Origin of the sequence: Arthrobacter sp. AOP36-C1-22 (assembly GCF_052377515.1) — a bacterium.
Classification (GTDB): domain Bacteria; phylum Actinomycetota; class Actinomycetes; order Actinomycetales; family Micrococcaceae; genus Arthrobacter_H.
This window is the reverse complement of record NZ_JBQSWW010000006.1, coordinates 1-57671: the sequence shown is the minus strand read 5'-3', so window position 1 is coordinate 57671 and position 57671 is coordinate 1. Positions and strand designations below refer to the sequence as shown.

General features: G+C 63.2%; 41 protein-coding genes (1 of these 41 running past the window's edge). 23 read left to right on the top strand and 18 right to left on the bottom strand.

Annotation, left to right across the window (positions count from 1 at the left end):
• Positions 1-711 carry the 5' portion of a hypothetical protein gene (locus ACT3S6_RS05180; RefSeq protein ID WP_444554085.1) on the bottom strand. It extends 219 nt beyond the left edge of the window, so 711 of the gene's 930 nt are visible here — the first part of the coding sequence; its start codon is at positions 709-711; the stop codon falls past the left edge of the window.
• Between the two features lie 145 nt (positions 712-856).
• Positions 857-2752 (bottom strand): FAD-binding monooxygenase, encoded by a 1896-nt coding sequence (locus ACT3S6_RS05175; protein ID WP_444554084.1) that lies wholly within the window; start codon positions 2750-2752, stop codon positions 857-859.
• A gap of 166 nt (positions 2753-2918) precedes the next feature.
• Here ACT3S6_RS05175 and ACT3S6_RS05170 point away from each other — a divergent pair, with 166 nt between their 5' ends.
• Both ACT3S6_RS05170 and ACT3S6_RS05165 read left to right on the top strand, forming a co-directional pair.
• Entirely contained in the window at positions 2919-3146 is a 228-nt protein-coding gene (locus tag ACT3S6_RS05170) for a hypothetical protein (RefSeq protein ID WP_444554083.1), read from the top strand.
• A 203-nt stretch (positions 3147-3349) separates the two neighbouring features.
• Positions 3350-4909 carry a sulfatase-like hydrolase/transferase gene (locus ACT3S6_RS05165; RefSeq protein WP_444554082.1) on the top strand — a complete coding sequence of 520 codons (1560 nt, stop codon included), beginning with the start codon at positions 3350-3352 and terminating at the stop codon, positions 4907-4909.
• A gap of 41 nt (positions 4910-4950) precedes the next feature.
• Here the strand turns inward: ACT3S6_RS05165 and ACT3S6_RS05160 are convergent, their stop codons facing one another.
• Complete coding sequence (locus tag ACT3S6_RS05160) at positions 4951-5973, bottom strand: LLM class flavin-dependent oxidoreductase (RefSeq protein ID WP_443383174.1); 1023 nt, start codon at positions 5971-5973, stop codon at positions 4951-4953.
• 104 nt (positions 5974-6077) lie between these two features.
• Between ACT3S6_RS05160 and ACT3S6_RS05155 the strand changes: the two genes are divergently transcribed.
• The 4 genes from ACT3S6_RS05155 to ACT3S6_RS05140 all read left to right on the top strand — a co-directional run bounded on the left by ACT3S6_RS05155 (position 6078) and on the right by ACT3S6_RS05140 (position 11551).
• Positions 6078-6704, top strand: coding sequence for a TetR/AcrR family transcriptional regulator (locus tag ACT3S6_RS05155; RefSeq protein WP_444554081.1), 627 nt, complete (start codon positions 6078-6080; stop codon positions 6702-6704).
• 2 nt (positions 6705-6706) lie between these two features.
• Positions 6707-8440: an ABC transporter ATP-binding protein gene (locus ACT3S6_RS05150; RefSeq protein ID WP_444554080.1), complete on the top strand. Its 1734-nt coding sequence runs from the start codon at positions 6707-6709 to the stop codon at positions 8438-8440.
• Positions 8437-10464, top strand: coding sequence for an ABC transporter ATP-binding protein (locus ACT3S6_RS05145; protein WP_444554079.1), 2028 nt, complete (start codon positions 8437-8439; stop codon positions 10462-10464). The genes ACT3S6_RS05150 and ACT3S6_RS05145 overlap by 4 nt, the downstream gene beginning before the upstream one ends.
• A gap of 73 nt (positions 10465-10537) precedes the next feature.
• Complete coding sequence (locus ACT3S6_RS05140) at positions 10538-11551, top strand: LLM class flavin-dependent oxidoreductase (RefSeq protein ID WP_443411456.1); 1014 nt, start codon at positions 10538-10540, stop codon at positions 11549-11551.
• Positions 11552-11588: 37 nt separating this feature from the next.
• Here the strand turns inward: ACT3S6_RS05140 and ACT3S6_RS05135 are convergent, their stop codons facing one another.
• The 9 genes from ACT3S6_RS05135 to ACT3S6_RS05095 form a co-directional block, all read right to left on the bottom strand.
• Entirely contained in the window at positions 11589-12272 is a 684-nt protein-coding gene (locus tag ACT3S6_RS05135; protein WP_443383188.1) for a Crp/Fnr family transcriptional regulator, read from the bottom strand.
• A 126-nt stretch (positions 12273-12398) separates the two neighbouring features.
• Positions 12399-12620 carry a heavy-metal-associated domain-containing protein gene (locus ACT3S6_RS05130; protein WP_443383191.1) on the bottom strand — a complete coding sequence of 74 codons (222 nt, stop codon included), beginning with the start codon at positions 12618-12620 and terminating at the stop codon, positions 12399-12401.
• Positions 12621-12747: 127 nt separating this feature from the next.
• Complete coding sequence (locus ACT3S6_RS05125; RefSeq protein ID WP_443411455.1) at positions 12748-14916, bottom strand: heavy metal translocating P-type ATPase; 2169 nt, start codon at positions 14914-14916, stop codon at positions 12748-12750.
• Positions 14913-15818: an NADP-dependent oxidoreductase gene (locus ACT3S6_RS05120; protein ID WP_444554136.1), complete on the bottom strand. Its 906-nt coding sequence runs from the start codon at positions 15816-15818 to the stop codon at positions 14913-14915. Before ACT3S6_RS05120 ends, ACT3S6_RS05125 begins: the two co-directional genes overlap by 4 nt.
• Positions 15819-15923: 105 nt before the next feature.
• Entirely contained in the window at positions 15924-17930 is a 2007-nt protein-coding gene (locus tag ACT3S6_RS05115; protein ID WP_444554078.1) for a heavy metal translocating P-type ATPase, read from the bottom strand.
• A 35-nt stretch (positions 17931-17965) separates the two neighbouring features.
• The gene (locus ACT3S6_RS05110; RefSeq protein ID WP_086996142.1) at positions 17966-18202 is read right to left on the bottom strand and encodes a heavy-metal-associated domain-containing protein; all 237 of its coding nucleotides are present in this window, start codon (positions 18200-18202) and stop codon (positions 17966-17968) included.
• Positions 18203-18514: 312 nt separating this feature from the next.
• Positions 18515-19495 carry a nuclease-related domain-containing protein gene (locus ACT3S6_RS05105; protein WP_444554077.1) on the bottom strand — a complete coding sequence of 327 codons (981 nt, stop codon included), beginning with the start codon at positions 19493-19495 and terminating at the stop codon, positions 18515-18517.
• A 267-nt stretch (positions 19496-19762) separates the two neighbouring features.
• A complete protein-coding gene (locus tag ACT3S6_RS05100; protein ID WP_443346573.1) occupies positions 19763-20431 on the bottom strand; it encodes a response regulator in 669 nt (222 codons plus the stop codon).
• Positions 20397-22223, bottom strand: a complete 1827-nt coding sequence (locus tag ACT3S6_RS05095; RefSeq protein WP_444554076.1) for an ATP-binding protein — start codon at positions 22221-22223, stop codon at positions 20397-20399. The genes ACT3S6_RS05100 and ACT3S6_RS05095 overlap by 35 nt, the downstream gene beginning before the upstream one ends.
• Before the next feature lie 185 nt (positions 22224-22408).
• On the opposite strand from ACT3S6_RS05095, the gene ACT3S6_RS05090 reads away from it, so the two are divergent.
• From ACT3S6_RS05090 to ACT3S6_RS05080, 3 genes are read left to right on the top strand one after another with little or no spacing between them, the layout of a single operon-like run.
• Complete coding sequence (locus ACT3S6_RS05090; RefSeq protein ID WP_444554075.1) at positions 22409-23437, top strand: Bug family tripartite tricarboxylate transporter substrate binding protein; 1029 nt, start codon at positions 22409-22411, stop codon at positions 23435-23437.
• Positions 23434-23946 carry a tripartite tricarboxylate transporter TctB family protein gene (locus ACT3S6_RS05085; protein ID WP_086996157.1) on the top strand — a complete coding sequence of 171 codons (513 nt, stop codon included), beginning with the start codon at positions 23434-23436 and terminating at the stop codon, positions 23944-23946. The genes ACT3S6_RS05090 and ACT3S6_RS05085 overlap by 4 nt, the downstream gene beginning before the upstream one ends.
• A gap of 6 nt (positions 23947-23952) precedes the next feature.
• The gene (locus ACT3S6_RS05080) at positions 23953-25467 is read left to right on the top strand and encodes a tripartite tricarboxylate transporter permease (protein WP_086996160.1); all 1515 of its coding nucleotides are present in this window, start codon (positions 23953-23955) and stop codon (positions 25465-25467) included.
• Positions 25468-25597: 130 nt separating this feature from the next.
• Here the strand turns inward: ACT3S6_RS05080 and ACT3S6_RS05075 are convergent, their stop codons facing one another.
• Together ACT3S6_RS05075 and ACT3S6_RS05070 are read right to left on the bottom strand one after the other, a co-directional pair.
• Positions 25598-26962, bottom strand: coding sequence for a D-arabinono-1,4-lactone oxidase (locus ACT3S6_RS05075; RefSeq protein WP_444554074.1), 1365 nt, complete (start codon positions 26960-26962; stop codon positions 25598-25600).
• Positions 26963-28207: an alanine racemase gene (locus ACT3S6_RS05070; protein ID WP_444554073.1), complete on the bottom strand. Its 1245-nt coding sequence runs from the start codon at positions 28205-28207 to the stop codon at positions 26963-26965.
• A gap of 293 nt (positions 28208-28500) precedes the next feature.
• Here ACT3S6_RS05070 and ACT3S6_RS05065 point away from each other — a divergent pair, with 293 nt between their 5' ends.
• The 9 genes from ACT3S6_RS05065 to ACT3S6_RS05025 all read left to right on the top strand — a co-directional run bounded on the left by ACT3S6_RS05065 (position 28501) and on the right by ACT3S6_RS05025 (position 46464).
• Positions 28501-31122, top strand: coding sequence for a HelD family protein (locus ACT3S6_RS05065; RefSeq protein WP_444554072.1), 2622 nt, complete (start codon positions 28501-28503; stop codon positions 31120-31122).
• 268 nt (positions 31123-31390) lie between these two features.
• The gene (locus ACT3S6_RS05060) at positions 31391-34678 is read left to right on the top strand and encodes a helicase-related protein (RefSeq protein ID WP_444554071.1); all 3288 of its coding nucleotides are present in this window, start codon (positions 31391-31393) and stop codon (positions 34676-34678) included.
• Complete coding sequence (locus ACT3S6_RS05055; protein WP_444554070.1) at positions 34678-35343, top strand: DUF4391 domain-containing protein; 666 nt, start codon at positions 34678-34680, stop codon at positions 35341-35343. Before ACT3S6_RS05060 ends, ACT3S6_RS05055 begins: the two co-directional genes overlap by 1 nt.
• A 3-nt stretch (positions 35344-35346) precedes the next feature.
• Positions 35347-37314 (top strand): site-specific DNA-methyltransferase, encoded by a 1968-nt coding sequence (locus ACT3S6_RS05050; RefSeq protein WP_444554069.1) that lies wholly within the window; start codon positions 35347-35349, stop codon positions 37312-37314.
• Between the two features lie 6 nt (positions 37315-37320).
• The gene (locus ACT3S6_RS05045; protein WP_444554068.1) at positions 37321-40431 is read left to right on the top strand and encodes a type III restriction-modification system endonuclease; all 3111 of its coding nucleotides are present in this window, start codon (positions 37321-37323) and stop codon (positions 40429-40431) included.
• 9 nt (positions 40432-40440) lie between these two features.
• The gene (locus ACT3S6_RS05040; RefSeq protein WP_444554067.1) at positions 40441-42231 is read left to right on the top strand and encodes a GmrSD restriction endonuclease domain-containing protein; all 1791 of its coding nucleotides are present in this window, start codon (positions 40441-40443) and stop codon (positions 42229-42231) included.
• A 282-nt stretch (positions 42232-42513) separates the two neighbouring features.
• Positions 42514-44022, top strand: a complete 1509-nt coding sequence (locus tag ACT3S6_RS05035) for a class I adenylate-forming enzyme family protein (protein ID WP_444554066.1) — start codon at positions 42514-42516, stop codon at positions 44020-44022.
• Positions 44019-45278 carry a beta-ketoacyl-[acyl-carrier-protein] synthase family protein gene (locus ACT3S6_RS05030; RefSeq protein WP_444554065.1) on the top strand — a complete coding sequence of 420 codons (1260 nt, stop codon included), beginning with the start codon at positions 44019-44021 and terminating at the stop codon, positions 45276-45278. Before ACT3S6_RS05035 ends, ACT3S6_RS05030 begins: the two co-directional genes overlap by 4 nt.
• 13 nt (positions 45279-45291) lie before the next feature.
• A complete protein-coding gene (locus tag ACT3S6_RS05025; RefSeq protein WP_444554064.1) occupies positions 45292-46464 on the top strand; it encodes an acyl-CoA dehydrogenase family protein in 1173 nt (390 codons plus the stop codon).
• A 347-nt stretch (positions 46465-46811) separates the two neighbouring features.
• Here the strand turns inward: ACT3S6_RS05025 and ACT3S6_RS05020 are convergent, their stop codons facing one another.
• Entirely contained in the window at positions 46812-47693 is an 882-nt protein-coding gene (locus ACT3S6_RS05020) for a GIY-YIG nuclease family protein (protein ID WP_444554063.1), read from the bottom strand.
• 164 nt (positions 47694-47857) lie between these two features.
• On the opposite strand from ACT3S6_RS05020, the gene ACT3S6_RS05015 reads away from it, so the two are divergent.
• The 5 genes from ACT3S6_RS05015 to ACT3S6_RS04995 all read left to right on the top strand — a co-directional run bounded on the left by ACT3S6_RS05015 (position 47858) and on the right by ACT3S6_RS04995 (position 56046).
• The gene (locus ACT3S6_RS05015; protein ID WP_444554062.1) at positions 47858-49303 is read left to right on the top strand and encodes a hypothetical protein; all 1446 of its coding nucleotides are present in this window, start codon (positions 47858-47860) and stop codon (positions 49301-49303) included.
• The gene (locus ACT3S6_RS05010; protein ID WP_444554061.1) at positions 49300-51822 is read left to right on the top strand and encodes a DUF5129 domain-containing protein; all 2523 of its coding nucleotides are present in this window, start codon (positions 49300-49302) and stop codon (positions 51820-51822) included. The genes ACT3S6_RS05015 and ACT3S6_RS05010 overlap by 4 nt, the downstream gene beginning before the upstream one ends.
• A gap of 152 nt (positions 51823-51974) precedes the next feature.
• Positions 51975-53114, top strand: coding sequence for a GH25 family lysozyme (locus tag ACT3S6_RS05005; RefSeq protein WP_444554060.1), 1140 nt, complete (start codon positions 51975-51977; stop codon positions 53112-53114).
• Positions 53115-53190: 76 nt separating this feature from the next.
• Positions 53191-54906 carry a long-chain-fatty-acid--CoA ligase gene (locus tag ACT3S6_RS05000; protein WP_444554059.1) on the top strand — a complete coding sequence of 572 codons (1716 nt, stop codon included), beginning with the start codon at positions 53191-53193 and terminating at the stop codon, positions 54904-54906.
• Between the two features lie 36 nt (positions 54907-54942).
• Positions 54943-56046 (top strand): AI-2E family transporter, encoded by a 1104-nt coding sequence (locus ACT3S6_RS04995; RefSeq protein ID WP_444554058.1) that lies wholly within the window; start codon positions 54943-54945, stop codon positions 56044-56046.
• Here ACT3S6_RS04995 and ACT3S6_RS04990 read toward each other — a convergent pair.
• From ACT3S6_RS04990 to ACT3S6_RS04980, 3 genes are read right to left on the bottom strand one after another with little or no spacing between them, the layout of a single operon-like run.
• Positions 56043-56174, bottom strand: coding sequence for a hypothetical protein (locus ACT3S6_RS04990; protein WP_444554057.1), 132 nt, complete (start codon positions 56172-56174; stop codon positions 56043-56045). The genes ACT3S6_RS04995 and ACT3S6_RS04990 overlap by 4 nt on opposite strands.
• 34 nt (positions 56175-56208) lie before the next feature.
• A complete protein-coding gene (locus ACT3S6_RS04985) occupies positions 56209-56859 on the bottom strand; it encodes a CoA transferase subunit B (protein WP_087000227.1) in 651 nt (216 codons plus the stop codon).
• Between the two features lie 4 nt (positions 56860-56863).
• Positions 56864-57667, bottom strand: coding sequence for a CoA transferase subunit A (locus ACT3S6_RS04980; RefSeq protein ID WP_444554135.1), 804 nt, complete (start codon positions 57665-57667; stop codon positions 56864-56866).
• Positions 57668-57671: the final 4 nt, after the last annotated feature.

Here is a 57671-nt window from a genome sequence, read left to right as displayed (position 1 = left end):
CTCCTCGATCTCATCGGCGAGCGAGGTGTCCAGCAGGCGCAGCTGGTAGAACCGCCCGTCAGGCCCACGTTCGTCGTACTCATTGGCCTCGTCGATGATGAGGCCGATCGAGATTTCGGCGGGCAGGAGGGCGACGTATTGGCCCGTGAGGCGTTGCGGCGTTCCCACCGGGTCCCAGACGAGGCTGCCGTCGAGGGTTCGGTCGTAGAGGGCATCGACCACGGCATGCCATTGCTCGGAGTCGAAGTCGAAATGCCCGTGGTAGTCAAGATCCTCGAACTCCCGGACCGAAAGGTAGACCTCGCCGGGCTCGATTCCCTGGATGGCATCCACCAGCTGCCGGAAGGTGATGGACGCGTTTTCCACGGCACTGAGACGTCGCGCGAAGGCAACCTCATCCGCCACCGCCTCGTGCAGCTCCTTGAGCGGGGTCCTCCCCTTGGCACCCTCGGCGTTGACGCGCAGCGTATTGGAGAATTCATGCCCGCCCGGCTCCAGCCGGCGCACGCACGACTCGAAGGCGGACTCGGCAGCATTATTGCGCAGGGAGAAGCGTGTCCGGCCGGCTGTGAAACGGCAACTGAAGCCCCATGTCCACTCTGCCTCGTCGTCGTCCGCGGAGATGGGGGACCAGATCACCGCCCGGGTGCGCGTGCGGTCGAGCAGTTGTCCGACGATGTCCTGCCAATGCGCCGTATCGAGACCGAGCATGAGATTCCCCCCTTGGTTGCCGGTCCTTTTCGAAGGTAGTGGGCACGCCCGACACTTTGGGTCGCAGGGTCTTCCGAACGCGACACCACGCCGGAACCCAAGGCTCCGGCGTCGTGCGGTGTTCTGCTGCAGTGGTGGGCTGTGTCTACTTCATGGCCTCGACCGCCAGCAGGGGGGCGAAGAACGCGGCGAGCTCGTCCGTGGCGGTCAGCGGCAGCACGTGGGACACGTACTGGTCCGGGCGGACGACGACGATGGCGCCCTTCCGGGAGATACCCCGTTCGTCGAAGATATCCTCGCCGGGCACGACGCCGAAGACCTTCTCCAGGTAGTCGAGCTTGAACGGCCCGACCTCGGGCTTGAAGACCTTGGGGACGGCGTTGATGTCGATGTCCTCGTGGCGCTGCTGGTAGATGACCCGCACGTCGAACCAAGCGTCGAGGTCCATCCCCTCGGGGGTGGCGGCCAGCGGGGAGCCGGGGGCGACGGTCAGCCATTCGGCCAGTTCCGTGGTGGGGGAGTCGGCGCCGGCGGTGGCTTCATCGGCGAAGACGTAGATCCGCCAGCGGCCGTCGGCGGTGGCCTGGTGGCCCAGGTGGAGCGGGTTGGTGTCGCAGACCCGTGAGGCCATGGCCGACTTGAACCGCTTGCCCACGGGGTAGCCGGTGGCCAGCTCCTGGTGCGTGGTCTCGCCGGTGACCACCGAGGGGGCGTATTCGGTCATGAAGCCGGCCGGGAACTCGGCGGTGGCGACGTAGAAGTCCTCGAGCTCCGAGGGGGTGTCGAACTCCTCGGGCTTCTTGGCCATCATGGTGGACCATTCCTTATCGAAGTCGATGAGGTTCTTGGCCACGACCTGGCGTTCGGCCGAGTAGGTGGACAGCAGCGATTCGGGGCTGCGGCCCTCGAGCACGTGGGCGAGCTTCCAGGCGATGTTGAAACCGTCCTGCATCGAGACGTTCATGCCCTGACCGGCCTTGGCCGAGTGGGTATGGCAGGCGTCACCGGTGATGAACACGCGCGGGGCATCGATCCCGATCCGGTCGGGAGCCACGTCGTCGAACCGGTCGGTCAGCCGGTGGCCGACCTCGTACACACTGTTCCAGGCGACGTGGCGGACGTCGACCGTGTAGGGGTGCAGGATGTCGTTCGCGCGGGAGATGACCTCCTCGATGGAGGTGGTGCGGACCTTGCCGTGGTCGTCCTCGGGGACCACGCCCAGGTCGACGTACATGCGGAAGAGGTGCCCGCCCTCGCGCGGGATCAACAGAATCGATCCGCCGTCGTGCGACTGGATGGCGCATTTGGTGCGGATGTCGGGGAAGTCGGTCTTGGCCAGCACGTCCATGACGCCCCAGGCGTGGTTGGCCTTGTCCCCGGCCATGGTGCAGCCGATCGCCGAGCGGACCTTGGAGCGGGCGCCGTCGCAGCCGATGACGTATTTGGCGTGGACCGTCTTCTTCGTCCCTTCGTCCTCCCCGGCGCTGCGCACCAGCGAGACCTTCACCGGGTGATCGCCTTCTCCGGTGACTTCGAGGCCCTCGAACTCCCAGCCGAAGTCGGGGGTCAGCCGGGAGGGGGAGTGGGCGGCGACGTCGGCGAAGTAGTCCAGCACCCGGGCCTGGTTGACGATCAGGTGCGGGAACTCGCTGACGCCGGTGGCGTCGTCCACGGCGCGGCCGCCACGGCTGATGTGGGTGGGGTTCTCGGTGTCCGGGCGCCAGAAGGCCATCTCGGTGATCTGGTAGGCCTCGGAGGTGATCCGGTCGGCGAATCCGAAGGCCTGGAAGGTCTCGACGCTGCGGGCCTGGATGCCGTCGGCCTGGCCGATCTCCAGGCGACCGGCCCGGCGTTCGATGATGCGGGTGTTGATGTTGGGGAATTCGGCCAGTTGGGCGGCGGCGAGCATGCCGGCGGGGCCGGAGCCGACGATGAGTACATCGACCTGCTCGGGCAGCTCCTCGGGGCGGTCGATGCCGACGCCTGCGGCGGGCTCGATGCGCGGATCGCCGGAAACGTAGCCGTGGTGGTGGAACTGCACGGGATGTCCTCACTTCGTTGTGCTGATCAGGGTAGCGTGTTCTATATTTGAACTTCATATTCGATAGTTGAACACGTAATCTGTTGGGCATTATACGGGGAGTATGACGTGGGCAACAAGTGTTGGTCCACTATTGTTCGTCGGGAGGTTGTGCCATGCTTCGCGCATGAGCAGCGTAACGAAGGCCGGACTCATCGTCCTGGCCGTGGGTGTGGGATTGACGGTGGTGATCTTCGTGGCGGCTTCCGTCTTCACGCCGCCGGACACCGGCGCCAACATCGGGGCAGGAATCGGCATGCTGGTCTCGATCCCGGTCGCCCTGATCGGCGCGGTGATCGCCGTCGTCGGATTCATCCTCGAGCGGGTCACCACGGCACGGAAGCCAAGCGGCTGAGGGCACCCCGCCTCGTCGCTCGGAGAGCTTCCGGCGGTGCCAGGCACCGCCGTCCGTGGTGTGGTCAATGACGGGTGGACGGCAGGTGAAGTACCATTGAACGGATGGCCTAGCATCACTAGGCTACTTTTTGCCCGAAAACGGGTTGGATGTCTAGGGTGATCGGCGAACGCGCGGGCATCTGGAATGCGAGGTGTGCAGCTATGTCTTCTCCGATTCTCCATGCGACCCGACGGGTCGGTGTCATTACCGGGCGGATCCTGATCTATGCGCTGATCTTTGCCGGACTCTCATTACTCTTCGCCGCTATTGGCATCCGCATCTTCTTCGGCAAGATCTCCGTGGGGCAGATGCTCCTGAATCTCGTCTCCGTGGAAACCGATGGTGGAGGCGGATCGTTGGTGTGGATCGGCATCCTGTTGGTCGTTGTCCTGCCTCTACTCATTACGGTCGGGATCGCCGTATGGCATTACTCTTGGTTGCGCAAACGTTTCCGCAACCCCTCCGAGCGACGTCCGCGGCGCTCGTCGTGGTTCGTCCGGACCGTCTCCACCGTCGCCGTGGCCGGACTGGTCGTGGGCGGGACCACCGCCTTCTCTTCGACCGTCGGCATGGCGGACTACATCAAGTCCGGCAACTCCCAGTACGACATCGACGACTACTACGTCGAACCGACCATCACCAGTGATAAGGACCAGCGCAACCTGGTGGTGATCTACCTCGAATCCGGGGAAGCCACCCTGGCCGACGACCAGCTCTTCGAGAAGAACGCCTTCGAGCCCCTTCAGGACGTCACCCAGGCCAAGGATGGCTGGCAGAGCGTGGAGGACTTCCAGCAGTACGAGGGCGGAGGCTGGACCATGTCCGGCATCACCTCGACGCAGTGCGGCATCCCGCTGAAGGGCATGGACTCCGCGGTCGGCAGCGGTGCCCTCAACAAGCTCGGCAGCGACGTGGAGTCCTATCTGGGGGGAATCACCTGCCTGGGTGACATCCTGGACGACCACGGATATAAGAACGTCTTCCTCGGTGGCGCCAACGGCAAGTTCTCCGCCAAGGACGCCTTCCTGGAAGGCCACGGCTACTCCGACGTCAAGGGCCTGACCGACTGGCGGGCCGCCGGTGAACCGGCCAGCCACTTCCGCAGCGACTGGGGCCTGAGCGACAAGAGCCTCATGAGCCACGCCGAGGACGAGATCGACGAACTCCATGCCGAGTCGAAGAAGTCCGGCCAGCCGTTCAACCTCTCCATGCTGACTCTCGACACCCACGAGCCGGCTCATATCTACGACTACTGCGATCAGGACACGGAAAGCGAAGTCACCTCGATGTTCTTCTGCTCCATGACCCAAGTGGCAGGATTCGTGGACTACATGGAAGACAAGGGGTACCTCGATGACACCGCCGTGGTGATCATGGGCGACCACCTCAAGCACATGGGCGGTGGAGATGCCTTCCACGAGGAACTCGACGACCACCCCAACCGCACCATCTTCAACCGGTTCTGGATTCCGGGCGAGGACAAGAAGAGTGAGATGCGCCCCCGCGTGGACCAGCTGAACTTGTACCCCACGCTCCTGGAGGCCGCCGGCCTGAAGGTGAAGAACCACGAAGCCGGGCTGGGCGTCTCGGCCTTCACCAGCGATGTGCCGGAGGAATCGGCGCAGGCCATGGAGCCGGACGACTACGCCGACCTGCTGAAATCACGGTCCGCACGGTTCTTCGCCAAGGCCTGGGCCGGAGCGGACATACCGCAGCAGTAGCACCCTGGCCCGGGCCGAGGCCGGCCCGGGCGGTGCTGCCTCTACCGCCAGCCCAGGGGTGGGGCCACATGCTCCAGGATCGACTCGATGACATGCGCGTTGTAGTCGACGCCCAACTGGTTGGGGACCGTCATTAGCACGGTGTCCGCCGCGGCGACCGCCTCGTCCCGGCCCAGCTGCTCGATGAGTTCCTCGGGGGACCCGGCATAGGAGCGACCGAAGATGGCCCGGGTCTTCTCATCGATGTTGCCCACCTGGTCCGAGCTGTAGCGGTCGCGGCCGAAGTACTGCCAATCCCGTTCATCCGTCAGCGCGAAGATGCTGCGGCTGACCGATACGCGGGGCTCCCGCTGGTGCCCGGCCTCCCTCCAGGCCTGCCGGTACAGTTCGATCTGCTCCGCCTGTTGGACGTGGAACGGCTTGCCCGATTCATCGTCCTTGAGCGTGGAGCTTTGCAGGTTCATGCCCAGCGTCCCGGCCCAGACGGCAGTGGCATTCGAGCCGGATCCCCACCAGATGCGCTCACGCAGGCCGGGAGAATGCGGTTCCACCCGGAGCAACCCGCCAGGATTGGGGAACATCGGGTGCGGGCTTGGTTCCGCGAAGCCCTCCCCGGTGAGCACCTCAAGCAGGCGCTCGGTATGCCGGCGGCCCATCTCGGCATCGGATTCGCCCTCGGCGGGGGAGAAGCCGAAATGTCGCCAACCGTCGATGACCTGTTCGGGGGACCCCCTGCTGATGCCCAGTTGCAGGCGTCCTTGGGAGATCAGGTCGGCGGCCCCGGCATCCTCGGCCATGTAGAGGGGGTTCTCATAGCGCATGTCGATCACCCCGGTGCCGATCTCGATCCTGCTGGTCCGTGCGCCGATGGCGGCGAGCAGCGGGAACGGGGACGCGTATTGCTGGGCATAGTGGTGGACCCGGAAGTAGGCGCCGTCGGCACCGAGCTCCTCCGCGGCGACCGCGAGATCGATGCCCTGTAGCAGGGCATCGGCGGCGCTGCGCGTGGCGGACTGGGGGTGGTCGGTCCAATGACCGAAGGACAGGAATCCGATGTTCTTCACGGGGGCGTCAACCCGTGAACGGTGCTTCCTATTCCTTCGGGAAGCCGGGTGCGGGGGCTACCCGGGACATTGCGGAGTGAGCGCTCACTCATTACGCTGGAGGGGTGGATGAAAGCAAGGGGCCCAAGCCGGCCCGTGCCCGGCCCATGTCGGCGGAGGAACGGCGGACGATGATCGCCACCTCGGCGATCCCTCTCTACCTCGAACACGGAGCCTCGGTGACCTCCCGCCAGCTGGCCGACCACCTCGGCATCGCCGAGGGGACCATCTTCCGGGTCTTCGGCGACAAGGCGGCACTGGTCCGAGGGGTCGTCGATGCCTTCTTCGACCAGACCCACCAGGGGCTGGGCCCGGAACTGGAGGATCCGGACCTGGACGTGGCCCAGAAGCTGCGGGTGCTGATCCGCACCGCCCGGGCCAGGGCCCAAGGCGTCTTCACGATGATCTCCCTGCTGGATCCCGGGGAAGCCCACGAATACATGAAGCACCGCCGCGAAGGTCATTTCGAACAGAGCGCCGCCGCGGCCTTCGCCACCGACGCCGCGCGCCTGAACATCCCTGCGCAGAAACTCGGCGCCCTGATCCGCCTGCTGGTCATCGCCGCCTCGGCACCACGCATGGGCGGGGGAGTCCCACTCAGCGACGACGAACTGGTGGACTTCGCACTGCACGGAATCATCGGACAAGCCGCGGACGACGACGTCGCGGCCGGCCAGGCCAGGAAGGATTGACCATGCTCTGGAAACTCATGGTTCGCTACATCAAACCCGCCTGGCCGCTGCTGCTCGGGGTGCTGGTGTTCCAACTGGCACAATCCTTCGCCTCGCTGCTGCTGCCGACCATGAACGCCGACATCATCGACCAGGGTGTGGTCACCGGCGACATCGGCTACATCTGGTCCACCGGCGCCCTGATGCTCGCGGTCACCCTGGTCCAGGTCGCCTGCGCCATCGTCGCCGTGTATTTCGGCTCCAAACTCGCGATGGGGATGGGCCGGGATCTGCGCGACGGACTCTTCCATCGGGTCGTGGGCTTCTCCCAACGCGAGGTCGGAAAGTTCGGGGCCCCGTCGTTGATCACCCGCAACACCAATGACGTGCAGCAGGTCCAGCGGATGGTGCAGATGACCTCCACGCTGATGGTCTCCGCCCCCATGCTCGCCATCGGCGGGGTGATCATGGCCGTGCGGCAGGACGTCGGATTGTCCTGGCTGATGGTGGTGAGCATCCCGGTGCTGCTGGCGATCGTGGGCCTGGTCGTCGTGCGCATGGTTCCGGCCTTCCAACTGATGCAGAAGCGCATCGACCGGCTGAACCAGATCATGCGCGAACAACTCACCGGCATCCGGGTCATCCGCGCCTTCGTCCGCGAGAAGGAGGAGCGCGCCCGCTTCGGGACCGCCAGCGAAGGCGTGGCCGAGGTCGGCATCCGCGCCGGTAACCTGATGGCCCTGATGATGCCGGCGATCATGCTGGTCATGAACGTCTCCAGCGTCGCTGTCATCTGGTTCGGTGCCTCCGAGGTCCAGGACGGCAACGCCCAGATCGGCACGCTGTTCGCCTTCCTCCAATACATGATGCAGATCCTCATGGGTGTGATGATGGCCGCGCTCATGTTCGTGATGATCCCGCGCGCCGCCGTCTCCGCCCAGCGCATCGGGGACGTACTGGACACCGACACCTCGGTGCTCGCCCCCGCCGAACCGGTCAGCCCCGGTCGGCGCACCGGGGCTGTCGCCTTCGAACAGGTGGAGTTCACCTACCCGGGCGCCGACCAACCGGTGCTGAAGGACATCTCCTTCACCGTGGGCCCGGGGACGACGACGGCGATCATCGGGTCCACCGGGTCCGGCAAGTCGACCCTCATCGGTCTGGTGCCACGGCTCTTCGACGTCACCGGCGGCACCGTGTCAGTGGACGACGCCGAGGTGGCCAGCCTCGACCCGGATGAGCTGTGGGAGCGCATCGGGCTCATCCCGCAACAGGCGTTCCTGTTCTCCGGGACCATCGCCTCGAACCTGCGCTACGGGAACTCGGAGGCCACCGACGAGGATCTCTGGCAGGCCCTGGAGATCGCCCAGGCCCGCGATTTCGTCGCCGCCAAACCGTTGGGACTGGAGGCGGAGATCGCCCAAGGAGGCACGAACGTCTCCGGCGGGCAACGCCAGCGCCTGGCGATCGCCCGGGCCCTGGTCAAACGCCCCGAGATCTACATCTTCGACGACTCCTTCTCCGCGCTGGACGTGGCCACCGATGCCGCCCTGCGCCGGGCCCTGGACGCCCAACTGCCGGAGGCCACCCGCATCGTCGTCGCCCAACGCGTGAGCACCATCCGCGACGCCGACCAGATCATCGTGCTGGACCACGGCGAGGTCGTCGGAGCCGGGCCGCATGCCCAGCTGCTGGACAGCTGCGGAACCTACCGCGAGATCGTCGAATCCCAGCAGAGCGTGGAGGCGGCATCATGAGCGGGCAGCGGACCTCGAGCGCCTCGTCCCCGGCACCTCGGCGCGGTCCCGGGGGCCGCGGACCCGGGGGTGGGGCGCCCACGGCGAAGGCGTTGAACTTCTTCCCTTCGGCCAAACGGCTGCTGGGCACCCTGCGCCAGGATGCGTCACGGATCATCTGGGTCGTCATCCTCGGGGTGATCAGCGTGGGGCTGACCGTCATCGGCCCCAAGCTGCTGGGCGAGGGCACCAACGTCGTCTTCGCCGGGTTCATTTCCCTGCGTTTCCCGGCCGGCACCAGCAAGGCCGATGTCGTGGACCAGCTCGTCGCCCACGGGCAGACCAACCAGGCTGACATGCTGCGCTCGATGGACTTCGTCCCCGGCGCCGGGATCGACTTCACCCAGCTGGGCATGATCCTCGCACTGGTCCTGGCGGTCTATCTCTTCGGCAGCGCCTTCCGGCTGGTGCAGGCCCGCATCCTCAACGTCGTCGTCCAGCGGGCGGCCCACCGGTTGCGTCTGCAGGTCGAAGCCAAGCTCCACCGGCTGCCGTTGCGCTATTTCGACAAGGTCCAGCGCGGGGAACTGCTCTCGAGGGTCACGAACGACGTCGACAACATCGGCCAATCGCTGCAGCAGACCCTGAGCCAGGTCATCACCTCGTTGCTGACGGTGATCGGGGTGCTGCTGATGATGTTCCTGATTTCACCCACTCTGGCGGCCATCGCCCTGGTGACGATCCCGCTGACCATCCTCATCACCGTGCTGGTGGCCCGCCGCTCGCAGCGGATGTTCGCCGAGCAATGGAAACAGACGGGGATCCTGAACGCCCGGGTCGAGGAAACCTACTCCGGGCACGCGATCGTCAAGGTCTTCGGCCACCAGCAGGAGGTCGAGCAGGCCTTCCGGGAAGAGAACGCGAAGGTCTACCGGGCCAGCTTCGGCGCCCAGTTCGTCTCCGGGATCATCATGCCCAGCATGACCTTCATCGGGAACCTCGTCTATGTCGGAATCGCCGTCGTCGGCGGCCTGCGGGTCGCCTCCGGCCAGCTGTCCATCGGTGACGTGCAGGCCTTCACCCAATATGCCCGGCAGTTCACCCAACCGCTGAGCCAACTCGGCTCGATGGCGAACCTGCTCCAATCGGGGGTGGCCAGCGCCGAGCGGGTGTTCGAGCTGCTCGACGCGGAGGAGCGGAGCCGAGAAGCCGATCCCGCCGAGACGGTGCCCGAGCACGCCAGCCACCTGGAGTTCAAGGACGTGTCCTTCCGCTATGACGCCGACACCCCGCTCATCGAGGGGCTGAACCTCACCGCCAGCCCAGGCAGCACGGTGGCGATCGTCGGACCCACCGGTGCGGGCAAGACCACCCTGGTCAACCTCATCATGCGGTTCTACGACATCGACTCCGGGGCGATCAGCCTGGGCTGCGCCGAGGACGGATCCGACGCCGTGGAGACCCGGTCGATGACCCGGCAGGACCTACGGGCCAGGACCGGGATGGTGCTGCAGGATACCTGGCTGTTCGCCGGGACCATCCGCGAGAATATCCTCTATGGCCGACCCGACGCCACCGAGGAGGAACTGGCCCAGGCGGCTTCGGCGGCCTATGTGGACCGCTTCGTCCACGCGCTGCCGGAGGGCTACGAGACAATGCTCGAAGACGAGGCCACCAACCTCAGTGTGGGCGAACGCCAGCTGGTGACCATCGCCCGGGCGTTCCTGGCCGACCCGCGGTTGCTCATCCTCGACGAGGCGACCTCCTCGGTCGATACCCGCACCGAGCTGCTCATCCAACGGGCCATGCTCAAGCTGCGGGAGGACCGGACGGCGTTCGTGATCGCCCACCGGCTCTCCACCATTCGCGATGCGGACCTGATCCTGGTCATGAAGGACGGGGCCATCGTCGAACAGGGCAACCACCACGAACTGCTGGCCGCCCGCGGCGCCTACTGGCGGCTGACCAACGCTGAATTCGACGCCCCCATGGACGATGAGACGCTGGAGGACCCCGCAGACACCACCCCGCCGGCCGCCCCCTAGGCCGGGGAAGAACCCAGGCACCATGTTTGACGAAGATCCGGGGACGGCAGGTTCCCGGCTGGAAGGACCACCCATGAAACTCTCCATCCTTGAAGGCGTTGGCCTGTACAACGGCGAATCGGCCGAACAGGCCCTACAGCATGCGACCGAGGCCGCCCAGCAGGCCGACCGGCTCGGATTCACCCGGCTGTGGTTCACCGAGCACCACAGCAGCAAACACCAGATGAGCACCTCCCCCGATCTGCTCATCGCCCATGCCGCCGCGCTGACGAAGAACATCCGGGTCGGCTCCGGAGGGGTGATGCTGCCCAACCACAGTCCGCTGCGCGTGGTGGAGAACTTCTCGATCCTCGAGGCGTTGCATCCCGGCCGCATCGACCTGGGGATGGGGCGGGCCTCGGGGACCAGCGCGATCACCAATGCCGCCCTGCGGAACAACCAGGAGCCGTTGACCGGCCAGGGGCTGATGAACCTGCTGCTCGAGGTGCTCGCGTTCTTCGACCGGGACTTCCCCGAGGACCACCCGTACCGGGACATCACCCCGTCCCCGGAGGCCTCCCTGCGCCCCGAGCTGTTCATGCTCGGTTCCAGCGACGGGGGCATGCGGATCGCCTCGCAACTGGGCATGGGCTTCGCCTTCGCCGGACAGATCAACCCGGCAATGGCGATCCCCGTACTGCGCGCCTACCGGGAGGCCTTCCAGCCCTCGGCGTATCGTGAGGCGCCGTATTCGATGCTGTCGACCATCGTCGTCTGTGCCGAGACCGCGGAGGAGGCCCGGTATCTGGCCGGACCGGCCGAACTGCAGTGGGCCCGGTGGGGGACCGGACAGATCCACCACGCCCCGCCGACGGTGGAAGAGGCCGCGAACCACCGCTACACCGCCGGCGAGGAACAGGCCCGGGCCGGATCGGAAGGACGCTTCATCGTCGGGAACCCGCAACAGGTGAGGGACCAGCTGATGCAGTTGGCCGAGGCCGGGCAGATCGACGAACTCATGGCGATGAACATGATGACCGATCACCAGGCGCAAATGAAGTCCCACGCCCTGCTCGCCGAGGTCTTCGAACTGACACCCCGGCCGTAGGCACGGTGGGCCGGGAGCCGGTGGATCCGCGGCCGGTTCAGGCCCGGGCCAACGCCCCCCGGTCCAGCACGTGGATCCGCCCGCCGGAGGACTGGTCGATCCAGCCGGCCTCGGTGAAGGCCGCCAAGCGCCGGCTGAGCGTCTCCGGGGTGGTGCCCAACAGCGAGGCCAGATCGCGTTTGGACATCGGCAGAGTCAGCGCCCCGGTGGCCGGGTCGGCGCTCTCCAACAGATATCCGGCGATCCGCGATCCGGCGTCCTCGCCGGTATAGGAACTGAGCGTCCGTTCGGTCTGCTCGAGCCGTTCGGTGACGGTCTCGAGCATCTTCAACGCGATCGTCGGATAGCTGACCAGGAACCCGCGGATGTCCTCGTGGTGCAGGGAGCAGATTTCCGCGTCCTCCAGCGCCAAGGCATAGTGGTCCGACTGACCGGCGTGGAGGAAGGCCGTCTCACCGATGAAGCTTCCCGGATCCAGGACCCGCAGGATCTGTTCATGGCCCGACTCGTTGCCGCGGTAGGTCTTGACCTTCCCGCGGTGGACGATCATCAAGGAGCGATCCTCATCCCCGGGGGAGTAGAGCAGTTCACCCCTTCGGAAACTGCGTTGGCGCGCGCGGGAAGCGATCTCATGCTGTTCGTCGGGATCCAGGTGCGCGAAGATCGGGACCAGCGCCACACACTGGTCCCGGTGGTCGTGACCTGCCGGGGTGGTGCTCATCAGCGGGTCACCGATTCCTGGGGGCTCATCGTGGGCCGCCTCCTTCGACGTCGTCTGCGACGGCGGGAACAGCTGCCGTCGCGGTGCATCCCAGTCTAGGTCTCCGACGCCGGACACGGCGGACAGCTACCAGAGCTTGGTGGAGAGCACCGGATAGCCCAACCCGGTGATCAGATCGGCGATCTTCTCGACATTGGTCTTCATGCTGTCGAACTCGACGTTGACCTTCCGCTCCTCGAACTCCACGGTGGCCGAGGTGATCCCGGCCTGCCGGGGCAGGGCGGTTTCCAGGTCCTGGACGCACGTGGGGGAGGTGAAGGGTGGGGTACGGAATGATGCGGTGTGCATGGTGGCTGCCTCCTGAACGATGGTTCCCTACGTGGGTGATTCCATTCCACCGCAACCTGGCCCGGACCGCCTTGATGTGGGTCAAGGCGGTCCGGGCGGATCGATCGGCGCCATCGCCACCCGGCCGTCACCGGTCGGATCGGGTGCCGGCGACTCTCTCCGGGGCCAGTTCCACGCGACGGAGCAACTGGGCGTTCAGCGCCACGATGATCGTGGACAACGACATCAGGACCGCCCCGACCGCGGGGGAGAGGACGAACCCGATGGGTGCCAGGACACCGGCGGCCAGCGGGACCGCGATGATGTTGTAGCCTCCGGCCCACCACAGGTTCTGCAGCATCTTGGCGTAGCTGGCCCGGGAGAGCACCAGCAGGGACACCACCGAGCGCGGGTCGTTACCCGCCAGGACCACGCCGGCGGATTCCACGGCGATGTCGGTCCCGGCGCCAATCGCGATGCCCACCTCGGCGCGGGCCAGGGCCGGGGCGTCGTTGACGCCGTCACCGACCATGGCCACGCTGAGGCCCCGCTGCTGAAGTTCGGTGACCTTCGCGTCCTTATCGCGTGGCAGGACCTCGGCGAACACCTCGTCGATACCCAGATCCCGGGCCACGGCATCGGCCACCTGCTGGGCGTCGCCGGTGATCAGCGCGACCTTCACCCCATGTGAGCGCAAGGCGTCGACCGCTTCGCGTGACTCCTGCCGAACCCGGTCCTCCAGCGCGATGGCGCCCAAGACCACCCGGTCCCGGACCACATGCAGGATGGAGGCTCCCCGGTCGATCCATCCGGCGACGTCTTCACGTAGCTCGGGGGTGGGTTCCAGCCCCAACTCGCGCAGCATGTTGGGCCCGCCGACCATCACCTCGACGCCGTCGACCTCGGCCTTCACCCCGCGACCGGCAGCGGCCTGGAAGTTCGTCGCCGTCAGCGAAGAGCCGGATCCGGGGCCAGCTGCCTCGGCGGCCGTGGTGATGGCCCGGGCCACGGGGTGCTCGGATTCGGATTCGGCCGCGGCAGCCCACCGCAGCAGTTCGTCCTCGGAAATGCCGCCGGTGGTGGCGGTGCCGGTGACGGCGTGGGCGCCCTCGGTGAGGGTGCCGGTCTTATCGAAGAGCACGACGTCGACGGTGCGCATCTTCTCCAACGCCAGCCGGTTCTTGATCAGGACCCCGGCCGTCGCTGCCCGCTCGGTGGAAATGGCGATGACCAAGGGGATCGCCAAACCCAGGGCGTGCGGGCAGGCAATGACCAGGACGGTGACGGTGCGGGTGACCGCATCGGAGGGCTGGCCGATCGCCACCCAGACGATCGCGGTGATGATCGCGGCCCCCAGTGCGAACCAGAACAGCAAGGCAGCGGCACGGTCGGCCAGGGCCTGGGCGCGGGAGGTGGACTCCTGGGCCTCGGAGACCATCCGTTGGATCCCCGAGAGGGTCGTATCCTCGCCGGTGGCCTCGATGCGCAGGCGCACGGAATTATCGGTGGCGACCGTCCCGGCAACGACTGTCTCACCCGATCCGCGGGCCACTGTGCTGGATTCGCCGGTGATCATCGACTCGTCGAAACCGGCACTGCCGTCGGTGATGACGCCGTCGGCCGGCACCCGGCCCCCGGAGCGCACCAGGACGATGTCCCCTACCGCCAGTTCCGAGATGGACACCGTGACGGGGTCTCCACCGTCCTCGGGAATCCGCTCCGCCTCGTCGGGGAGCAGCTCGGCGAGGGCATCCAGGGCGGAGGAGGCCGAACCGAGGGCTCGCATCTCCATCCAGTGGCCCAGGAGCATCACGACCACCAGCAGGGCCAGTTCCCACCAGAAGTCCAGGCTGAAGCCGCCGAGGCCCAGGAAGGTGATCCAGGAGGCAAGGAAGGCCACCGTGATGGCCATGGCGATCAGCAGCATCATGCCCGGCTGGCGGGATCGGATTTCCTGGAGGCCGCCCTTCAGGAACGGGGCGCCGCCGTAGAAGTAGATGAACGTCCCCAGGACCGGGGCGATCCACCCTGAGAGCGGAAACTCGGGAACCTGGTAGCCCAGCAGGGACGCGACCAGCGGGCTGAGCCAGACCACCGGAATGGACAGGACCAGAGTGACCCAGAAGGGAGTCCGGAACATGCCCACCCCATGCCCGGCATGGCCCTCGTGCCCACCATGCCCGCCGTGACCGTCATGGTGGTCGTGGTGGGCGTCATCCCCTGGCGGGTGCGTATGCTCCTGCGCCATCGTCTGCCCGGACCGGGGTGGGTCTCCGTGCCCTGGATGGTCCAGGTGTTCGTCGCGCGGTTCGGTCATGGTTCAACAACCACCTTTCCTGCCAGGTGGCCGGTCTCGACGGCGGCCATGGCCTCCTGTGCATCGGTCAGGGGGAAGCGTGCGCGAACGTGTGGGTCGACGAGCCCGTATTTGATGACGTCGGTGATCTTCTCCAGTGCCTCGGTGGTCCGCACCACGGCGGCGCCACCGAGCTCCTGGACCGTGGCCTCTTCGACGGTGGAGATGACGTTCTGCGGGCTCTTCGCCAACGGCGCCATGTCCCGCAGCGGCCGGCCGCCCACCAGATCCACGATCAGGTCCACACCTTCCGGGGCCACCCGGCGCACCCGATCGGCGGCTCCGTCGCCTGATTCGATGAACGTGGCGCCGGTGGACTCCACCAGCTTCTGGTCAGCAATACCGGCCACACCGATCACGGTGAATTCGTGGACCTTGCCGATCTGGGCGGCCATCAGCCCGATGCCCCCGGCGGCTCCCAAGAGCAGCAGGCTCTGCCCGGGTTCCAGTTCGACCTGGTGGGTGACATCGTAGGCCGTGGCGCCGGCCACCGGGATGGTGGCCGCGTCGGCGAAGGAGATCTCCTCGGGTTTCCCCACGGTCTTCGAAGCCGTCAGCACCGTGTGCTGGGCGAAACCACCATGGCCCTCAGCCACCAGGCCGAGCACTTCGTCTCCGACGGTGAAATCCTCCACCCCGTCCCCGACGGCGGTGACCACACCGGAGGCCTCAAGCCCCAGCGGTGCCGGGAGCTGCCCGTTCTCGCCCAGCAGACCTTCGCGAAGCTTCCAGTCGGCAGGGTTCACTCCAGCTGCTTGCACCTCGATCGCCACCTCGCCGGGACCCGGAGCCGGGCTCTGGCGGTCGATGAGTTCCTGGGTTTCGGGTCCGCCGTAGTCGTTGAAAACCAGTGCCGTGGACATCTGAATTCCTCCTGCCGTGCTCATGAAAATTAGTTGATTCTGTTCAGGCGCCGGCCCCGCGGGTACCCCCGCGGTCGGCGCTTCCTTGAGGTGTTGCTGCGGCGCCTAGGCGTCGACTGCCTCGGACGCCTCGCGCTTGGCCGGGGTGCGCAGGGCCTTCGACATCGACGTCGCCCCCTGGGCGTTGCGCATTAAGCGCATCGCGTTGAGGATGACCACCAGCACGGAGCCCTCGTGGACGAGCATGCCCAGTGACATGGTCACCCCACCGGCGAAGACGCCAGCCACCAGCAGCACCACGGTGATCAGCGAGATCGCGATGTTCTGCTTCATCACGTTCACCGTCCGCTTGGCCAGACTAATGGATTCGGGCAGCTTGAGCAGATTGTCACCCATCAGGGCGATATCCGCCGTCTCCACGGCCACCGCCGAACCGGCGGCTCCCATGGCCACACCGATATCGGCGATCGCCAAGGCCGGGGCGTCATTCACCCCGTCACCGACCATGGCCACCGTATGCCCCTCGCGCTGCAGCTTCGCCACCGCGTCGAGCTTGTCCTCGGGCAGCATGGACGCATGGATCTCGTCGATGCCGGTGGCCTGGCCGATGGACTCGGCCACCAACCGCGTGTCGCCGGTGAGCATGACGACCTTCTTCACGCCGGCAGCGTGCAACCGGGCCACCATCTCGGCGGAGTCCTCGCGGATCTGGTCGGCGACGGCGACGACGCCGTTCACCCGGCCATCGACCGCGACGATCATCGGGGTCTTGCCCGCCGCGGCGAGTTGCTCGGCCGCATCGGAGGATCCGGCGTCGTTGGTGATGCCGTATTGCTCCAGCAACGCCGGGTTGCCGATCAGTACCCGCTGGCCGTCCACGTCGGACACGATGCCCTTGCCGGGAACCGGAGTCACCGCCCCGGGGATGCCCTCGGGGCCCACGCCTTCGTCGCGGGCGGAGTCCATGATGGTGCGGGCGAGTGGGTGCTCGGAACCGGCCTCGGCGGCAGCGGCCCACCGCAGCACCTCGGTGCGATCCAGTGCCGGATCCAGGACGACGACATCGGTCAGTTGTGGCCGACCCTCGGTGAGGGTACCGGTCTTGTCCACGGCAACCGCCGAGATCTTCGCGGAGGTCTCCAGATATTCGCCACCCTTGATGAGGATGCCGTTGCGGGCGGCGCGGCCGATGCCGGCGACGATCGCGACGGGGATGGAGATGACCAGGGCGCCGGGGCAGCCGATGACCAAAAGGGTCAGGGCCAACACCACGTCGCCGCTGATGAGGCCTGCGACCAGGGCCAGGACCATGACGCCGGGGGTGTACCAGGAGGAGAAGCGGTTCATGAAGGCCTGGGTCTTGGCCTTGGCGTCCTGGGCCTCCTCCACGCGGTGGATGATGCGGGCCAGGGTGGTGTCCGCGCCGATGCCCGTGGCCAGAACCTGCAGGAATCCGCCGCGGGAGACGGTTCCGGCGAAGACATGATCCGATGTGGTCTTCTCCACCGGGAGCGATTCCCCGGTGATGGAGGCTTCGTCGATGGCACCGGTACCCGAGACGACCTGGCCGTCCACGGGGATCTTCGCGCCGTTCTTCACCAGCACGATCTCGCCCATCCGGACCTGGTGGGCGGGAACCTCCCGCTGTTCACCATCGCGCAACACGATGGCGACGTCGGGGGCGACGGCGACCAGTTCGGCCAGTGCCGAACGGGTCTTGTTCATGGTGGCCGCCTCGAGGGCATGGCCGATGGCGAACAGGAAGGTGACGGCTGCGGCTTCCCAGAAGTTGCCGATGATGACGGCGCCGATCGCGGCGATCGAGACGAGCAGGTCGATGCCGATGAGCTTGGCGGTCAGCGCCCGGACGCCCTTGATGACGATGTTGTAGCCGGCGACGACGGCGGCGGCGAGCATGAAGGTGTCCGCCAAGGTGAATACCTCGGCGGTGCTGGTGGCGTGTTCACCGGCGTCGATCCACCATTGCGGACTGACCGCACGATTCCACATTCCGGCGCCGAGGTACTGCAGGGCGAAGGACATGAGGATGAGGATGCCGGAGGCGACCGGGATGGACCAGCTACCGTGAAGCCATTTCTGGAACCTGTTCACCGTGGCACAACCTTTCTGCTCGAGGGGGAGTCTGGCTAGAAGGCCGAGGGGGCGGCCTGGTAGCCGGCCTTGGCGATCACGGCGACGATGTCGTCGACGCTGGTCTTGCTCTCATCGTGGTCAACCTCGATGCGGGCTGAGGCGAAGTGGACCTTCACGTTCTCCACGCCGGTGAGCTTGCCGACCTGCTTTTCGATCTTGCTGACGCAGGAGGGGCAGGAGAAGCCCTCTGCGCGGAGGAGGGTGTGGGTGGTGGTTCCGGCGGTGGTCATTTTGGTGACTCCCTTCGTCTGTGATGCGCTGGCGATCTGCCAGTGCCCGGCGCCGGTGGGGGCGCCGAAGTCTGTGTTGATGCTTTGAGACTATCCAGCGACGGTTCGCGGTTCCTTGACGTGGGTCAATTCCGCTAAGTGGGCTTGTGAACGGGCACTTACCGTCCGCAGTCCGCAGACGTCGAGGCTGTCAACGCTGTCCAAATGGTTGGTGCTCTTGAAGAGGCCACCCCGACAGACGTGCCGGTGACGGCTGTGTTCATCAAGGCAGTACGCCAGCGATCAGAAGCGAATAGAACACCCCGGCTTGATTTAGTCGGACCGCTGTTGTGAACGTTGGGCGTTCAACTGCTGTGTCGGCAGGAGAGGCTTACCCCAACGTTCCTTATACTGCCCAAAACCGACGATGTCGGCTCCGTACTCCTTCAATACGGTTCCGATTCGACTGGTCTGGACGGGAACTTTCTGGGAGTGGCGGTCCTGCAAAATGCTGCCGATGACAGAATGCAGCTCCTGTGATCCAGCAGCGATTCTTGTTGGGGTGCGACCGTTGGCGGCGCATGTTCGCCCTCCTTCGAAATGGAAGTCTGGATGCGAGTAGAAAACCGAGGTCTCGATCCATGGACTGTCTTCTAGCTTCGACATGAAGAAATCGCGAAGCCGCATGGCCTGTTTTCGAACTTGGCGGCACGGGGCGTCAGGCTGTGGATGAGTCCGCACGGTCAGGAGAGTTCTCGCGCTGCTGTCTGGCACGATTTGCACGGCGAAGTGATCTTGGAGGTCGGATTCATCAACCAGATGCTGGAAGTGGGGGCTCACCGCGCTGGGGTGCTTATCGGCAAAAACGAGGCCTTTCCAGCGCTTGTTCTCGATGATCAGGACGAATGAGTCGGTGACAAGAACATGGTCGATTTGTGCCGCAAAGTGTTCGGTCTTGCTAGTCGCCGACGGGTCAAAGACCACGTTGGTTGCAAGGAATCCGCTGACGGACAGGGACCGGCAAATACTGACGATGGCATTTCGGGATGCCAGGTCCCATTTCATGCCTTTTCGGAAGAACTCTCGCGCGTCATCCAGCTGTCGCTTCAGAAGTTCGTTGCTGGATTCGCTCTCGGTGATCTTGGCGTTGTGAAGCTCATTCAGCCGCATCACATCGTTCTCGTGGCTTGAGGCAAGTGACCGTTCTAGCCGATCGCGCTCAGCCGCAGACTGCTTCCGCGTTGTCTGAAGGGACTGACCCAGACGATCCCGCTCGTTCGCATGGACGAGATGATCCTGGGTCCGTTGCGCCATGGCACTCGCCAAGTCCCGTTTATGCCGCCGAGCAGTTAAAATGAATAGGCCGACTAAGACAATGACGGCTAGGACGAGGAACCAGATCAACGTTGACAGCATGGGAACAGTACAACACGAGGACACCCACGGTTTGGCCGCTACTCCGTTCGCAGCGCGAGCCGCAGATACGGATTTAGAAGCGTCCCCCTTGAACCAGTTTCGTAACTGACCCCCGTGAGCCGTTCGAACTCCGGGGAGAGTCGGATCAACACGAAGTGGGGATCCTCAGAGGCCAAAATCACTCCGGGCATAGCGGTGTTCGGGACGCCCGGTGTTCCCATACTGCAAATGGATCTCGGCTGTTCCGTCTTCCACCAGCGCGGAGAGGTACCGCTGGGCGGTGGCCCGGGAAACGCCGACTTGTTGGGCCACGGCGATGGTGGAACATTGCCGGCCGGGTTCCAACGCCTCCAGCACGGCAGCCTCCGTTGCACTCCGTGCGTGGCTGGGCCCTGCTCCCATGGTGGGGCTCAAGGAACGGATGGCGCGTTCAATCGTGTCCTGATCAACACCCTGATTTCCTGTCAGGAGGCGCCGATAGCGCGCGTAGCCGCGGAGCCGTTGACTCAACTGCTCGGCGGCAAAGGGCTTGATCAAATACCCGATGGCACCGCGACGTATCGCCTGCCGCACGGAGGATGCCTCCGCTGCGGCGCTGAGGATGAAGACATCGGTGTCCAGCGTCTGTAGGAGGTCCAGGCCCAGAGCATCCGGAAGGTAGACGTCCAGCAACACGAGATCGGGATGTTGGGCGGCTACAGCCAGCCGTGCCTGATCCGCGGTTCCGACGGGGTCCAAAGCGGTGAACCCGGGAACCGTATTCACGTAGGTGGCGTGGAGCTTGGCCACATGGAAGTCATCATCGACGATGAGTACGCGCAGATCCTTGCTCATGCCATCCTTCCAACGGTGGGGTCTTCTTATGCTCCACGGTACCGGGAAGCCGAGCACAGAACACGGCTCCCGGGCCGCCCGGGCTACCCTCCTCGGCAAGCCAGACTTCTCCGCCGCGGTCGCGGGCGATCTGCCGGCATAAGGGGAGCCCGACCCCCTGCCCATGCGTCGCCAGGGGAGTGGACGCCGCCGTCGTGAAGTCCCCCTCGAAAATACGTTCTGCCTCTGCCGTGCCGTCGCCGGAGTCCGCCACCACCAAATGGAGTGTCCCGCCGTCGTCCGTCAGCTCGTCAAGGACCTCCACTTCGACCCAGCGTTCCGCGTTGCTGCCGTGCACGGCAGCATGGATGGCATTGTCGATGAGGTTGCCAATGACCGTCGTGACGTCATGGGCCGCCGTCACCCGGCCGCGCACGTTCGTCTCCGGTCCGATGCGCAGGTGAATGCCACGTTCGGCGGCTTCAACGCTTTTCGCGCCGATGAAGGCCCGCAGATATTGGTCCGTGAGCAGTTCCGCCTGTTCCATGGGGAATTTCAGCGGTCCGGTCGCGAGAATCCCGCCGACATACTCTTCCGCCTGCCGGTGTTCGCCAATGCCCAGCAGTCCGGAGACCGTGTGGAGTCGATTGGCGAATTCGTGCCGTTGTGCGCGCAGCGCCGTTGTCATGGCACTGACCGCCTGCAGCTGACGCGTGAGGGACTGCAGCTGAGTTCGGTCACGCAACATGATGACCGTCCCGAGGTCCTGGCCATGCCCCTGGCGCCGAACGGCCCGTGCGCTGAGGATCAACACCCGCGAATCGATCATTTGTTCAACTGAGGGGGACGTGGGGGCGGCTTCCTGCACCAGCCGCGAGAGAGAGCCCGGCAACCCTGCTTCGTCCAGCAGGCTGCCGACGGGATCCTCGTCGGCACCGAGCCCGAGAAGACTATGGGCCTCCGCGTTGAGTACGGTGATCCGGCCCTCCGCGGAAACACCAATGACCCCTTCGTCCACTCCCCGAAGGACCGCTTCCTGGTCCTGGACGAGGGCCGTGATTTCCTCGGGTTCCAACCCCAGCGTGAGTCGCCGCAACCGCCGTCCCAGTAGCCAGGATCCGAGGACGCCGATTCCCAGGGCGCTGATGGCCGTGAGCGCCACCGGGAGAATATCGCTGCGGAGGTTGGCCAGGATGTCGTCCATGGCGAACCCCACGCTGACTTCACCCACCACCGTGGTCTGCGAATCCGGGGCATAGATGGGGACCTTCGCGCGGGCTGATAAACCCAGGGTTCCGCGCTCTTGATTGGTGACTTCGTATCCGCTGAGCGCCTCCGTCGGATCGGTGCTGACCTTCTGTCCCAGTTGTTCGGGGTTGGGGTGGGTGAGCCGGATGCCTTCATCATCGGTGATCACCACGAACAGGGCACCGGTGCGGGCGCGGAGATCCTTCGCCAGCGGGACCAGGGGCCCGTTGGACAGCCTGCTATGTGGCACCTGGGCAATGTTGGCGGCAGTGAGCTCGGCGACTTCGGCGCGGACGTCGCTGAAGGCCGCAACGGTCCGGGCGACCGAGAGGGCCCGGTGCTCAGCTTCTTGGCCCAAATGCTGATAGGTCAGCCACCCATGCACCGAGGCGGTGACCACGACGACGAGGAAAACGACGGTGAGCTGCAGGAACAGGGTCTGGGCAGCAAAGTTCCGTCCCGGAAGGTGGACCCGCCAGGGTTTCCGCCGTGGCCGCGCAGGCTCATCCCGTGGGGGCGCGGCAGGGCGGCGGGTCTGGTCCACGGGTTCCGTGCGCGGGCTCATCGCACTCCCTCCTTGGGCTTGGATGGCGTGAACAGAATGAGCAGAAGCCATTCAACGAGCAGTATGCGCCGTATGTCGAACAAGCCTCCACAGTGATCTGGACCACTATAGCGTTGGCTTCGACACGTCAGCAGCAGTGGCTGCCGTGCCAACACATCGCACCCGCATCGAAGAGGACGAACACCATGAAGACACCGAAGAACGTCTCCAGAAAACGCCGGCTGGCCCAGTGGAGCGCACCATTCGCCGTGGGGTTGTTGGCACTGACCAGCTGCAGCGGAAGCAGCGGAAGTGGTAGCGGCGAGGCTGCTGACGACTACCCCACGGAAGCCATCGAAATCATGGCCCCTGCCGACCCGGGCGGTGGCTATGACATGACGGCCCGCTCGATCGGACGGGCACTGACCGAAGGCGGCGTGACCGACAACGGCAGCGAGGTCTACAACGTCCCGGGCGGTTCAGGGACGATCGGCCTGACACAGTTCGTCGGCGAAAATGCCGGCGACCCGCACCAGCTGATGGTCATCGGCAAGATCCTAGTCGGCGCCATCGAGCAAACCGATTCGCAGGTCGACCTGGGGAACACGACGCCGATTGCCCGCCTGACGGCCGAATATGAAGCCATTGCGGTGTCGGCTGATTCGAAGTATGAGACCTTTGAACAGCTGATGAAGGACTTCAAGGCCGATCCGGGCAGTATCGCTTGGGGTGGCGGCTCCGTGGGCGGTGTGGACCAGATCATGGTGGCCCAGTTGGCCGAAGCAGCCGATATCGACCCGGACAAGATCAACTACATCCCCTACTCCGGTGGCGGCGAGCTGACTCCGGCGATTCTTTCCGGAGATGTCACCGTTGCGGCCTCCGGCCTGGCCGAGTTCTCGGATCAGGTGGATGCCGGTGAGATGCGCTTGTTGGCAGTCTCCAGCGAGGAACCCATCGAGGGCGTTGAAGCCCCGACCGTCATCGATGCCGGGTACGACGTGTCCATCGCCAACTGGCGCGGCGTTGTTGCGCCTCCGGAAATCTCCGATGAGCAACGCAACGCCGTCGTCTCCTCCATCGAGGACATGCGGGATACCGACGAATGGCAGGAGACCCTCGAAACCAACAACTGGGAGGACTACCTGATGACCGGCGACGAATTCGGGGACTACCTTGAGCAGGAAGATAAGGACATCTCCAAGACCCTGAAGGATCTGGGGATCGTCGAGTGACCCAGGGCAGCACCGACTCCGCGCTTCTCTCGCGTGGGAAGTTCGGAACCAGGATCGCCGCCGCGGTGATAGTTATCGGCGCCTCGGTGGTCCTGGTCACGGCTTTCCAGATCGGTTCCAGAGGCGGATTCGGACCACAGAAACCAGGCTTCTTCCCCATCATCGTGGGTGTCGGTCTGGTGGTTTTCGGCTTGGCATTCCTGGTCAGGACGACGGTGAAACCAGACTATTCGTTGCGCGAGCAAGCCGACGAAGGGCACGCAGAGACGCGCTGGCGAACCCTCTGGACCGTCATCGTCTGTCTGGTCATCTACGCCGTCATCCTCAAGCCCGTGGGCTACATCCTGGCGACCGTCCTCTTCTTCTTCGCGGTTGCGTGGATTGGTGGAAGCCGCCAGTGGATCCGCGACATCATCGTCGCCGTCCTGTTTTCCGTCATCATCTACCTCGGCTTCACGGAATTGCTCGGCGTGCGGCTGCCAGCCGGACTATTGGAAGGGGTGGGCTAAGCACTCATGGATGCTTTCTCCGAACTGGCGAACGGCTTCGCCAATGCTTTTCAACTGCAGTACCTGCTCTTTGCCGCCGTCGGCGTCACCATCGGCACCCTGGTCGGTGTCCTGCCGGGAATCGGCCCCGCGCTGGCCCTGTCGCTGCTGCTGCCACTGACCTATGGCTTCGACCCCACCGGCGCCCTGATTATTTTCGCGGGAATCTACTACGGGTCCCTGTATGGCGGGGCCATCACGTCCATTCTGCTCAACACCCCGGGTGAGGCAGGCTCGGTGGCGACGGCGATCGACGGATACCCGATGGCCAAGGCCGGACGTGCCGGTCCTGCCTTGGCGACTGCAGTGATGGGCTCCTTCTTCGCCGGCATCATCTCCACCCTGGGTCTGACCTTCCTGGCACCAGTGGTGGCCAATCTCGCCAAGTCGTTCCAAGCCACCGACTACTTCGCCTTGATGGTGCTCGCCTTCGTCTCCGTGACCGCCCTGGTGGGAACCTCCATCATCCGGGGCATGATCAGTCTCTTCGCGGGACTCTTCGTCGGACTGATCGGACTGGACTTCCTGACCGGTCAACAGCGATTCACCTTCGGGGCCCCGGAACTGCTCGGTGGCGTCGATATCGTCGTCGTGGTGATTGGGCTCTTCGCGATCGGGGAGGCGCTCTACGGGCTGGCCCGACTCCAGGTGGCGAAGGAGGAAAAGGTCGAGTTCTCGGGTCGGATCTGGTTGAACAAAGCCGAACGCAAGCGGGTGTGGAAGCCCTGGATCCGCGGGGGATTCCTCGGCTTCATCTTCGGCTCCATGCCCACTGGCGGCTCCGAGGTGCCGACCTTCCTGTCCTATAACCTGGAAAAGCGGCTCTCCAAGCACAAGGACGAATTCGGCAAGGGGGCCATCGAAGGAATCGCCGGGCCGGAAGCAGCCAACAACGCATCCTTCTCAGGTGTTCTGGTGCCACTGCTGACGCTGGGCATCCCCACCTCGGCGACGGCAGCGATCATCCTGTCGGCCTTCCAGATCTACAACATCCAACCCGGGCCCCAGCTGTTCGAGACCTCGCCCGACCTGGTCTGGACGCTGATCGCCTCGTTGTTCATCGGCAACATCATGCTGCTGGTCATCAACCTGCCGTTGGTCAAAGTGTGGATCAAGATCCTGGAAATACCGAAGGAACTGCTGTTCTCCGGCATCCTCGTGTTCGGCGTCCTGGGGGTGTATTCCATCTCCAGCAGCCTGATCGACGTGTTGATCGTCTGCGCGATCGGCATCGCGGGCTTCTTCATGCGGGTCTACGACTTCCCCGTGGCCCCCGCCATCCTGGGGGCCATCCTCGGCCCCATGATGGAAACCCAAATGCGACGTGCGCTCTCGATCAGCCATGGTGACTTCTCGGTCTTCGCCACCCGTCCGCTCACCGTCGTGCTGCTGTTGATCGCCGTGGCCGTGCTGGTCCTGCCGTCAGTGCTGGCAAAAGTCCTTCCGAAGCGGAGCGACGCCGACAAGGTCGGTGCCGAGTAGAGCGGGCATTGATCGATAGCTGCGGCCGCACTGCCCACACCTGGCCGACCTCCAGATGTGGGCAGTGCGGTCAGTCGTTGAGTGCTCGCTATTTCGATGGAAGCACCGGGCAAGTAGGAATGGAGGCCAGTTAGGCTCCGAGCACGCGCCGTAAATAAGGATTCAGCAGCGTCCCCGTCGGGTCGGTTTCGTCCCGCACTGCGGTGAACCGGTCGAACTCAGGGTAGACGCCGGCCAGGTACTCGGCGTCGCGGGAGTGCAGCTTCCCCCAGTGTGGCCTGCCGCCGTGGGCGATGAACACCTGCTCGACGTGCTGCAGGAACTCCTGGTGCGGTTGCCGGGCATAGCGGTGGACCGCGAAGTACACCGACTGGCGTCCAGCCGAGGTTCCCATCCACGTGTCGTCCGCTGCCGACGTGCGCACCTCGATGGGGAAGCTGATCGGTTCCCGGTAGCCTTCGATCGCCGACTTGAGCTCGGCGACGACCTCGCCGAACGCCTCCAGCGGTAGCGAGTACTCCATCTCGCGGAACCTCACCCGTCGCGGAGTGACGAACACCTTATGGGGCACATCCGTGTAATCACGGGCAGCCAAGGTCTTCGCTGCGAGGCGGTTCAACGAGGGGATCAATGTCGGGACCTTGGCCCCGGCGGCACACATCAGCCCGTAGGCCCCGTTGCCCAGCAGTTCGTCGTCGAGCAGCCGGGACAGCGGGCTGACCGGGTGTCGCGGGGCATCGACCGGCAGCCGGGTGTTGGTCTTGGCCAACGCGGTCTCGGTATGGGGAAACCAATAGAACTCGAGATGGTCTTCGGCGGCGGAGCGTTCCAGGAATGATTCGACCATTCCCGCCAACGGTTCGGGCTTCTCGACGGCCCGCAGCTGGAACGCCGGCAAGCAAAGCAGCGTGGCTGCCAGCACCACGCCGATGGCCCCGAGTCCGACCCGTGCTGCCTGGAACAGCTCGGGTCGTTCGGTCGCCGAGCACTCGACGATCGACCCATCGGGCAGGGCGAGCCGCAGCCACGTCACCAGACCGGAGAACCCGGTGAACGCCAACCCGGTGCCATGGGTCGAGGTGGCCAGCGAGCCGGCCAGCGACTGGTGGTCGATATCGCCCATATTGGGCAACGCCAAGCCATGCGGGGCGAGTAGCTCCGCGACATTGAACAGCCGGGTCCCTCCGAGCAGGGTCGCCTTGCCGGTGGCCGGGTCCACGTGCTCGAGCCCTTGCATCCGGTCCAGGCTGACCAGGACTCCGTCGGTTGCTGCGATGTCGGTGAAAGAGTGTGCCCCTCCGACGACCTTCACTTGTCGCCCCTGAGCTGTGGCCCGGGCCAAGAGGGTGGCGACGTCGAATTCGGTGCGGGGGAGTACGACGGCCGAGGGCCGGCTCACCGCGCTGGCTGACCAGTTGCGCCAGGACCAGGCGCCACGGGTGAGTCGGGCCCCTGCGGGGATTCCGACGTCCTGCCGGATGGTTCGTGTTGCCATCTAGAGGAAGGCCTTTCCCTCGCCGCGGTAAGTGGGCCATTCGTCGATGATCTCGCCGTTGCTGTAAACGAGGACGGAGTTCAGTCGCTCCAGCGGTTCCCCGGCCTTGGCATGGCGGAAGAAGACCGGATCGCCCACGCTCAGCCCGGCAGCTGCGGGACCGGTGAGTGGTGTCTGGACCTCGCCCGGTCCCTCGGACGGGGCGTAGCGCAGGCCTTCGGGCCAGACCGGGACCGGCAATCGATCCTTACCCGGCGGGCCGGAGGCGATCCACCCGCCGCCGAGCACGGTGACCGTATCTGGCGCTGGGCGGCGTACGACGTCGAAGAGTAGGTGCAACGCCGGTGCCGGGCGGAAGCCCCGGTAGTGCTGGAAGAGTTCGGGCCCATAGAAGCCGCTGCCGGCGGCCACTTCAGTGACCGCGGCCTCGGCTGTGGTGGATTCGATGGAGCCGGTGCCACCACCATTGACGAATTCCAGATCGACGAGTTCACGCACCGCGGCAACGACCTCGGCCCGCCACTGGGCGATGTCCCGTTTCGACAGGGCCTGCAGTGCCCGGACTGCCAGCCCGCGGGGCGTGCGGGCACCGTCGGAGACCCCAGCGATTTGTCCCTCGTACATCATGATCCCGACGAGGTTCACGCCGGCGCGTTCGCAGGCGTGAACCATGGAGACTGCTTGTTCGACCGTGGTGATGGGGGAGCGCGCCGGACCGATTTTGAGCTTGGCGGCCAGCGAACCGGTGCGATGGCGCGCCGGAGCGTAGGAGGCGTCGATGTCCAGGCACACGCGGAACCGCGCTCCAGCGGGGATGTCGGCGGACCGGGCGACGTCACGAAGAATTGCCAGTTGCTCAGTGGAGTCGACCATGACGGTGACGTGTTCCCTGGCCTCCGACTGCAGAAGTTGCCTCAGCGCTTCGCGATCAGCCGTCGGATAGGCGACGAGGATATCCCGAATCCCGTTCTCGGCAAGCCAAAGTGCTTCCGGGAGGGTGAATGCCAGCACTCCGGAATACCCGGGCTCGGCTAAAGCCGCCTCAAGAGCGCCGCGTGCGCGCAGCGACTTGGAGGCGACACGGATTGTCGTTCCCGAGGCGCGGGCGGACATTGCCGCTGAGTTGGAACGGAAATTATCGAGGTCCAGCAGGGCCAACGGGCGGTTACCCCGACCCGCTTCGGGGAGAGCACGGACGTACCGCTGAAAGTAGGGCGCGGCCGCGAGGCCGTTGTGGATGGACATGCTCCCTGACGCTCCTGCCTTCATGAGTGCTTGTTCGGCTTGCTTGCACCGAGTCTAAGCGTATGGGCTTTTGCGGGGTGTCGAACCTGCTCGCGTGCCTAATATTTGCAGTTGCAACTCGGCGTTGAATTAGGACAGAACGCAACAATCTGGCCGAGGATCGGTTCTGGCCCTAGCTCTGCCGAATGTTTCCGGCTGCAAAGAGCGATATGCGATCCAGAGTGAATCGGATAGCTACTTGCCCGTTTATGCTCTGATTCGTTTGGTTGCAAACATCCGGCAACGAAAGCTGAATGTTGATGGCTGATTTGTCGGACTACAACGATACTTTTGAACTAACGAATGATAAGCGGCGAAGAAGGCGCCATAAATGGGGGAGCGGTCATATGACCATTGAAGAGTATGAGGGTGAGCTACTCGCCGAACAAGAGCATTTCGATATGGCGAGGATTTGCTACGACAGATCCCTGACTTTCGACAGTGCCAAGCAGTTGCAGGTCGGTACAGGGCCAGAACGCCGAGCCATGAAGAAGCATTTAGACTCCAGACAGTATCTGACAGATACGGACTCGGTGGCGTTCGGCCGGATGGACCTGGACGACGGAGACCAGTACTACGTTGGAAAAGTTGCAATCAGCGACGACCAACGCGAGAAACTCGTTATCAGCTGGAAATCGTCTATGGCGGAGAAGTTCTATCAGGCCACAACCGGAGAACGGCGTGGCCTCGTTCGCAAACGTGACTACCGGACGACGCGTAATCACATTGACGCATTCGCCGACAAAGTCTTCTCACAATTGGCAGCTGCGGTCGAAAGTCTAGACGACGAGATCGGGGCTGATGATTCCTTACTGCACAGTCTTGCCGTCGGCCGCACGGGCACCATGCATGACATCGTTCGCACCATTCAAGCGTCTCAAGACAAGCTTATGCGTAGTGACAAAGACCAACTGTTGGTCATCCAGGGTGGGCCAGGAACTGGTAAAACAGCAGTCGCATTGCATAGGGCTTCATGGCTTTTGTACACCTACAGAGACGAACTTCCTGCAGATGACATGTTGGTCGTGGGCCCAAATCCGGCATTCACGAAATACATTCAACAGGTCCTTCCATCCTTGGGAGATCAACGCGTCCGCCAAACGTCCATACAGGAACTCTTGGCCGGAGATACTGGAATCCGAGCTCATGAGCCAATCAACATCGCACGGGTAAAGGGCCTAGCCGAAATGGCAGATGTCATTGCCCGTGGCCTAGACGACAGAATCAAGGTCCCGTTGACCCCGTTACGCATTAGTCGACGAAACTCGGTGGCAACCATCAACATATTGCCAGAGACCGTCGAAGCAGATATCAGTCAACTGCGGTCCGAACCATACGGACGAGGACGGGACGAACTAAAAGCGCGTCTGTTGAGTCACTGCGCTAAGACCGGCGCGTTTCGTGCAGGACTGTCCGCAGTCCATGTCATGGATCCAACCTCGGTCGATGCTGCGGTGGACAGGATGTGGCCACGGCTCTCACCTGCACAATTTATTCGGGAATTGCTTGGTTCGAAACAGCGGCTCCGTTCGGCTGCCGGCGACTATCTGAGTACTGAGCAGATCGAACTGCTCTATCGGAGTACTGCCGATAGAGTTTCCGAGGAGCCGTGGACCATGGCTGATCTCGGGCTCATAGACGAGGCTGAGGGCTACATGTCCGAAGATGAGCCCCTCTGGGGGCACATCGTCATCGATGAGGCGCAGGACCTGACGCCGATGCAGTTATTTGCCCTTCGCCGGCGGTCCCGCAATGGGTCCATGACCCTCGTTGGTGATGTCGCACAATCAACCGGACCGTTCGCCCGCGACGACTGGACGGATGCAGTGAGTGCCTTGCGTTCTCGTTTGCCTGCAAAAGTTGAGGAACTAAGGCACGGGTACCGAGTTCCTAGGGAAGTTTTCGAAGTTGCCGCACGGTTGCTGCCCTTGGCGGCGCCGGGAACAACAGCTCCGACGATTGTACGAAGTGCGAACGCCCTTCCAGAGCTTTTCGACGTAGTCAGGGGACAGCTTGCCCGCGAAGTAGCGAAAGTTGCCAGTCACCACAGTTCAAAAGGACGATTCGTCGGTGTGATTGCACCGAAGGAATCTTGGGAACCACTACAGAATGCATTCACAGAGGCCGAGTTGAAGTGGAGCGATTCGAGCGCTGGGCAACTTGGATCGTCCATCAACCTGGTTACCCCGGAGGATTCGAAGGGCCTAGAATTTGATGCAGTCGTTGTGGTGGAACCGCAGAAAATTCTGGACCAGGACAATGGGGCTCGCCTGCTCTACATTGCGCTGACTAGAACTACTTCAAGACTGGACGTTCTGGCACCCGCGGGTGAGGTTCCACAGATTATTCGTGACGGATTCGAGAAGGTTACTCTCGTAGATGATCCTGTTGCTAGCCGTAAGCCACCCGTTCAGCCTGCTGCGGTGCGAGCCACAAGTTCAATTTCTGCCGCTACGGGGGGAGACGTCTCAGGGGACTCTCCGACAGACGCTGCTGACGACCACGATAGAAGCACCACCTCAAGTGCGGGATCACGATCGTCCAGCGCGCCGATCGAGACGACAACGTCGAGGGAGAGGCATGCGTCAGATGGATCGGGTGTTCCCTTACTGAGACCGCTGGAACAAGAGCTAGTGTCCCGAAACGCGGGATACTTGCTCGAGACCGTGCTTAAATTCTACGGTCCCGGAGTTCGCCGTGCAGTTCTTGAAGAAGTACTTCGGCGCCTACCCGCGTCCGGAGCAGCGGAGCCCCCAGAGGCTTCGGAGGAGGGCGCCCCTGGGAGAGTCCATGAATCTGACGGGCCACTCAAGCGACTTCATGAAACGTCAAGCAGCCGTGAAACTGAGGTTGACACTGTGGCTTCAGGAGAGTGACGTCGCGTACCTGCGGAGGGGACTGGGCTACGATCTGTAGCTGGGGAAGATTCGAGTCGTGGAATTAGTCGGGGGCCACAGTGATCGAAATATTGCAGCCTATAATCGGGAGTCTGTGTTCGGTAGGGTCGCGAGAATCGCTGGCATGTATCTGGAATGCCTTGGTGAGCATGCCCGACCGTCTGTGTATCCGAGAGCGGGAGTGTTCATCCGGTGAGACTGTTGGCTTTGGATACGGTAGTTCCTTCGTTGGGGTAGGTGGCTGAGTATGCGCATGATCGATAATGTCAACGATCTGCTCGGTGATGATCTCAAAGCGGTGATCAAACCGGGGTCGAAGGTTCGTGTCGCGGCGTCGGCTTTCTCTATTTTTGCTTTTCAGGCTTTGCGTGAGGAGCTTGAACAGGTTTCCGGGTTGGAGTTCATTTTCACTTCTCCGTCGTTCGTGACTGAGAAGGTCACGGATCAGCTCCGTAAGGAACGTCGCGAGTTTTTCATCCCGGCGGGTCAGACGGAGTCGAGTCTGCATGGGTCTGAGTTCGAGGTCCGGTTGCGTAATCAGTTGACGCAGCGTGCGATCGCGAGGGAATGCGCGGATTGGGTGCGCCGCAAAGCGGTTTTTCGTTCTAGCGCTACGGGTCAGCCGATGCAACAGCTTGCCACGGTTGATGACAGCGTGGCTTATTTTCCGATTCAGGGGTTCACGACCACTGATTTGGGGTATGAGAGTGGCCCTGCGGTTTCGAATGTGGTCACCAAATTCGAGGGTTCTGCTGAGACCCGACATTTCTTGGGCCTCTTTGATCAGATCTGGCATGATCCTGCGCAGTTGGATGATGTCACCGAGGCGGTACAAGAGCATATTGCCAGCGTGTATACGGAGAATTCCCCGGCACGGATCTACTTCCTGGTTCTTTATAACTTGTTCGCGGAGTTCTTGGAGGACATCGACGAAGATGTGTTGCCTAACGATCGGACCGGTTACCAGGAGACGAAGGTCTGGCAGAGCCTGTATGACTTCCAGCGCGACGCGGCGACGGGGATCATCAATAAGCTCGAGACCTATAACGGGTGCATCCTTGCCGACAGTGTGGGTTTAGGTAAGACGTTCACTGCGCTGGCGGTGGTGAAGTACTACGAGCTGCGTAATAAGTCTGTTTTGGTGTTGAGTCCGAAGAAGCTGGCGGAGAACTGGACGAATTACAACGCGAATCTAACGACGAATATCTTCGCTTCGGACCGGTTCAACTACGACGTCCTGGCTCACACCGATTTATCCCGGGTGAGGGGCGAGTCGTTGGGGTTGCGGCTGGATCGGGTGAACTGGGGTAATTACGACCTGGTGGTGATCGATGAGTCGCATAATTTCCGTAATGCTGATTATGCAGAAGAGAAGGAATCGCGTTACCAACGGTTGATGCGTCAGGTGATCCGTGAGGGTGTGAAGACCAAGGTACTGATGCTCTCGGCGACCCCGGTGAACAACCGGTTCAATGATCTGAAGAACCAGCTCCAGCTTGCCTATGAGGGGGAGTCGGAGAACCTGGCGAAACATTTGAATCTTTCCACGACGGTGGAGAAGGTCTTCAGTGATGCCCAGAAGGTCTTCAACGAGTGGCAGAAGCTGGGGGTGGAGGATCGGACCACTGACCGAATCCTGCAGATGTTGGACTTTGATTTCTTCGAGCTACTCGATTCAGTGACGATTGCCCGGTCCCGCCGGCATATCCAAGCGTTCTACGACACCACGGAGGTCGGCGCGTTCCCGACCCGTCTGGCGCCGAAATCGATTCGTGAGCCGTTAACCGACTTGCCCGGGGTGCCGGGGTTCAACGAGATTTTCGAGAAACTTCAGGGCCTGACGTTGGCGATGTATACACCGTTGACGTACGTGTTCCCTAGCCGGCTGGCGAAATATGAGGATCTTTACAGTGTCACCGCCGGCACGGGGCGGGCCAATCTTGGTCAGGCGGGCCGTGAGCAGGGTTTGAAGAAACTGATGACCGTGAACCTACTCAAACGCTTGGAAAGCTCGGTGGAAGCGTTTCGGCTGACCCTGTCACGGATTGAGGGATCGGCTGAGAAGACATTATCTCGTTTGGATTCCCACGCCGCTGCGTCTTCGGGTCTGTCGGCGGAGTTGTCGGGGTTGGATTTTGATCTCGATGACGAGGAAGACGCGAACGTCGAGGCGATTTCCTTCGGGGAGAAGATCAAGATCGAACTGGATGACATCGATGTGGAGTCCTGGCGGCGAGACCTATCCAACGACCGTGAAACGCTCCGTGGACTGCTAGCGGAAATGGCCAAAGTCACCGCCGGACATGATCTGAAACTACAGCGAATCAAGAACCTCATTACCGAGAAGGTCGCCCACCCGATTAATGAGGGCAACCGCAAGGTACTGGTGTTTTCGGCGTTCGCCGATACCGCGAACTACCTCTACCGTGAGTTGGCGCCGGTCCTGCAGGAGGCAGGGTCACAGATGGGGGTGATCACCGGGGGTAGTCATGGGGCGAAGACAACGTTGGGGACCGGTTTCGATTTCCAGCAGGTCATGGCGATGTTCTCTCCGACGTCGAAGCAGCGTCATCTGATGATGCCGCAGGAGACTCGTGAACTGGATGTGCTCATAGGTACCGATGTGATCAGTGAGGGCCAGAACCTCCAGGACTGTGACTACCTGATCAACTATGACATCCATTGGAATCCGGTGCGGATCATTCAGCGTTTCGGGCGTATCGATCGCATCGGTTCCACGAACGAACGGATTCAACTGGTTAACTTTTGGCCCGATATTTCTTTGGATGAGTACATCAATCTCAAGGAACGTGTCGAGAACCGGATGGTGATCGCCGACGTCACCGGTACGGCCGATGACAATGTGTTGTCCCAAGAGGATCCCGACGCTGCCTTTAGGAAGGAACAGTTGCGCAAACTCCAGGACGAGGTCATTGAGCTGGAGGATGTCCGGACGGGGGTGTCGATCACGGATCTGGGTATGAACGATTTCCGGATGGACTTGCTGGGGTACATCAAGGAACACGGTGATCTGGCCAAGGCGCCCAAGGGGTTGCATGCGGTGATTCCTGCCGATCCGGTCAAAGGGTTGAAGCCGGGTGTGATCTTCGCTCTGCGGAACGTGAACACGGGCCAGGATAATAATAATCGGGGCAACCGGTTGCACCCGTATTATCTGGTTTACCTCGATGATGCGGGCGCTGTCGTGGCCGATCACACCGAGGTGAAGCATTTGCTGGATCTGATCCGTGGTGGGTGCCGCCCCTATGATGAACCGGTCACCGAGGTAGTCAGGGCCTTCAACAAGGCAACAAAGGATGGCGCCGAGATGGATAGGTACTCCGATCTGCTGACCGATGCGATTCATTCGATGATCGACGTCACTGAGGAACGCGATATCGATAGCCTGTTCACCGGTGGGCATACTTCTGCGTTGACGCAGGCCATTGCCGGGCTCGATGATTTTGAATTGATCGCGTTCATTGCCGTCATTGACCCTGCCCTGACCGTTTATGATGGGCCGGCTACGTCCTGATGGTTGATCTGCTTTACCGTTGGCCGGCTGCTGCGAAGTTTGGTAGCCGGGTGCCGAAAGAAAAGTTCTACTCACACGGGACTGTCACCGCGGTGGTGAAAGAGAAATTCGTTTCCGAAGTCCAGCGCATCACCTGGGCCTATAAGCTCGCTGAAGCCACGATCAACCTTCCCGCAAGTCTGGCGGTGCCCGAGATCCAGGTTTTTCAGATCGACGCGAAGACCCAGGACGTGTCCGATGCGGTGCTGGCCGCGATCGATAGGGCGATCCCGTTTCCGATCATTTTCGAGATCACTCGTGGGGGTGGTGAGTCGGCTCGTGTGCGGATGGTGGCTGCGCATAAGCAGCTCGTCGCTGGTGCCCCGAAGATCAGCGCCTACTACACGACCGTGTGGCAGCACCTCGATACTGCACGGGAGCCCGTGCCGACGGCGACGAGCCTGTCGGGGCTTTATACGGGGTTGTTGGGCCCGTTGATGCCGGTGGTGGTGCGTCCGGGTGAGGAAATGACGGGGGTGGCTGACAGACTACAAACCGTGGCCAAACTCGAACGAGAGGTGACTGCGTTGGAGCGTAAGCTCCGCAACGAGCCCCAGCTCAACCGCAAGGTCGAGTTACGTCGTATTTTGAAGATCAAGCAAACCGAATTGGAACAGCAAAGGTAGCCCGTGGAGAAATTGCGTATGACCTCGCCCGACTTGACCGATAAGAATATTGGCAAGATTGCCGAACTGTTCCCTAGCGTTGTGACCGAGACTCTCGATGATGAGGGTAATCCGACGAAGTCCATCGATTTCGACTTGCTGCGTCAGGAACTTTCGGATCATGTGGTTGATGGGCCTCAGGAGCGTTACCAGTTGGATTGGCCGGGTAAGCGTGCAGCTTCGTTCGCTGCGAACGCGCCGATTGCTAAGACGTTGCGTCCGGTGCGTGAGGAATCGGTGGACTTTGAGAACACGAAAAACCTCTTCATCGAAGGCGATAACCTAGATGCGTTGAAGTTGCTTCAGGAGTCTTACCTGGGCAAGGTCAAGCTGATTTATATTGATCCGCCATACAACACGGGTAATGATTTCGTGTATAACGACGACTTCGCAGAAAGCGCGGAGGAGTACCTGTCGAGGTCGGGACAGACAGACGACAGCGGGGCCAAGTTATCGGCGAATCCGGAGTCGAATGGACGCTTTCATTCCGACTGGTTGAGCATGATGCTGCCACGACTGAAATTGGCGCGGAATTTGCTCACCGAAGACGGAGTCGTCTTCATCTCAATCGATGATTCGGAGCTCGGAAGTCTCCAGCGTGTCACATCAGAAATGTTTGGCGATACCAACTTTGTTGGAACGATGGTTTGGGCCGCTGGAAGGAAGAATGACTCAAAATACATTTCCTCTTCGCACGAGTACATTCTTTGCTACGCGCGGAATCTCAGCGTCCTTAAAGAGCGCGGTGTCACTTGGAAAGTCCGAAAGAAGGGGCTGACCGAAATATACTCGGAGGCCGCCAAGCTAGTCCGTGCGCACGGTGAGGACTATAGCGCCGCGTCAACGTCGCTCCGAGAGTGGTTCAAGTCGCTTCCCGTTTCCCATGAGGCCAGGCGGAACAAACATTATTCGCGGATTGACCAGCGGGGTGTGTATTTTCCAGGCGATATTTCCTGGCCTGGTGGAGGCGGGCCAAAATATGAAGTGTTGCACCCCGAGACTGGGAACCCAGTAAAGATCCCAGCACGCGGATGGTTGTTCCAAGAACCGGTGATGCACGAGCACATCAGAATGGGCCGTGTGTTCTTTGGAAGCACAGAGGATTCAGTTCCAACGTTTAAGCGCTACCTCCAAGACACAGAGTTTGAAGTTCCTTACAGTGTGTTTTATCAAGATGGTCGAGCAGCATCGAAGCGACTTCGCAGTCTCATGGACGGACCTGTCTTTGACTTCCCGAAGGATGAAACTGTCATCCAGACTTTGGTCAACATGGTAACTAATGGTGATGACATCATTATGGATTTTTTTGCGGGTTCCGGTACTACAGCCCAAGCGGTCATGGCGCAGAACGCTACTGACGGGGGCAGTAGGCGATTCATTATGGTGCAACTTGATGAGTGTCCAGCTCCGAGAACCGAAGCAGAAAAACAAGGGTATACATCGATTGCCGCAATAGCACGGGAACGGATTCAGCGTTCGGCACAATCCGTGGCTAGCGCGGCTGAGATTAGTGCGAAAGATATGGATGGGGGGTTCCGTGCTCTTCGCATTGATACCACCAACATGATCGACGTCCTTCGTTCGCCGGATGCCACTGATCAGTTGGCTCTTGAGGAGCTTGAGGGCAGTGTGAAGCCTGATCGTTCAGGTGAGGATTTGTTGTTCCAGGTGTTGTTGGACTGGGGTTTGGAACTGTCGATGCCTATTGCCGTTGAGCAGATCGACGGTTACGAGGTATTCGTCGTTGAAGATGATGCGCTGATTGCGTGCTTTGATGACCACGTCAGCCCGGAGCTTGTGAGAGAGATTGCCAAGCGGGAGCCGTTGCGGGCTGTGTTCCGTGATTCTGGGTTTGATTCTGATGCTGCTCGGATCAATGCGGAGCAGGTTTTCCGTGAGGTCTCGCCGGTGACTGATGTGAAGGCGGTCTGAATCTAGATGAAGCTTCAGTTCAAGGTCCAGGGCTACCAGACCGATGCTGTGGATGCGGTGGTGGCGAACTTCGCCGGTCAGCCCAAACACGACGGTATTTCTTACCGGGTTGATCCGGGGAAGGTGAAGCCGGTTTCCAACCCGGGGTTGTTCGAGATGAATCCTGTGTCGGACTCGGGGTTGCGCAACGCCGATATTGCGCTGTCCAGTACGCAGTTATTGGAGAACGTCCGTAAGGTGCAGGGTTCTCGGAATCTGCCTTTGTCAACGGAACTGGTCCAGAGTAAGGCTGCCCCGGGAGCGCCGAGTCTGACGGTTGAGATGGAGACTGGTACGGGTAAGACGTACGTCTATATCAAGACGATCATGGAGCTATATAAGCGGTACGGGTGGTCGAAATACATCATTGTTGTTCCCTCGGTTGCGATCCGTGAGGGCGTGAAGAAATCGTTCGATGTCACGGCTGAGCATTTCCAACAGTTTTATGGGACGAAACCTCGTTCGTTTGTCTATAACTCTTCCCAGTTGCATGAGTTGGAGCGGTTCAGTTCCGATGCCGGGGTGCAGGTGATGATCATCAACATCCAGGCGTTCAACGCTACGGGTAAGGATCAGCGGCGGATTTATGATGTGCTCGATGATTTCCAGTCCCGCCGTCCTATTGATGTGATCAAGGCGAACCGGCCGATCGTGATCATTGATGAGCCGCAGCGTTTCGGGGTGGAATTCGATACTAAATCCGGGAAACCGAAGAATGCCTCGACCTCGATCAAATCTTTGGCTGAGTTCAATGCGTTGATGGTCCTGCGTTACTCGGCGACCCATAAACCCCATCATGAATACACGAAAGTGCACCGGTTGGATGCTTTGGATGCGTATAACCAGAAGCTGGTGAAGAAGATCGCGGTGCGGGGTATCACGGTCAAGGGCCTTGCCGGGTCGAGCGCGTACCTTTATTTGGATGCGATCGAGATCGCGAAAGGTGCGAAGCCACATGCCCGGGTCGAGATTGAGGTCCAGACCAAGGCCGGGGCGATCAAGCGCCAGGTCAAGCGCTTGGATGTGGGGGCGAATTTGCATGATGTCTCCAATGGCATTGAAGCCTATAACGGCCTGTTTATCACCGATATCGACGCGACCCGCGACGTGATCGAACTCAGTAGTGGGGACGTTGTCACTGCAGGTCAGTTGGCTGCTGGTGATGTCACGGAGGAGACGAAGCGTCGGATCCAGATCCGTGAGGTGGTCCGGGCGCATCTGGAGAAGGAACGTGAACTGTTCAGCCAGGGTGTGAAGGTACTCTCTCTGTTCTTCATTGATGAGGTGGCCAAGTACCGCGACTATGAGCGTGACGACCACCTTGGCGAGTATGCCCGTGTGTTCGAGGAGGAATACACGGCCATCCGGGATGAGGCTCTTGCTGAGTTGCCGCTGGATGAGGCGTATCAGCAGTATCTGCGTCGCGACGTGGTGGGTGCGGTGCATGAGGGTTATTTCTCGATCGATAAGAAGAGCAAACGACAAGTCGACGGCAAGATCAGCGGCCGTGGCGACGATAAGGGGCAATCTACTGATACGGATGCCTACGATCTGATCCTCAAGGATAAGGAACGTCTGCTCTCCTTCGCTGAACCGGTGCGGTTCATCTTCTCCCACTCGGCCTTGCGGGAGGGGTGGGATAACCCGAACGTGTTCGTGATGGGGATGCTGAAGAAGAGCGACAACACTGTTTCTCGGCGACAGGAGATCGGGCGTGGCCTGCGGTTGGCGGTTGATCAGCAGGGGGACCGGATGGATAACCCGGTTACGGTGCATCAGGTCAATGAGCTGACTGTTGTCACTGACGAGGCGTATACGGATTTTGTGACGGGCCTGCAGAAGGAGCTCTCCGAGTCTCTGGCTGCCCGTCCGCGTAAGGCGAGCGCCAAGTTCTTCACCGGTAAGACCATCGTCACGAATGAAGGCGAATCCTCTCTTGGGGATGCGGAGGCGCTGGCGCTTTATAAGTACCTGATCAAGAATGACTACCTCAACGACGACGACACCGTCTCGGAGGCCTATAAGGAGGTCAAGAAGTCGGGGACGTTTGCTGTGCCGACGTCCGACGTGCTGCTGCCGATCATTGATTTCGTGTGGCCTTTGGTCGACGAGCTATACATTGATCTGCCCAAGCCAGTGGATGCCCGTAAGCTCAAGAAGCTTGAACCCAATGCCAACCTGGGGCGGAAGGAGTTCCAGGAGTTGTGGGGGAGGATCAACCACAAGGCGGTGTACCAGGTTGAGTTCGATTCGGATGAGCTGATCGGTAAGTGCGTCAAGGCGCTGGATAAGCATCTGAATGTCGCAGCGATGCAGTATGTCGTCCAGGCAGGGCAGCAACGTGACTCGTTAGATGCCGAGGACTTGAGCTCCGGCGAGGGGTTTACTGCTACGAGCACGAAGACGGAAACCGAGAAGATTAGCGCCGGCTCTCAGGTGCAGTACGACTTGCTGGGTGAGATTACGGAGAAGACCCAGTTGACTCGGCGTACGGTCGCGGCGATTCTGCGCGGTATCGGGCCGAGCACGTTCGGGAAGTTCCGTATCAATCCGGAGCAGTTCATTACCGAGGTTTCGCGGCTGGTCAATGAACAGAAGGCGACGGTCATCGTCGAGCACCTCAGTTACGACTCCTTGGAGGACCGGTACGAGACGGCGATCTTCGCGGAGAACCAGACGAGACAGGAACTCATCGCAGGCCAGGAAAAGTTGGCTAAACATGTTTATGACTATGTGGTTACTGATTCGAAGGTCGAGAAGGCGTTTGTTGCCGAGTTGGAGACGAGTAAGGAAGTCGCGGTTTATGCGAAGCTCCCTCGGGGGTTCTTCATCCCGACACCGGTGGGAGACTACAACCCGGACTGGGCGATTGCCTTCACCGAGGGCAGCGTGAAGCATGTCTATTTCGTCGCCGAGACCAAGGGCTCCCTATCGACCCTGCAACTCAAAGGAGTTGAGGAGGCGAAGATTGAATGTGCCCGTAAATTCTTCGAATCCGTGAGTGAGGCCAATGGCCAGAACGTGACTTACGGGGTTGTCACTGATTACACCGAGTTGATGCAACTCGTGGCCGGTTAGGGGAGAGTGATGGCGAAGTACAAAGTCACGCAGTCGGCGGTCACGCAGTTGTTGGAGGATGTTCGGCGTGAGCAGATCGCCATTCCTGAGCTGCAGCGGCCGTTTGTTTGGGACAGTGTCAAGGTTCGGGATCTTATGGATTCCCTCTATAAGGGGTATCCGGTCGGTTATCTGATCACTTGGCAGTCGGTGGGCGCTTATCTCAAGGACGCGCAGATCGCGGCCCACCAACAGATCCTTATTGACGGGCAGCAACGTATTGCTGCCCTTCGTGCGGCGGTCGCCGGGTTGAAGGTCGTCAATAAGCGGTATCAATCTGTTCGGATCAAGATCGCGTTCAATCCGGTATTGGAGCTGTTTGCAACGTGGACTCCGGTGATCGGGAAGAATCCCGAGTGGATTCCCGACATTAGCGAGCTATTCAACGCCACTTCCACCTATGGCTTCGTGAAGGCCTACTTCGAGGCCAATCCTGAGGTCGATCCCCAGGTGGTTGAAACCAATATTGGTCGACTCGAGGCAGTGAAGAACGCTCAAATCGGTATTATCTCGCTCAATGACGATCTGGATGTCGAGACGGTTGCGGAGATCTTCATCCGGATCAATTCGAAGGGTGTCCCGCTGAGTAGCGCAGATTTTGCGATGAGCAAGATCGCCACCTTTGGGGAGCGCGGCCGCAATATCCGCAAACTCATTGATTACTTCTGCCAGCTCGCGGTTGCACCTCATGCGTATTCGGATATTCAGGACAACGACACCGATTTCGCCGCAACTACGTACCTCTCGTCGATTTCATGGCTGAAAGACGATACCGGTGACCTCTATGATCCGACCTATGGAGACATCATTCGCGTCGCTGGGTTGGTGGGTTTCAGCCGCGGCAAGGCCTCGTCGATCGTGGGTGAAATCTCCGGCAGGGACCCGGAAACACGAAAGATCGACGAGAGTCGCATCCCGGTTGCCTACGACAAACTTGAATCCGCGCTGCTCCAGATCGTAAAAAAATACCATTTTGAAAACTTCATCATGATCATCAAATCAGCGGGTTTCATTGCCCCGGGCATGATTGGTTCAAAGAATGCCCTGAACTTCGCCTACGCCCTGTATTTGCGACTACGGGCCGATGCAACCCTCTCCGAGGGAGAGCGCAAGCGCATCGTTAGACGCTGGTTCGTGATGTCGATGCTCACCGCGCGACACTCGGGCAGTTTCGAATCAACCTGGGAACAAGATATCCGGCGAATCAACACGCAGGGAGCTGCCGCCTATCTCAAACAGATCGAAGAGTCAGAACTAACGGATGGTTTCTGGGAGGTCTCCCTGCCGAACTCCTTGGAAACCACGAGCACGGCGAGCCCCTTTTTCCAGACGTTCCTCGCAGCACAGGTGGCAGGGGGTGCGCGTGGGTTCCTTTCCAAGAGCATTACGGTCGCTGCCATGCACCAGCAGTCCGGCGACATACACCACGTGGTTCCCAAGGACTTCTTGCAGAAGAATGGCTTCGCAGACCGGTCTGACTATAACCAGGTAGCGAACTTCGCGTTGACGGAGACCTCGATCAATATCAGTATCAGCAATAAGCCTCCCAGCGTGTATATGGCCGATATTGCTGCCCAGATTGAATCGGGGGCACTCGTGCTTGGTGAGATCACGGATTCGGGGGAGCTTGAACGTAATCTTGCCGAGAACGCGATCCCGCCGAACTTGGCGAACGTGTCAGCGGGTATGTATCCGGAGTTCCTCGTGGAACGCAGGAAACTCATGGCCGGAGTGGTCCGGACATACTTCGAAGGGCTCTAAGGAGTACTTGAAGAGGAACAGCCATAGTAGTTTGGGTGCCACCTCCCGAAGAGTTCGAATGTCTAGTTAAACTCGTCGATTCAGCCAGGCGTGCTCGCAGAATGGTGAAGCAATCAGAGGAAGGCACGCTACGGTTCTTTGGCCGCCGCTGTCGGGTACCGGCTCGGAGGCAGTCCAACTGCTGGGGGCCAGTTCCCCTCATTCCGGGAAGAGTCACTAGAGTCGGGTCTGGCTGAAAAACATAAACCAGCCGGATTGCGTCGAACCAAAGGGAGGCTGCGGGTGCCGATTACACGGACCGTGCTCGACACGGCCGAACACCATCCCGACCAGCCGGCGATCGGCGGGGACGACGGCCGCCTGACGTACGCGCAGCTCGTTGACGATTCGCGGCAGATGTTCGCCGTCGTTGATTCCCTGCACGGCGCCCAAGCCACTCCACCAGAAGCGGCTGCCGAAACCGCCGGCATCCCGATCACGGCAGTGAGTATCTCCTCGGCCTTCCACACCTCGCGCATTATCGCGGGACTCGCCGGGTTCCGTGCCGTGTCGGCGACCGTGGACCCGCAGTGGCCGCTGGATCACCAGATCAGTGTCATCCTCTCCACGGGAATCGGCGTGGTCATCAGTGACTCGACCGACCTGGCAGACGGTCTCGTCGCGCGTGGCTGGGCGGGCACCATCATCACGCTCGCAGAGTTCAGGCAGAAGGAAACGTCCGTCGCCCCGGCAGCGGAACCAGCAGTGCGGGATGGTGACGAGCCGTTCCTCCTGTTGTTCTCCTCGGGAACGACGAGCAACCCCAAGGCTTTCCTGAAGACCCGGCACCAATACCGCGAGAACTTCGCCGTCTCCAGCGCCTACCTGGAGCCGTACGCCGGCGTCGCCACCCTTGCCCCCGGTCCGGTGTCCTACAGCCTCACCCTCTACGCACTCATTGAATGCCTCGCCTCCGGCGGTAGCGTCCATGTCGCGGACGCCTTCGACCCAGCGGCATTGGGCCGGCGTATCCACGACGAGAAGATCACCCGCGTGGTGGCCGTGCCCGCGATCGTCCAAACACTGGTGGATGCTGCCCGCCGTAACCCGGAATCCCTGGCGACGCTCGAACTGGTGGTCACCGGCGGCGCGAACCTCCCCGCGATCTTGCGCACCGGGCTGGCCGACGTCCTACCCGATGTGCGGCTCATCAGCTACTACGGGGCGGCGGAAATCGGGTTCATCGGCGACAGCCGGGGCGGTGACGGCACCCGCATCAGCGTCTACGACGGCATCCGCGTGAGCATCCGTGACGACCAAGGAGCTGAAGTGTCCGACGGCGAACCCGGCACCCTGTGGGTCCACGCCGCCTCATGCTCCGACGGGTACCTCCCGGGAACAACGGACGCAGTGCTGCAAGGAGCCGACGGCTGGGCCACGGTGAACGATCAGGGACGACTGATCGACGGTGCGCTGGTGCTGGAGGGCCGCGCCGGAGACGTGGCCGTCACCGGTGGGCATAAGGTCTCCTTGCCCGGTGTCGAGCGTGCCTTTGACGGCATGCCGCAGCTGGGAGCGGTCTGCGCAGTAGCGCTCGCCCACGAGCGGCTCGGCACCGTCGTCGCACTCGTCATCGAAGGGGAGGTGCCGGAGAAGAGCGAGCTGCTGGCCCAGGCCCGTCGGGAGCTGGCCCCGCAGTTCGTCCCGCGCCGCTGGTACAGGATGGAGCAGCTGCCGCGCACCGTCGGTGGCAAGATTCGCCGCCCTGCCGTCGCCGATTTGGTTGCCCACGGAGAGGCCGTGCGCTTATGAACGAGCGTCGTCGCGTCATGATCACGGGGCTGGGGGCGATCACCCCGAGCGGTGTGGATGTTCCGACCCTGTGGGGCAACGTCGTCCATGGCCGCAGCGCCATCACCACCCTTGACGGTCACGAGTTCGAGAACCTTGCCGTCCGCATCGGCGGCGACGTGAAAGGTTTCGACGCCACCACCGTCCTGAAGCCCAGCCTGGCCCGCCGGCTCAGCCCCAGCCAACACTGGGCCATAGCCGCCGGCGACCAGGCCATGGAACAGGCCGGCTGGACCCCGGAAGCGGCGGAGATGCCGTGGAACCCGCAACGCTTCGCGATCATGGCCGCCACCGGCTCCGGACCGGTCGATGCCATGCAACAGGCGACCCGCATTCTGGACCAGAAAGGCCCACGGTCCGTGCCGTTGACGTTGGCGATCCACGGTGCTCCGGATGCTGCTGCAGCCATCCTCAGCCAGCGGTACCAGGCGTTCGGCCCCGCGCAGGGGGTATCAGCGACCTGCGCCAGCGGGGCAATCGCCCTCGGGGAGGCGATGCGCCGGATCCGCCACGGGTACGCCGACGCGGTCCTGGTGGTTGGGATGGAGGACTGCCTGAATGCGGTGAACCTGGCCTCGAACGCGAATATGCGGGCACTCGCCGCAGGCTATGAAGATGACCCGACCGCCGCCTCCAGACCGTTTGACCGGGCGCGGTCCGGCTTCGTGATGTCGGCCGGCTCTGCGGCCATTCTGCTCGAATCCGAGGAGAGTGCCCGCGCCCGGGGAGCCACTGCGCTGGCGGAACTGGCAGGATTCGGTGCCGCCAGCGACGCCTATCACGCCACCGCACCACATCCGGAAGGACGCGGAGCGGCGCAGGCCGTCCGCGACTGCCTGGCCGATGCGGGTGTCACCGCGGAGACGGTCGACCACATCAACGCGCATGGCACGGGGACCCCTGCCGGTGACGCCGCCGAACTGAACGCCCTGGAGGCCGCACTCGGTGACCGGGCCCGGACCATTCCGATCAGCGCCACCAAGTCGAGCATGGGCCATCTGCTCGGCGCCTCGGGAGTCGTCGAAGCGGTCATCGCCGTCCAAGCGATCCGCAACGGGATCTTGCCGCCGACGATCAACCTCCAGGATCCCGAATTCGAAGGCTGGGATATCGTGGCCGGCGAGGCCCGACGCCAGCAGGTCACCGCCGTGCTGTCGAACTCCTTCGGATTCGGCGGACATAACGGCGCGGTCTTAATCACCCGTGGGAATGAATAACGAGGGAGCACCTATGCCAGACCGAGAGATCCGCCATGCAGAGTTGGCAGAGCAGTACCTGCCCGAGGATTTGTTGGAGCGCTTCCGCGAACGTGCCGACCGTTACGACCGGGAGAACACTTTCTTCCACGAGGACCTGTCAGAGCTGATCGAGCAGCACTACCTCACCGTCTTCGTGCCCGAGGAATTCGGCGGCCCGGGTCTGAGCCTGAACCAGGTGTCCCGCCTGCAGCAGCGCCTGGCCACAGCGGCACCCGCGACGGCGTTGGCGATCAACATGCACCTCATGTGCACTGGCGTTGCCCGGGCCCTGTTCGAACGCGGTGACCGGTCGCTGGACCATGTGTTCGGCGAATCCATGAATGGGGAGATCTTCGCCTTCGGGATCAGCGAACCGGCCAACGACTGGGTGCTCCAGGGCTCGAACACCACCGCCGAACCCCAGGACGACGGCGGTTATCTGCTGACCGGGGTGAAGATCTTCACCTCACTGTCCCCGGTATGGACGCGACTGATCACCCACGGGCTGGACAGCACCGACGCCGAGAACCCGACCCTGGTCTATGGGTTCATTGAGCGGGATACCGAAGGCATCACGGCCTCGGACCAGTGGGACGTGCTGGGTATGCGCGCCTCACAGAGCCGGGCCACCTCCTTGGAGAAGGTCCGGATGGCGCCCGAGCGGGTCGTCCGCAGAATCCCGACCGGTCGTCACCCCGACCTGCTGGTCTTCGCGATCACCAGCAACTTCCAACTGCTCATCGGCTCGGTCTATGCCGGGGTCGCCCACCGTGCTCTCGAGTTGGGGGCGCAGGGGCTCAAACGCAGGAAGTCGGCGAAGACCGGAACGACCTACGCCGAGGTCCCGGAATTCAGGACCCGGCTGGCTGATGCCCATATGGAGTACATGGCGGTCCCGGCCCAGTTGGATTCCTATAGCCGCGACTTCGACGAGCTCGTCGACCACGGGGCGGGCTGGCCATTGCGATTGGTCAGTTCCCGCATCAACGCATCGACCGTCGCCCGGCACGCCGCCGAAGCTGCGCTGATGTGTGCCAGCGGCAGCGGGTTCAACAACGGAAGCGAAATCAACCGTTTGTTCCGCGATGCCAGCGCGGGGCTCTTTCACCCGCCGACCACCGACGCAGCGCGGCCGATGTACGCGGCAGCGTTGCTCGACGACTGACTGAACGAGCAACTTAGCTACGCTCGCCAGCGGACGGCTGTGCTGCCCATTGTCTGGCCGTGGGCATACGCGGAGATGGTCGTGGACTCGGCGTTGTCTCCGAATCCCGCCGGGATTTCACCTTGCCATGGGTGCCGAAGGTACGGTGTTCGCGAGCGTCTACCTGCCGCCCAAAGGCAGGGGGCTGATGCGCCGATGGCAGTCTGGCCGAGCCGGTGATCTCCTGAATGGGCGGGGGAAATCGCCGATGGTCCCAAGTGCCCTGAAGAGCGGGCTTCTCGTTCCAGCAGGTGAAAAGTACCAAAGACAGGCTTGGCCGATTCGGGGCTGGCCAGGTCCACCTGCAGCTAGTTGCGGTTGAGCCCGTGGTCTCTAGTGAGTAACGCCTTCTTGAAATGTGATTCCGCTGCGTCAATTTTTGAAGTTGGGGTGCTGGGGTCGAACACTTGCAGAATGCTGAACTGGAAGTGTTGGCGATGAGTTACATCGATTCCGTCCAGTTCCCTCAGCGCAGCGTTGCCCCCGTGCCCTGTTTTGGCGTAGGAACTCCAGCGCCCAAGGAATCGCTCGGTGCCGTCTGCCTTCCCCACATATAGCTGACCGGTCTTTCGGTCGGCGATCAGGTAGATGCCCTGGACCGCACTGAGAGCCGTCCTCCACTGGTGGTAGCGATCGTCGTGGACGACCAGCTGTAGCTGGTTGTAGTCCACCACAAGAGAGTCGAAGCCAGGGAAAGGTTCCACATGGGGGTCGGCGATTTCAACGATTTTCATAGCGAGTGTCTTGTTGCCCGTCTTGGCCCAATTGACGGGATCCGCCGTCCACTCAATGACGAGACGGTTTCTAAGGGCAGAGAGTGTGGGAGATTCTCGTAGGTCAAAGTACCGTCGCCTGGTGGTGCGTTCCTCTGGAAGTTCGCCGTGATTCTCATAGGCGGTGAGGAAGCGTGCTCGGCGTCCACTGGTTGCCAGGAAGTTCAGCCAAATCGATGGCGGAGTCTTGCCGATTTTGTTGCCGAGGCTTTGTTCACGGGCATACGCGAGCAGACGTGGGCCAGTCGCATCCGTTTCGTTTGTCAATCCATTTGGGGTCAGGGTGTGCCGGACAACGAGAATGTCTTCGGGCTGCAGGCCGGTGGCTTGGTAAAGCTGTCCCAACGTGAGGTTGCCCGTGATGTCGGTGTGGAAATTTGTGTTCAACTTTGCATGCCTTACCTTGAATTGGGTCACGGCTCCGGAGCCGTCCTGAATTGGGAACTTGGCTTCCGACAGGCTTTCATACTGTGCCTCTAGGCGTTGGATGTCGGGTGAGCGCCGGGAGCCGAGACTCGTATCCCGGCCCCGGGCTACAGTGGGAAGAGATTTTTGCCCGTTCGCACCGGACCGGAGTCCCCATGAGTACCTCGTACCGCCGTCGTCCACTGTCTGTGGTGTGCGCGGCGCTCGCCGGACTCGTGATGGTCGGCGCGCTGGCGGGCCCCGCCGTAGCCAGCGAGGCGCCGGATCCCGCAGGCCCCACGGTACAGACCCCCGATAAGCCCGATGAAGATGAAGGCAAGATCCGGATTCCCGGGCGGGACGCCGAATCCGAGCACCTGTTCCTGGCCGTCGTCGAGGCCGCCGCCGACCGGGTGGATGCCCGGGAGATCGTCGATGCGGTGGAATCCGCCGGGATCAAAGGGGACACCCGGATCCTGTTGGCGGTGGACCAGCAGCCCACCGAGATGAAGGGCGCCGCCCAACTGGTCCGTGGCTCGTTGATGTTCGGTCAGTCGGACGCCCTCGCCGATGACTGGGTGGAGAACGGGAAATCCGAGGGGTATGTGGGCAAGGACTGGTTGGCCATCGGCGTGATCCTGCCCGAGAACGACGGCGGCCCGGTCGACGTGTCCATCGACCCCGGACGCAAGATCGAACTGGCCGACGACACCAGCCTCGAAGCGATGGCCGGCAGCGGGAAGGCGGCCTTCGCCGCGGGTGACTACACCCAGGGCCTGTCAGAACTGGCCGTTGCCGCCGGGACCGGGATCAACGCCCGTTCCAATCCTTTGCCCTGGGTGCTGGGGGGAGTGGGGGTCGTGGTCGTGGCCGGCATCGGCGCTTTGGTGGCCAGCAGCCGGCGCAATCGGCGCGCGCTGGCGCAGCAGGCGCGGGAGAAGGAAGCCGTGTCCCTGCGGGCACGGATCCACGAGGTGGCCGGAGGGTTGAGCCAGCGCGGCGATACCCCTCCCCGCCGGGGAAGCCCCGGGCCGGTCGCCGCCTCCGTCGCCCGGCTGACCACCCAGCTGGTGGAGCGGACCGCGGGGGAGGAACAGGCCGCCGAGGACGCGGCCGCCGATGACACTGCGACCTTGACGGCGATCCTTCACCGGCTGGAAACCCAACAACGTGCCCTGGCCGGGGTGGACGTCCTGCTCGGCACCGGGAGGGCGACGAAGCAGGCCTGGCACCGCCAGCTCCAGATTCACCGGGACCGGCTGCAGGAGGTGGCCGACGGGCTCGATGTCCCCGGGGCCAGGAAGCTCGACGCTGCCCCCGACGCGGTGGCCGTGTTGATCGAACACACCCGCGCGTTGGACGAGGCCGGCAAGGACCTCCGGCGGGCGGCCAAACGAGGGCGCCGGAAACCCGGTTACGAGCTGCTGGACCGGTTGGAGGGGCTGCGGATCGAGCTCGATGCCGTCGCCGAGCGCCTCACGGCCCAGGCCGCGGCCACCGAAATGGAGCTGGAGCTGGAACCGTCCGACCCCCACGACGTCCTGGCCCAGCTCGCCCGGGCCCTTGACCTGCTCGAGTCGGCGGGGACCGGCCGCACGCCGGCCGCCGGGAGGCGGGCATGAGCGCCGCCGAGACGGGCCGCCTGATGCGCGCCGGGGACTCCCGCCCCCGCTTCGGTTTCCCCTGGCTGGCCCTGGTGCTGGGGGTGGTCACGCTGCTCTTCGCCGGATTCGGCTGGTACGCGGTCACCGCCGAACCGGGAGCCCAGGTGCGCATCGAGGTGGAGGGGACCCCGGGCCACGGCATCAGCCAGTCCAGCATCGAGGCCGCCCACCCCGACCCCATCCGCTCGTGGAAGCCCTTGACCCTCAAGGTCACCGACGAGTACCTCAGCGCCGACCAGCAACACGGCAGGACGGACCTGGACGCCGACGTCGTCCTCTCCACGCAGTGGAAGAACCTGGAGGATTCGACCAGGGAACGCCGCTTCACCGGGGCCGCCCTGCGCTCCTCCGAGGAGTCCGATGACCGGTATGCGATCGGCAGCACCTATGTGAACAACCTCGGGCTCGGGCATGGCCCGTTGGCCGTGGTGGCCGCCGCCGAAACCGCCGCCGATGTACTGGGTGGAGGGCCCATCCGCACCCCCGTGTTCTGGGTGGCCGGCACCGGTCTGGGGATCCTGCTCACCGGCACCGCCCTGGCCTTCTCGCTGCGCCGGCGCCGGAAGTGGGAGAGCCGATACCGGAGGCTGACCGCAGCCCAACGCCGGCTCGCCCGGGTGGTCCTGGATCTGGAGGCACTCGAGGTCACCTACCGGACGACCCCGGAACGACGTCGACCCGACGGGTACACCGTGGCCTGGCGGACGTTGCGGGATTCGACCCTGGAGCTGGCCCGCAGCGAGCCAGGGGTCATGACCGCCGTCCGCGACCCGGAGACCGCGCTGACCCTGCATACCGGGGGACTGGTCGATCTCTTCGAGGCCTCCTCCCGCGAGCTGACCACCCTGGCCGATGCCCTGCTCGCCGCCGGCGCCGTGCACGGAAACCTGTCCCGGCGCGGCGCGGTCTTCGACCGGATCACCGCCCCGATCAACGACGCCGCCCGCGAACTGATCATCCGCCTCGAAGCGGCCCCGGCCGACGTGTTCTCGGCCAAGACCATGGACGATCTGCGCGGTAGGTTGCGGGCCCTGCTTCAGGCCTCGGCCCGTTCTGGCCGCGGCAGGACCGGCACCGGGGTCCAGGCCTGGGCGGAGACGGAGCGCAGCCTGGAGGGGATCGCCCGGCATATCGCCGACGTGCTGCGTCGCTACCCGCACGGGAAGGTCAGGGCCCGCCGGCGGGACACCGAGGACCTGAGCGAACTGCGCGAGAGCCTGGGCCTGCCCGGGGAGGCGTCGTTGGCGCTCACGGTCCTGGACGAGGCCAACGCCGTGGCCCGTGCCCTGCTCGGCGACGTCGAGGCCTACGACTCCCTGGCCCCGGCCCGCACACCCCGCGGACCCCACCGCGGCCGGGGCCGTCGCGGTCTGCGGCGGCTCCACCCCGACGATCTGGGCCCGGAAGCCACCGGCCGAAGCACCCGGAGCCGGTGGATCTGGGGGACCGCCGCCGCCCTGGTGGCCTCGGCCGTGGCCGCGGGGCTGATCACCGGGACCGTACTGGGCCGTCCCGGCTGGGAACTGACCGGGACCGACCATTTGCGCAGCCTGACCATCGACGGGCAGGCCGAGGGGGTCACCGGGGCCGGGATCCGCGGCTACCTCGAAGACAAGTTCCCCCAACCCATCGACGTCACCCTGGCGGTCCGCGACGCCGAACAATACCTGCAGCCGACCCCCGACGAGAGCTCGGATCTGGGCGTAGACGTGGATCCTGGCCGCCACCTCGACGCCCTGTGGCGGGTGAAGGACGAGTTCCCCGGTCTGCTGGACCCGAAGACCGGCGAACTGCGGCGGGACCAGGTGATCATGCCCGTCATGGTCTTCGACGACGGCCGAGTCGCCGTGCCCGGCCAGCTCGCCGGGGCCACGGCACTGGGGGACGGCCGCCGGCTGGGAGCGGCGAACTGGACCATGCCGCACCTCTACGTCTCCTCACCCGGGACGGCCGAGGTCACCGTCGCCCACGGACTCGAGGACCTGGCCCGCGGCCTGCAATCCAACGGTTTCCCGGACCAGAACATCAGCGGGGCCCTGCTGTTCTGGCTGCTGACCGTGACCCTGACATTGGGACTGCTCACGGCGGCCCAGGTGGTGCGGTTCGGTGGGACCATCTCGGCCGGCCTCGGCCGGTTCGGCCGGGGTGGGGCCGGCCTGCGCCGGGCCCGGGCCGAACTGGACCAACTGGCCCTGGGGTTGGACGATTCCCGGCTCGATACGGTGGCCGTGCTGGGCGCGGGGGCCGCCTCGACCAGTGCCGAGGCCGACCAGCGGCTCTTCGAACGGGCCCTGGTGATGGCCTGGCGCGAAGCGGACGACCTGGCGGCGCTGCCGCTGTCCGCCCGGCTCACCCAGCACTACCTCGACCGCGTCACCCGGCTGCAACGACTCGTCGCCACCCTGGGGAAACGTGACGCCGACGTCCACCGCCGCACCGCGGCACTGCTGGAGGCCACCCGCGTCACCGGGGGCTGATGGCCTGCTGTGACACGTCCTGGTTGGTACGTGACGGGAGTCGGGAAACATTGCTGGAACAGTCGTACTTTTCCTTGTGGGCCTACGTCGTGTCTGGAAGACTGCCCGGGGACGAGCCATACGACTCAACAGCATTGATGAGAGGACCGACCATGACCCCGTCACCGGCACGCAGCTTCCGCTTCGCCGCGATCCCCTTGGCCGCGGCCTTCGCCCTGACCACGGCCATGGCCCCGGTCGCCTCCGCAGCGCCGGCCGCCCCCGTCCCTTCCGACTCGGCACAGCCGGGACCCGCAGGACAGGCGATCGCCGACGCGCTCTCCGACGGCCAGGTTCCCGCCGCCGAACGGAAGGCCCTGGCCGAGCAGGCCTCCGACGCACTGGGGGAGGAGGCGCTGCCCGCCCGGATGGGACAGGGGCAGAAACGCATCGCCGAAACCGGGGACCCTCGGGTCCCCACGCTTCAGGAACTGGCCGAACTGGGCCGAGCAGCGGGCGGGGAGGCCGTGTCGATCCCAGAGCTTCCGGCAGGCCAGTCGAAAACACCGAACTCGGCCGTCTCGCCGTCGTACACCTCCGGCAACGGCTGGTGGCGTCCGCCGGGGGTCCCCGGGGTGGACGTCTCGGCGCACCAGGGCACCGTGGACTGGTCCTACGCCTACGGCAAGGGCGCACGCTTCGCCTATGTGAAGGCCACCCAATCCTGGGCGACCTCGCTGTACACCAACCCCGACTTCACCCAGCAATACAACGGTTCCTACGATGCCGGGATGATCCGTGGGGCCTACCACTTCGCCATGCCCGCGGCCTCCAGCGCAAAAACCCAGGCCCGGGACTTCGTGGCCCATGGCGGAGGCTGGTCGGCCGATGGCAAGACGATGCCGCCGCTGCTGGACATCGAATGGAACCCCTATGACGCCCAGACCTTCCCGCAGGGCAAGGGGGACACCTGCTACGGGATGAGTCCGAAGGAGCTCTCCGACTGGATCCACGCCTTCGGGGTGGAAGTCAGGAACCTGACCGGCCGGCTGCCGATGATCTACACTGCCAGCTCCTGGTGGAACCAGTGCACCAACTCCTCTTCCCGGTTCAAGAACTGGGATCTGCATGTGGCCCGCTACCCCGGCTCCGCCCAGGACACCCCCGGTACGCTGCCCGGCGGATGGACCGACTACCGGCTCTGGCAGTACGCCACGGATACCGGTTTCATCGGCAAGAACAGGGGAGTGGACGGCAACGTCTTCAACGGGTCCCTGGCCCAACTGCGCTCCTTGGCCAAGAGCAAGGGCTGACCACCGCCGGCGGGAATCCCGGCACGGAGAGGCACGGGATTCGCCGTCGTCGTCCTTTCGCGGGAAGATGGGCCTCATGGACAATGCCACCGGTGCCCCCGACCAGCCATCCGCCGCGCAGCAGCCCTGGGTGAAGAACTACCAGCCGGGCGTCCCGGCCGAGATCGAGTTGCCGACCGAATCGCTCATCGACATGCTCGAGCACTCAGTGGCCGAGGCCGGCAGCCTCCCGGCACTGGAGTTCTTCGGCCGCCGCACCAGCTACCGCGAGCTCGGTGAGCAGGTCGACCGTGCCGCCGAAGGCCTGCGCACCCTCGGGGTCCGCGCGGGGGACCGGGTGGCACTGGTGCTGCCGAACTGCCCGCAGCATGTCGTCGCGTTCTACGCGGTGCTGCGCCTGGGCGCCGTCGTGGTCGAACATAATCCGCTGTACACCGCCCGCGAACTACGCCACCAGTTCGAGGACCACCAGGCGCGCATCGCCATCGTCTGGGACAAGGCCGCCGCGGCGCTCGCCGACTTCCCCGCCGATATCGAGATCGACCACGTCGTCTCGGTCAATCTGCTCGAGGCCTTCCCGAGGATCAAACGCGCCGCACTGGCCCTGCCGGTGGGCAAGCTGAAGGCCACCCGGGACTCACTCACCGCCAAGGCCCCGGGCACCACCGGCTGGAAGAAGCTGCTCTCCCACGGCACGCTCGATCCGCTGCACCCGCGCCCCGACGTGGACGACCTGGCGGCCATCCAATACACCTCCGGCACCACGGGACGCCCCAAGGGGGCGATGCTGACCCACTTCAACCTGTATTCGAACGCGCTGCAGGGCGAGGCCTGGATGGAAGGGGCGCAATACGGCAAGGAGATCTTCTACGCCATTCTGCCGATGTTCCACGCCTTCGGCATGACGCTGTACCTGACCTACGGGATCCGCAAGCAAGGCATGCTGGTCCTGTTCCCGAAGTTCGACCCCGATATGGTCCTGGATGCGATGAAGAAGTCCCCGGCGACCGTCTACTGCGCGGTCCCGCCGATCTACGAACGCACCGCCATCGCCGCGAAGGAACGCGGGATTTCATTGCGCTCGGCCAAATACTGCATCTCCGGGGCGATGAACCTGCCCGACCACGTCGTCGAGCTCTGGGAATCGGTCTCCGGGGGCCTGCTGGTCGAAGGCTACGGGATGACCGAATCCTCGCCGGTGGCCCTGGGCAACCCGTTCCATCCCACCCGGCGCAACGGCACCATCGGGGTGCCCTTCCCCTCGACCCTGATGAAGGTCGTGGACCCCAAGGACCCGGCCGTGGAGGTCACCGCCGGGGACCCGGGGGAGCTGCTCATCAAGGGCCCGCAGGTCTTTTCCGGATACTGGAACAACCCCGAGGAAACCGCCAAGACCCTGCTGCCCGGCGGCTGGCTGCGGACCGGGGACATCGTCACCGTGGACGACGACGGTTTCGCCACCGTGGTGGACCGGGCCAAGGAACTGATCGTCACCGGCGGCTTCAACGTTTCACCCACCGAGGTCGAGACCGTGCTGCGCCTGCACGCCGACGTGAAGGATGCCGCGGCCTTCGGCAAGCCGCTGGAACGCGGCGGGGAAATGGTGTTGGCTGCCGTCGAGCTTGAACCCGGAGCCACCTTGGACGAAACAGCATTGCGCGATCATTGCCGCGAACATCTGGCCGGCTATAAGGTCCCCAAGCGGGTCGTGGCCATCGACGACCTGCCGCGTTCGATGCTGGGCAAGATCCTCCGCAAGCAGGTCCGCGAACAGGTGCTGCCCGGACTCTGATCCGTCATCCACCCTGGACCAGTACGGGAGAACACGATGACTGAACCTGACGAGGCACTCGACGGACGCGAACGCCTGCAGTGGACCCATAGTTTGAGTCGTGCCGGTGAGCGGGCCCGCAGCATTTTGTACCTTCTGGTGTTGGTGGCCGTCGTCGTCTTCGGGCTCCTGCAGATCACCGTCGTGATCGTGCCGCTCTTCCTGGCGCTGATCCTCGCGGCGGCCATCAACCCGCTCGTGATCTGGCTGCGCCACCACGGCTGGTCGGCGGGGCCAGCCACGGGCACCGCCTTCGCTGCCTTGCTCATCGCCTTCGGGGCCATCCTGCTCGGCGTCATCACGACGATCCGTGCCGAATGGGGGTCCCTGGCGGACCAGGCGGGGGACCGGACCAAGGACCTGTGGACCGCGCTGAAAAATAGTCCGTTGCCGGTCAACGACGCGACGCTGAAGCATGCCCAGCAATCCTTCCAGCAGCTGTTGGGCAGCGATGCAACACAGGACCAGGCCATGGCCGGCGCGGCGCTCGTCTCGGAAATGGCGACGGGCTTCGTGCTGATGGCCGTCATCCTGTTCTTCTTCCTCAAGGACGGCGGGAAGATGTGGGCCTTTGCCACCGGAAAGCTGCGCGGCCGGCAGCTTGCCAAGGTGCGGATCGCCGGCCGACGGATCACCGCCGTTTTGGGCGGCTACGTCCGTGGGACGGCCATCGTCGCCGCAGTGGACGCCGTCCTGATCGGGGCCTGCCTGCTGATCCTGCAGGTGCCGCTGGCCCTGCCATTGATCGTGCTGATTTTCATCGGGGCCTTCATCCCCATCCTGGGTGCCACGGTCACCGGGATCCTGGCCTCCGTCGTCGCACTTTTAGGCGTCGGCCCGGTGGCGGCAGTGATCGTCCTGGTGGTGGTGGTCGTGGTGAACCAGCTCGAAGGCAACCTGCTGCAGCCGGTGGTGATGGGCCGCACGCTCCAGATCCACCCGCTGGTGGTCCTGCTCGCGCTGGCCACCGGCGCCGTGGTCGCCGGGGTTCTCGGGGCCATCCTCGCGGTCCCGTTCACGGCAGCAGCCTGGGCCGCCCTGCAGGTGTGGGCCGGGGTTCCGGCGGACCGCGCCGACGGGAGCCGATCGGTAGCTTCCTAGGCTGCGGCCCCGGTTTCGACCAGGAGCACACCCCCGATGATCAGGATGATGCCGCAGGTCATGACCCAGTTCAGCGGTTCACCGAAGAGGACCTTGCTGGCCAGAACAGAACGGGCCCGGCCTTTCAAGGACCGGGCCCGTGTGCACGACGGTTGCCATGGACTAGGCGTTGGCGAGTTCTCCACCCAGGGTCAGTTCTGGTTCGGTCGCGGCCCTGACTTCCTCGACACTCACACCGGGAGCGGTCTCCAGGAGCACCAGACCGTCCTCGGTCACCTCGATCACCGCCAGGTCGGTAATGATCCGGTTCACCACGGCCTTACCGGTCAGCGGAAGCGAACATTCATTCACGATCTTTGCCGAACCGTCCTTGGCCGTATGGTCCATCAGGATAATGACCTCTCGGGCACCCTGCACCAGGTCCATGCCACCACCGGGGCCCTTGACCATCTTGCCCGGAATCATCCAGTTCGCCAGATCCCCGTTGGTGGAAACCTGCATCGCTCCGAGGATCGCCACGTCGATCTTCCCGCCACGGATCATCCCGAAGCTCATGGCCGAATCGAAGAAACTTGCTCCCGGATTGACCGTCACGGTTTCCTTCCCGGCATTGATCAGGTCCGGATCCACATCCTCTTCGGGGGGGTACGGGCCCACACCGAGGATGCCGTTTTCCGACTGCAGAACCAGTGTCCTGCCGGCGGGGATGTAGTTCGGAACCAGGGTCGGCATCCCGATGCCCAGGTTCACATAGGCTCCGTCGACCAGTTCCTGCGCGGCCCGCTCGGCCATCTGCTCACGTGTCAGTGCCATCGTCTCAACCTTCCTTCGTCGCCGAACCGGCGGCTTCACCAGCTGGGCGTACCGTGCGCTTCTCCACTGGCTTTTCGATGTCCCGACCGACTTCCAGGACGCGGTGCACATAGATCCCCGGCAGATGGACCTGGTCAGGGTCGATCTCGCCGGGCTCCACGAGCTCCTCAACCTGAGCGATACACACCTTCCCGGCCATCGCTGCCGGCGGGCCGAACTGCCGGGTCGCCTTGTTGAACACCAAGTTGCCGTGCTTATCGCCCTTCAGCGCGTGGACCAACGCGAAATCGGAGACGATGGCCTCTTCCAAAACGAAATCGTTTTTCTCCCCGCCTGGGGCGAAGCTCCGCACTTCCTTGGGCTCCGAACCCTGGAGAATGTTCCCATCGGCGTCGTACTTCTGCGGCAACCCCCCTTCGGCCACCTGAGTACCGACTCCGGCAGCGGTGTAGAACGCAGCGATGCCTGATCCACCGGCTCGTAGCTTCTCAGCCAGCGTCCCCTGCGGGGTCAACTCCAATTCGAGTTCCCCGGTGAGGTACTGGCGAGCAAATTCCTTGTTCTCGCCCACATAGGAAGAAGTCATCTTCCGGATCCGGCCGGCAGCAAGCAGGACACCAAGTCCCCACCCATCGACACCGCAATTATTGGAGACCACCGACAGGCCCGTAGCGCCTTGTTCCAAGAGGGCCTCGATCAATGCCATCGGGTTCCCTGATAGTCCGAAACCGCCGACAGATATCAAGGATCCATCCCCGATATCCGCTACGGCTTCCGCCGCAGAACCGACACTTTTATCCATTGTCATGCTT

Coding starts and splice junctions, on each gene's coding strand:
- ACT3S6_RS05045 (WP_444554068.1), top strand. CDS start 37,321: ATGAAGCTTCAGTTCAAGGTCCAGGGCTACCAGACCGATGCTGTGGAT.
- ACT3S6_RS05000 (WP_444554059.1), top strand. CDS start 53,191: ATGGACAATGCCACCGGTGCCCCCGACCAGCCATCCGCCGCGCAGCAG.
- ACT3S6_RS05105 (WP_444554077.1), bottom strand. CDS start 19,495: ATGGCGCAACGGACCCAGGATCATCTCGTCCATGCGAACGAGCGGGAT.
- ACT3S6_RS05070 (WP_444554073.1), bottom strand. CDS start 28,207: ATGTCCATCCACAACGGCCTCGCGGCCGCGCCCTACTTTCAGCGGTAC.
- ACT3S6_RS05100 (WP_443346573.1), bottom strand. CDS start 20,431: ATGAGCAAGGATCTGCGCGTACTCATCGTCGATGATGACTTCCATGTG.
- ACT3S6_RS05130 (WP_443383191.1), bottom strand. CDS start 12,620: ATGCACACCGCATCATTCCGTACCCCACCCTTCACCTCCCCCACGTGC.
- ACT3S6_RS05010 (WP_444554061.1), top strand. CDS start 49,300: ATGAGCGCCGCCGAGACGGGCCGCCTGATGCGCGCCGGGGACTCCCGC.
- ACT3S6_RS05040 (WP_444554067.1), top strand. CDS start 40,441: ATGGCGAAGTACAAAGTCACGCAGTCGGCGGTCACGCAGTTGTTGGAG.
- ACT3S6_RS05030 (WP_444554065.1), top strand. CDS start 44,019: ATGAACGAGCGTCGTCGCGTCATGATCACGGGGCTGGGGGCGATCACC.
- ACT3S6_RS05060 (WP_444554071.1), top strand. CDS start 31,391: ATGCGCATGATCGATAATGTCAACGATCTGCTCGGTGATGATCTCAAA.
- ACT3S6_RS05125 (WP_443411455.1), bottom strand. CDS start 14,916: ATGACCGAACCGCGCGACGAACACCTGGACCATCCAGGGCACGGAGAC.
- ACT3S6_RS05165 (WP_444554082.1), top strand. CDS start 3,350: ATGTCTTCTCCGATTCTCCATGCGACCCGACGGGTCGGTGTCATTACC.
- ACT3S6_RS04985 (WP_087000227.1), bottom strand. CDS start 56,859: ATGGCACTGACACGTGAGCAGATGGCCGAGCGGGCCGCGCAGGAACTG.
- ACT3S6_RS05110 (WP_086996142.1), bottom strand. CDS start 18,202: ATGACCACCGCCGGAACCACCACCCACACCCTCCTCCGCGCAGAGGGC.
- ACT3S6_RS05015 (WP_444554062.1), top strand. CDS start 47,858: ATGAGTACCTCGTACCGCCGTCGTCCACTGTCTGTGGTGTGCGCGGCG.
- ACT3S6_RS05080 (WP_086996160.1), top strand. CDS start 23,953: ATGGATGCTTTCTCCGAACTGGCGAACGGCTTCGCCAATGCTTTTCAA.
- ACT3S6_RS05065 (WP_444554072.1), top strand. CDS start 28,501: ATGTTGATGGCTGATTTGTCGGACTACAACGATACTTTTGAACTAACG.
- ACT3S6_RS05145 (WP_444554079.1), top strand. CDS start 8,437: ATGAGCGGGCAGCGGACCTCGAGCGCCTCGTCCCCGGCACCTCGGCGC.
- ACT3S6_RS05095 (WP_444554076.1), bottom strand. CDS start 22,223: ATGAGCCCGCGCACGGAACCCGTGGACCAGACCCGCCGCCCTGCCGCG.
- ACT3S6_RS05005 (WP_444554060.1), top strand. CDS start 51,975: ATGACCCCGTCACCGGCACGCAGCTTCCGCTTCGCCGCGATCCCCTTG.
- ACT3S6_RS05055 (WP_444554070.1), top strand. CDS start 34,678: ATGGTTGATCTGCTTTACCGTTGGCCGGCTGCTGCGAAGTTTGGTAGC.
- ACT3S6_RS05025 (WP_444554064.1), top strand. CDS start 45,292: ATGCCAGACCGAGAGATCCGCCATGCAGAGTTGGCAGAGCAGTACCTG.
- ACT3S6_RS05075 (WP_444554074.1), bottom strand. CDS start 26,962: ATGGCAACACGAACCATCCGGCAGGACGTCGGAATCCCCGCAGGGGCC.
- ACT3S6_RS05140 (WP_443411456.1), top strand. CDS start 10,538: ATGAAACTCTCCATCCTTGAAGGCGTTGGCCTGTACAACGGCGAATCG.
- ACT3S6_RS05150 (WP_444554080.1), top strand. CDS start 6,707: ATGCTCTGGAAACTCATGGTTCGCTACATCAAACCCGCCTGGCCGCTG.
- ACT3S6_RS04980 (WP_444554135.1), bottom strand. CDS start 57,667: ATGACAATGGATAAAAGTGTCGGTTCTGCGGCGGAAGCCGTAGCGGAT.
- ACT3S6_RS05120 (WP_444554136.1), bottom strand. CDS start 15,818: ATGTCCACGGCACTGGTTTTCAACGACTACGGCGGACCCGAAACCCAG.
- ACT3S6_RS04995 (WP_444554058.1), top strand. CDS start 54,943: ATGACTGAACCTGACGAGGCACTCGACGGACGCGAACGCCTGCAGTGG.
- ACT3S6_RS05170 (WP_444554083.1), top strand. CDS start 2,919: ATGAGCAGCGTAACGAAGGCCGGACTCATCGTCCTGGCCGTGGGTGTG.
- ACT3S6_RS05090 (WP_444554075.1), top strand. CDS start 22,409: ATGAAGACACCGAAGAACGTCTCCAGAAAACGCCGGCTGGCCCAGTGG.
- ACT3S6_RS05135 (WP_443383188.1), bottom strand. CDS start 12,272: ATGAGCACCACCCCGGCAGGTCACGACCACCGGGACCAGTGTGTGGCG.